Here is a 57671-nt window from a genome sequence, read left to right as displayed (position 1 = left end):
TTGCGCTGCGCGTCCGAAGTGCAGCTCCTCGGCAACGGCGATGAAGTACCGGAGTTCGCGTGTTTCGAGGTCGTCCACTCCAACAGCGTAGTTGTGATACCCGTCGAGTATCACTGGTTGGTCGATCGGTATTGGACGCACTTGCTCTCGACGCCGACCATGGATCGCATGACGACAAAGACCGCGCTGATCACCGCCGCCAACAAAGGGATCGGCTTTGCCATCGCGCACGGACTCGGACTTCAGGGAATCAGAGTGGGAGTCGGGGCCCGCAACGATGCACGACGACAGGACGCGGTCGACAAGCTTCGCGCTGCCGGCATCGATGCCTTCGGAGTCCCCCTCGATGTCACCTCCGACGACAGCGTTGCTGCCGCCGCCAACTCGATCGACGACCTCGACATACTGGTGAACAACGCAGGCATCTCCGGCGGCGACCAACAGAATCCGAAGACGCTGGATATCGACGTACTGCGGACTACGCTGGATACCAACGTATTCGGAGTCATTCGAGTGACGAACGCACTACTTCCGACTCTTCTTCGGTCTGCCTCGCCACGCATTGTCAATGTCTCGAGCAACATGGGCTCGCTCGCGCTACAGACCGGCCCGATAATGGCGGCATATGCTCCATCCAAGACCATGGTGAACGCGATGACCGTGCAGTACGCACGGCAGCTCGCGGATACTGCGGTGATCGTGAATGCATGCTGTCCGGGCTATGTGGCAACGGATTTCACCGGATTTGCATCCACACGCACGCCGGAGGAGGGTGCGCGTATCGCGCTGAAGCTCGCCACCCTGCCCGACGACGGCCCGCGGGGCGGATTCTTCGACGACGCCGGATCGGTGGCCTGGTGAGACTCTCGGTATCGGTTCGATCCCGAGAATACGAAGTCCCAGCTACAGTCAACCTCTTGCCGCTGGATAAGTTCTTGCACAGCAGCATTCGCGCACTCCATGCCTGAGTTCTCATGACCGTTTGTCATAACTAGAACGGTCAGCGAACCAACTTGCCTCGTGCCTTGCGCAACAATGAACAGGCGCTACTCAAGCTAGATCCGCTGCTCAAAGCCACCACGTTGTGATCGCTTGTCAGCAGCTACCGTATCGAGAGCCTCGTTGGTCAGGCCAAGATGTGCGGCGAGTGCGCGCACGACCTCGAGGACATCGGCCAAGTCCTCCGGCCTACCTTCCGTTGTTGCGTCGCGAAACTCGCGTGCTTCTTCAAACAATTTGTCAATCAGCGCGTTTCCATAATCCTCAGTCTCAAAGATTCGATATTTGGGGACGCGACCTGAGGCTTCGATGATCGACGGAATCAGATCACGAACAAGTTTTCCCATGCTCAGTAGTGTGCAGGTATGTCGATTCCCTCGCCCGCTGATCCGCTGACGCTTGGGCAGCACCTGGTCAGCGTTCTCGACTCTGGCGCGCGTGTCGCCACCTACAAGCTGGCCGTCCTGGTCGCGCTACTCGAGTTCTCGGTCGAGAACGTTCCCGAGGATCACGGTTCCGCGGTCGATGTCGATCTCGACGACTTGGCCGAGCGCGTTGTAAGTCTCTACTGGCGGCAGGTCCGTGACTTCGACGGTCATTATCTCCGCCAGTCGACGCAGGCGAGAGCAACGATTCCCGACACTGTCCGCGAGTTTGCTCGTGCGACGGCAACTGCCGGCCGAGAAACGCCGTTGGACATCGCGGCCCGAAGAAACCCTGGTCTGTTCCGCGAAATGATCAAGAAGGTGAAGCTTGTTCTCGTGCAACAGCCGCTACATCGCCTGCAACGAGTTCCGGGCGGGTACGCGGGCAAGTCATTTCTGTTCGACGACAGTTGGATGAGCGCCAAGGTGGGCACGAACACCGTCCTGGCCCATGGCAACCGGATCACGCTGTACCCCGGGGTGTGTTTCGCTCTGGCGCGATTATCCTCTTTGCTCAAGCCTGCGTTGATGCTCGCTTGGGTCGACGATGTCCGGCGAAAGAACAGCTTTCTCGACGATGACGTGCCGGATCTCGAAGGCCATCTGTTCGGCAACAGCCGAATCGCGCTTGTCCGTCCCAGAGCCGCGTTGATCGAGGCCTTCGGTCCGTCGTGCTTCTATTGTTCGACGCGGGTGGGGTCGGAGGCGCATGTCGATCACGTGCTCCCGTGGTCGAGGGTGGGAATCGACGGCCTCGCGAACTTGGTGTTGGCTTGCCCATCCTGCAACACAAGCAAGTCTCAGCTGTTGCCCGCGCGATCACACGTCCTACGTGTGCTCGACCGCGGCCGCGATTCCATCACCGAATTGGCTTCAACCATCGACTGGCCGGTGCAATTCGACCGAGTGGTTACTTCAGCACGGGGGCTGTACGCCTCCCAACCAGAGGGCTCCCCAATCTGGTTGGGTCGAAACAAGATCACAGCTCTACGAGTCGATTTTTCTTGGCTGGAGGGATACCGCATCGAACTATCGGACATCGCGGAACACGAGTAGCCGACCAACTCAAAGTTGATTCTGAGGTCTCCGTCTCGCTCCCTCGACAACGTCGATTCGCGGACATCGCCGGCATTCCGTGGAACGTTCCCACAACTAGCGACGATCTCTTACGGTGAGAGCAATGCAGTTCTGCCACCCACCAGTGGAGCGGCAACGACCGAGTAGTGCGGAGATCTGATGACCCAGCCCCAACCGACTGACGCGACTCACCGAATAGAGGAAGGTGGCCTCGTCGTCGAGTTGTTCGCCCATCCTGCGGTGAACCTCGCGCTGGTCCACAACGGGGTTCCTTTGATCACGGCTCTGTCTATCCGGAATGCGTCGAACCAAGACGCTATCGACGTCCAGGCGTCGGTCCAGTTGTTTGGCCGTGGGCATCCCATCTCTCCCGAGTTCGACGAGGTTAACGACGGTCCGCTCGCTCCAGGCTCTGCTCTTCAGTGGGATAACTTCGCCGAGGTCGTGCCTGAGGTCGATCATTTGCAGGAACTCAACGAGAGCTATCCGGCAACTATCTACGTGAGTGTCAGGCATTTGTGGAGTCGTCCAGTCCAGCTCAAGGTGCCAATCAGGGTTCTGGCACACAACGAGTGGTTCAACGCTCCGGTCTATTACTCGTCATTGTCCGCGTTCGTGCAGCCCAACACTCGGGCAGTTTCGTCGGTTCTCTCCGTCGCCAGCACACTCCTGGAGAAGCAGACCGGCAACTCGACGCTGGGTGGATATCAGTCCGGGCCGGAGCGCGCCGCCTACATAGCAGGCGCGATCTACGAAGCCCTCCGATCCAAGGGCATTCGATACATCAGCCCGCCTGCTTCGTTCGAGCAGTCTGGCCAGAAGATCCGCACTACAGCGCAGGTGCTGGAGGAAAGGTTTGGAACCTGCATCGATTTGGCCGTCACGTATGCCGCGTGCCTCGAAGCCACTGGGCTGCGTCCTGTGCTGTGGCTCAAGCAGGGTCACGCGTTCGCGGGCTTCATGCGTGAGGAGACGAATCTTGCGAGCGCCACGGTGACCGATACGAATACGATGGTCAACCTGGTCGAATCGAACACGGTCGTCCCCGTCGAGGCTCAGTTCTACGACTCCGCACGGACCGGAACTTTCTCCAATGCAGTCGCCACGGCTCGACGACATTTCGCCTCCCCGGAGACACTGTTGGGCGTCACCGCGGTGACGACGGCGCGTAAAGACGGTATCCGGCCGCTCCCGACCCCGGACGACGTCGCGATCGAGACGGTAGACGACGACTCCGACGCCGAGGCGGGAACAATAGAGCTCCCGTCCGATCTGGTCCGAGCTGCCGCTGAGCACGACGCAGTGTTCGACCCCACCGATAACTCTCCGGCTCGCGTGCAGAAGTGGAAACGATCTCTGCTGGACCTCAGTACACGAAACAGGCTGCTGAATCTGAAAGCTGCCAAGGAGGTCATCGATCTCCACATACCGAAATCCGGTCTGGCAATTCTCGACGACCTCGTTCACGCCAACGTAGCCATCGAGCTGATGCCCAACGACGAGATCAGCGACATCCACGAGCTCCGGGGTGCGCGTCTGGCGCAGAACATCGACAACGGTGTGCTGCTGGAATACCTGCAGAAAAGCAAAAAGCTTTATGCCGCTGTCACCAAGGCGAAGTACGCGACTCAGCTCAAGAGTCTGCAACGGTCGGCCCGAACGATGTTCGAGGAGACCGGATCGGCCAATCTCTATCTGACCTTCGGAGCGCTCGTCCACAGCACGTCCACAGGACGCGAGGCACGAGCTCCCCTGTTTCTGCTTCCGGTCAAAATCACGGGAGGCACCGGGAACGCACCGTTCAAGGTTGCGATCGACTCATCGGAGATTTCCAACCCGAACTACTGCCTCGTCGAATGGCTACGTCTGAAACACAACGCATCCATCCCTGCGCTGCAAAACCCGCCGACCGACGACTCGGGAATCGACATCGATCTAGCTCTGCAGCAGATCCGGGGCTCGCTGGTCGAGCACAACTTGTCGTTCCGGATCGACGAATGCACTTCACTCGGGATCTGCCAGTTCGGCACCTTCGGAATGTGGAAGGACCTCGACGAACACTGGGAGATATTGCAGAAGAGCCCGATCGTGCACCACCTCGTGCACTCCGCCGGCGAGTCCTTCGTCGACAACGCCCGCCCGCAGGGGCAGGATCTCGACAATGTGCCGGTCGAAGAGATCGAAGTGCCCGTTCCCATTCCGGCGGACGGATCCCAGCTACGCGCCGTAGCACTCGCGGCCGATGGACACAGCTTCGTACTCGAAGGTCCTCCTGGTACGGGAAAGTCGCAGACGATTACCAACCTGATTGCCCACACCCTCATGCAGGGGAAGTCGGTGCTGTTCGTCGCCGAAAAGCAGGCAGCGCTCGATGTGGTGAAGCGACGACTCGAGAAGATCGGCCTATCCGATTTCACACTTGACCTACACGGCAAAAACCAGCGACCACAAGCCATTCGTGACCAGCTGAAGAAGGCCATCGATCTGGACGCGCACTACAACGAGCGGTTGTGGCAAGCCAGCCTCGCTACCATGCGTTCGCGACACGCGCCGCTATCGGAGTATCCGAAAGTCCTGCACGACACCAACGGAGCGGGCCTGTCCATGTGGTCGGCCACCGACACCGCGATGGGTCTGCCAGACGGTCCAACAGCGGACATACCCCACAGCTTCGTCGCACAGCCGGCGGTTCCCATCGCCGACATCGAACACTCACTACGACTCTTCGCTCGATCCGCGCGGACCGCCCGTCCGAGGACCGACAACGAATGGAACCTGGTCGGGACCCTCGACGACGCGATCTCCGAATCGACGTTATCGACCCTCGCCACCGGAATCGACCGAGACCTCGCTTCTGCGCACTCGTCCGCGTTCGCGCGTGGCGCGCTCGAACGGGCGACCGACGCAGCGTCCCTCCACACAATGGCGGACAAAGCCGAACAACTGTCTCGGTTTCCGGCTCCTTCAGTTGAGCTGCTGGACAAAGCATCTCGCAGGGACTGGGATGGCGAGCGAAACGCTCTTCTTCGTTCTATCAACGATTTTCAGAATTCCGTGCGGGCGGTATCCGACACCTTTACGCCCTTGTTCGTCGCCACCGGCGAAATCGAGCCCGTAGTTGTGGCCGCGACCGAAGCAACCCACGGGCTCTTCGGCAAGAAGAAGCGGGTCGAGGCCTTCCATCACCTGACCGCGTCTCTAGTCGCTCCTGGCGTGTCACTCACCCCAGAGCAGGCTCTGCCTCTCTTGCAGACACTTCCGGGCGCGCGGTCCGACGCTCTCGACGTCACCGGGCGCATGACGGACCTTCTGCTCGACTTCGCACCGCAATGGTGGAGCCCGTTCGACCCCGACGCTGCAGTTCAACTGCGGCCACTTATCGAGCACGTCGAGAAAACGTCTGCGCTGCGGCGGAACGATCCGGCGTCGTGGTCCTTCATCGTCGAATGTGGGTTGATTCCGGAGACCGATCTTGCAACAGTGCGCTCGCTCGCCGCGGGGTGGACGCAGTGGATTGCTGCGCTCGGCACAACCCCGGAGTCGTTCGCCCGCTGGCTCGGCGACGATCCTTGGCCTCAGAAGTTGGCCAAGGACTGCCGGCGATGGGTCTCTTCTCTCAGTATCGACGGCATCCACACGGTTCAGCAATATTCCTCGACGACTTCGTATCTGGACCCGCTCAGGTCGGCCGGCCTGCAGGACTTCGTCAATCAGTTGCTCAGTGGGTCGATTTCGTGGTCGGACGCCGAGCTGTCCTTCATTCGCGGTGTGGCCGCGACCTCCGCACAGGAACGCCGGCGGCGGGCCGGCCTGGTCCACTTCGATCCTGAGCAGCGCTACGGCGAGGTCGACGATTTCTCTGCTGCGGCCGACGCTCAACGTAAAGAGCAAGTGGTGGCACTTCGCTCACTTCTGTTGGGACGCAGGCCGTTCAAGGCAGGTCAGCTGACCGACGAGGTGGGCAAGCTCCGTCGACTGCTCGATGCGAAGCGTGGCGGTCAAACGTTCCGCCAATTGATCACTCGGTACCCGGACCACATCGTTTCAGCAACGCCGTGCTTCTTTGTCAGCCCGACCTCGCTGGCACAGTTCGTCCCGCCAGGGACGGTGACTTTCGACGTGGTCGTGTTCGACGAAGCATCACAGGTCACCGTCCCCCAAGCAGTCGGTGCCCTAGGACGTGGCCGGTCGGGTGTCATCGTCGGCGATTCGCAGCAGATGCCACCGACCGCTGTCGGGAAAGCGACGGCCGGCGACGGCGACGACGTTTTGGACGACGAGGAAGTAGTTCCAGAAGATCTCGACAGCATTCTCTCCGAAGCCGTCGAATCCGGGATCCCACGCCAGTGGTTGTCGTGGCACTACCGGAGCCAGGACGAGTCGTTGATCGCGTTCTCCAACGAAAAATATTACGAAGGCCGACTGGCCAGCTTGCCCACACCGGGCGGGGACGAGTCGCTCGGTGTCGAATGGCGTCGCGTTCAGGGACATTTCAACCGTGAGAACACAAAACAACGCCATCGCACGAACCTCGTGGAGGCGGAGACAATCGTTGGGGAGGTGCGCAAGCGACTTGCGAACGCGCACACGGCCAACGAGAGCATCGGAATCGTCACGTTCAACACTCAGCAGCAGACTCTCGTACGCGATCTTCTGGAGGAGTGCCGAGACCCCCTGGTAGCGGAGCAGCTCAGAGAAGACAAAGAAGACGGCCTTTTCGTGAAGAACCTGGAGAACGTGCAGGGCGACGAACGGGACGTCATTCTGTTTTCGACGGCGTTCTCGAAGAAACCAGGTGACTCAAAGCTCGTGCTCAATTTCGGTCCGCTGACCCGAGCCGGTGGTGAGAAGCGGTGGAACGTGGCCATCACTCGCGCGCGGCGCAAGGTCATCGTGTTCACCTCGTTCGATCCAGCGGATATCGACCTGAACCGAACGAACTCCGTCGGTATGGCACATCTGCGTGGGTATCTGGAACGGACCGCGCAGCTCGGCGAAGTCACTGAGACTGACGTTCGGTGGGAGTCGGTCGACGCCGTCCTACGCTCGCTCGGTCAGAGTCTGATCGAACGCGGCTACGAAGTACGCCCCGGGTACGGGTTGTCCGACTTCGTGCTCGATCTGGTTGTCCGTCAGCCGGGTAGTGCTCATTGGCAAGTAGCGGTACTGACAGACGGACCACAGTGGGCAAAACGGCCTACCGTTTCCGACAGGGACATGACTCCCCTACTCCTCCAGTCGATGATGGGGTGGGGCGGTCTGGTACGTGTCTGGCTGCCGGAGTGGATCGACAACCCGAACGCGGTTCTCGATCGTATTTCCGAAGCAGTCACGCGCGCAACGCAGTTCGACGAAGAACGCGTGGCACGTCGTGAATCCGACGCCGGGGACTGGCAAGCATCCATCGACGAGCTGGCCGAGAATGCCGCACTCGACACCCCCGACACAGAGTTGGAGGTCCTTGCGGACATAGAGCTCAGGAACGTGCCCGCGCCTGCGGAACCGGATCTCGAGCATGCCAGGATCGCGAATGCCATCGAGGAACAGCATCAGATACGACTGTCCAGTACGCGCGACATCCACGAAAAGGCCGCGCTGTACCTAGAAGCACCGACGACGCGGTTGGGCGGACGCGAGGACCTCGAACGGGACCAGTCTCCCAGCGTTCGCGCAACGATCGTCGACGCGATACGTGCTGTCGTGGAGATTGAGGGCCCCATCGAAGCAGACAGGCTGTGTCGGCAGATCGGCACTCGTTTCGGCTTCGATCGCCTGCGAGCCGCTCGGAAGGAATTGATCGAGCGGTGCATTCCTGGCGAGCTGCTCCGCAGTGGCCGGGGCGGCGACTTCGTCTGGCCGGCAGGGTTGGACTCCGAGTCGTGGCGCGGGTTCCGCATCACTCAAACGGGAATCACTCGACCACTCCCAGAGATCAGCCCGGAAGAAATTGCGAATGCCATGATGTTCGTGGCCGACGGCACCGCGTTGGCACAGCGGGAACTATTCCAACAGACGCTTGCTCAGTTCAATCAGAAGCGTCTCACCGAGCAAACCGTTGAACGGCTCCGGTTTTGCCTGGATCTCGCGCTACGCACCAGCCGAATGATGCAGGTCGGTGAGCTTTACTCAAGCGGTTCCTGACTCCCATTCCGCGACTCACCTCAATCGAAAGGCTCAGTGCAGCATGACCTTGGACGAGTTCCTTACCGACGCCGCGAGTAGGTCTGCGGACAACGCGGTGACGCTGACCATCAGGGACTTGCTCGGCCGGTGGGGAGCGAAGCGCCGCGACGCAGAGACGGTTCAGTCCATTTCGTCGGACCTCGCAGCGTACGGATTACAGGCGTCACCGTCGTTCGAGGTGAGCTGGATCGACACGGAAATCAAGCTGATCGCTCATACTGCGTCTGGCGAGCCCAGTACCGATGATTGGGAACCCGGGCCAACCTCGACAGACACCGAGGATGTGGCGCTGACCGTGTCGAGTTTGCAAGCCGCTACCGCTGGGGTCACGCGAGTACGGCCCGATGAAAGCGTAATCAGGGCGCGGTCACTCATGCATCGCCATGACTTTTCGCAGCTACCTGTGATGAAAGGTGAACGCTCGCTGGTCGGCGTCGTCAGCTGGGAATCGATAGCAAAAGGCCGGCTCGACGGCGAAGTCGACACCGTGAGCAGTGTGATTGCACCGGCTGCGACCGTCGCTTTGTCAGCCGACCTTCTCGCGTCTATACCTCGCATCATCGAATCCGGATATGTGTTCGTGGAGGACAACACGAAGCGGGTAACGGGCATCGTCACCACCTCCGATCTGAGCCAACAGTTCGAACTGCTGGCTGGCCCGTTCTTGCTCATCGGCGAGGCCGAGAGGCGTCTGCGTCGGCTGATCGATAAGTGGTTCTCGATCGATACCATCAAGGATGCGGTTCACGACTCACCGGAACGTCGAAAGAAAGTGGTTGATGCGTCCGGTTTGACCATCGGCGAGATGATGAAACTGTTCGAGCCTGAATCGAACTGGCAATCGCTGACCTCCTTGGTCGATAGGAAGACTTTTATACAGGCTCTGGATGAAATGCGGCGTCTAAGGAACGACGTCATGCACTTTAACCCTCGACCGCGCGACCAAACAGCAGTCAACGGAGCTCGAAAGTTCGCCAAGTGGTTGGAGTATTTGGACGGTGCAGCCGGACCTAGCAGCTGAACCACATACCATCTCCGATCTAGCTTCGTCCAAGTAACAGACTGAAGCGATCGAGATTGATTTTTCGTGTCTCACGCAGCAAGATTCGGCCGATTTTAAGCAGCCGAGTGGGTTGTCTTTCGGGTCGGGCGGGTGGACTGCGAGTCAGCCCAGCGCGGATAGCGCCGTCAGGCGGTCCAGTGCGATTCTTGTCCGCCACGAAAACTAATATATTTCCCGCGACCGTAGCCCAACCCACTTCGGCAGCGTTCTTGAAAGCAGTCACCTCCCGCGGTAGCGGCAGACTCCAAAACTTCGGACCACAACAATTCACACTATCCACCAATAAGGAGCAGCAGGAATGCCCGACGATGACGAATACGGATCCGCCTTCCGACCGTACGCCGAACCACAAACCTTTGAGGGTGGAGTTCAGTTCACAGGGACGAACGTCTGCAGGATTGCCGCACTGTCAGCACTGTTCGACTTCCAGTCCCGCACCGATATCGCTCAGTACTATCGTGACCCACTTGAAGAGGTCGGAATTTCGAGTGCCATGGTCGACCGCTCTGCCAGCTTTCCATCTCAGACTGCTACATTCCCACTAGCTCGAAGCGGCACAATGCCTGGATCCCCGGCAGATAAATCAGAATCCTGGACCGACTTTCTTGAACAACCATCGACTGCAAGCGCCTGCCGCTTTCTCTTCTCAATGCTGGGAAGCTCAAATAGCCGTGAGTCAATCACAGCAGCAGTTGCACTTTGGAAAATAGCAGAAGCAGACTTTCCTGAAGAAATAGACTCCCAACGATTCCATATCTGGCAAAGGCTTTATAGGAGCCGAGGAAACTTGTGGCTATCAGAGCTTTTCGCCGAAGGTAAAGCTATTGACAATGACCCCTCAGACGATGCAGCCAACAGCCTTTGGAGGGCAGGATCGATACCCGGAGGACAGTCGTATAGATGGGCGGAAAAGTACTCACGATTATCAGCGGGAGGAAACAAAACTAATTCCACCGTGAGCCAGGAATCCATTGTTTCCGTTGTCTCGTCCCGATTGTCCGAGGGGCTTCGCTCGGGCGACAACTATGTGGCTGGCATGGCCGGCCGGATCTTTGCGCTTCCCCCCGCAAGCGACCTGGAACTGCTCCCAAACGCCGTACCGAAGGGGGCCACGGGTACGTCGACAATAGTTCATGGAACATTTGCCTGGGGATCCAACTGGTGGAGACCAGGCGGCGAGTTCCACGAATACTTATCGACCGAACTGTCGGTTGGTATGTATTCAAAGTATGGGTCGGCATTCGACTGGAACGGGGCTCTCCTTCAGTCTCGACGGAATTTGGCCGCGAAGAAGCTGAAGGCCTGGTCTGTTGAAAATACGGGAGGCGCAGTCAAGAAATTGTTCTCCCACAGCTATGGAGGCGAAGTCTCGTCGATCGCGATTGCAGATGGCCTGTCAGTGGACAAACTAATCTTGTTGAGTGCGCCTGCCACTGACATTGTTCAAAAGATAGCCGAAAATGGCCAGAATATTCTGGATGTCCGCGTGCGATTTGACCCTGTGCTGGCATCCCTCCGAATCCTACGACGGGGAATCGGCGGTAAGCAGCTAAAAAACGTGACGAAAGTAGACGTCGGATGGGGGTGGCATTCTGCGACGCACGATCCCGAGGTCTGGCGAGTCCATAAAATTGATGCGCAGATATGACACTTCTTAGATATAAGATGTAGATAGCTTGTGCTCGTTTAGAAACCTCTATCAAATCGAAATTAGCACTCCTATATGATCAACATCTATGCGATCGGAACTGACCTTAAACGCCGATGACAGCTCATCTTGAGGGTAGAAATTTCGAGTGCGCATCCGTTGCCAACCTTTCCCAAACAAACTCTCGCTCGACCGCGAAACCGCGCGTTACGGTCCAACATCCCACGCTCGAATACTGCGGTTGATAAGGTCGAGTAAGTTTCTGACGGCCGCAACATGGTCGCGAGCAGGTTCCAGTGATTAAGGCGGTGGCGTGGCGCAAGGTAACGACCGGTGGGTCGAGGTTTCCAAATCTGCGTTTGCCCATGAAACCGCTGGTCTTGAGATGATTCGCGACCTGCTACCTGCCTCCGCCCCCTATCGTGCATGGACGAACTTCGAGTTCATGGACAACCACGGCCAGTGGCACGAGATTGACGCCCTGGTCCTCGGTCGCCGACGCCTCCACCTGGTCGAGCTCAAAAGCTACGCCGGCGTTCTTCAAGGCACGGAGACCAGTTGGGTCCGCACCACGATGGGCGGTAAGACGCTTACACAACGCTCTCCACTGCTGGTCACCCGGCGCAAAGCGCAGCGTCTGGCCACCCGGATCGAGGAAGAAGCTCGAAAAGTCGCGCTGGAGACAGGCCTCAACTCCGAAAAGGTTCGGCGTGCTCTCCCCTTCGTGCAGGAGTCTGTGTTCCTTCACGGCTCTCCATTCAAGACAGATCTACCTGACCTGGCGAAATCCAGCCTGTTCGGTCCTGACGGCCAGGAGAATGACACCGGCCTGCCCGGAATCTCGGACCGACTGCTGGAACCTCCTACAGACAACAGGAGGGTCGACGAAGACCTCAGCGTCATCATTGCCCTCGCTTTGAAGAATCTCGGCATCAGCCGCCGCACGGAGCGTGACGCAGGTTCATGGACCATCACTGGCACCCCACTCGCGAGCGGCGACGACTGGCAAGAGTGGTCGGCTACTCAGAAGGTCACCAAGGAGTCCGGCCGAGCCCGCATCGTCTCATTCCGCCGAGGAACGCCCGCGAACGCTCGTGCAGCCGCGTACCGCAAGATCGATCGCGAATACTCGTTGCTCAGCTCTCTCCGCCACGAAAGCATCGTGGCCCCGCGCGACTTGGTGCAGGACGACGACGGCAACACTGTCATCGTTTACCCGGAAACACCGGGGTACGAGCCACTGGACCTGGCGCTGGCGACCCGGACCCTGACCGCCGAGCAGCAGCTGCTGATCCTGACACAGATCGCGGAAGCAGTTGGCTACGCTCACCGCAACTCAGTAGCCCACCGAGGACTGGGACCCTCCACAGTTTTGGTCCAGACCACCGAACTCGATGCAGGCAAGGTCAAAATCCGGCTAGCGGACTGGTCATGGGCTGGCCGCGTCCACAGCCCGGAAACACATTCGGGGACGATGCTTGGTACATCGGTCACGTCCGGAACATCGCCTACCGATGACGTCTATCAGGCTCCGGAAGACCGCTGGGCGACGGATGGGGACCGTCTCGCTCTCGATGTCTTCTCCCTCGGTGCCCTCGCTTACTTCTTGCTGTCAGGCGGCCAGGCACCCGCCAGGGATCGCGCCGCGCTCCTCGAGCGTCTACGGCAGGAAGAGGGCCTGGATCTCGCAGCATCCGGCGGACGGTTCGTCGACGAAACCCTCCGAGCCTTGGTGCTCCGTGCCACACAGCCGTCTGTTACCAAACGAGTTCAGACCGACAAGAAAACCGGTCAGCCAGGATTCGGAGCGCAACAGTTCGCAACCGAGCTCGCGAACTACCGACACAAGCAACTTGCACCAATCGAACAGCAGACAGATCCCCTCAATCCCGCGCCAGGGGCGTTACTGAGTGATCGTTTCGAGGTAGTCCGAGTTCTCGGTTCCGGTTCCACTGCGCGCGGCGTCCTGGTCCACGACCGTGACCACGACGACCTCCTCCGCGTTCTCAAGGTGGGACTCGATGACAGTGCAGATGTGCGACTTCGCGACGAAGCCGCAGTTCTCACTCAGATCGGCGCGCGACAGCCACCGGTTCCGGGTGTCGTCGAGCTGATCGAAGGCCCGCTCGATCTGGCTTTTAACCGCACCGCACTGTTGCTCAGTAACGGTGGTGATCAAACGCTCGCCGACGTCGTGCGCTACACCCCGTTGGGTGAGGGCCAACTCAAGACATGGGGCCTTGAGCTGCTCGACGCCGTGGTGGCGCTCGACGCCGCCGGCATCACTCACCGGGATATCAAGCCAGCCAACCTAGGGCTTTCCCGACCGGAGGGAAAGGCAAGTTCAACCAAGGCTCGACTGGCTTTGTTCGATTTCTCCCTGTCACGCGCACCTGTCGATCACTTGGATGCGGGCACTCCTCCCTATCGTGACCCGTTCCTTGGTACTGGGCTGCGCACTTCCTTCGACTCTGCAGCGGAGCGGTATTCAGTTGGGGTGGTGCTGTTCGAGATGGCAACAGCCTCAACGCCCGAGTACGGCGACGGAATCAGCGACCCCGGCGTTCTCAAAGATGAGGTAACTGTCAGCCCAGAGCATTTTACCGCCGGAGGCTTAAGTCGCAGTCGCGCCGAGGGACTGGTCGGGTTCTTCCGTATCGCGCTGGCGCGCAACGCCAAAGACCGTTTCGACACGGCAACGTCGATGCGAAGCGCGTGGAGCACGGTCTTCAAGACCCGCAACACCACAGAACCTGTGTCTCCACCGACCGTGCGAGAACCAGCGCCGGTCGCCACTGCCGACACGACACCCGCGTCGATCGTTCCAACAATCACATCGCTGGACATCCTTGTTACGGAGTTCGCGCGCGCGGCAGGTTCAAAACCAACCACAATCCGACGACAGGTCGTTGAGCTTGTCCTCGGCACACACTCCCAGTCACCCGAGGACCCCTTCGTCACCTACCAAGTGCTGTCGCCTCTGGCAAATGTCACCTCAGGTCGGATCGCGCAGATTTTCGGTGAATTCTCGGAGCTGTGGGACAAACACTCCCAACTCGCATCCACCGTCCGCGAGCTCCACGGTCGCCTGCAAATTCTGCTGGAGAAGTCCGGCGGAGCTAGTACGCCAGATCTGTTGGCGCGTGAGCTGCTCGGCGCACTGCAATCCCAAGGCCTTGCGAACCCCCAACGCTCTGCTCTGGGTGTGCTTCGCATCCTGATGGGGTCTCACCTGCCGTCATCTGTGAGCGACGACCTAGAATCTGGCGTGGACACGTCGCTACACATGGTGCGACGCCAAGGTTCTGGCACAGTAGCCATGATCTCCACGGCAGCGGTTTCGCGCCGACTGCCCGCTGTTCTCGCGATCGATGCCGAGCGACTTGTGGCGGGGTCCGTTTCCCAGGGGTCCTTACTCGTTAACCCCGTTGAAGCGGAGATTCCGCTACGCGCGTCGGCAGCGACGGTCTTGGACGTCGCTCCGAACGAAGTGGAAATCCCGGGTCATGTCCTGTTACGTATCGCTGCCGTGGGTTCGAAGGAGGTGGCCCTCTCAGCGCGCGATGAGCTGCATTCGCGAGCGCTGCCGATAATCGAGTCCCTTCGAATTCTGTTGCGGGGACTATCGACCTCAGATTCGTTCAGCCGAGCAGAACTCGAATCCAGACTTCTTGCCCGCTTCCCCGCACTGGTTCACACTCTCCCTCGCCGACCCGAACTGGACGACATCGTGTCCAGGCTCCTGCCGGACATGAAGTGGGACGAGACCGCTGGCCGATTCGCGTTCGAGCACTCGATTAATCCCGCGTCACATGTACCGACGCGGCATACTCGCACTGCGCCGAGTCCCCAACACGGAAGCGGTTCAACCGCCGTAGAACTTGCCCTTGAGTCGAGTGCTCGCGAACACAATTTCCGCGCTTTGGGCGTTCCGCTTGGCACTTCGGATGGCATCGCTGCTGGGCTCGCCAACCGTTTTGGTGCTCGTCATATCGATGTGACGGACCTGCTCCTCAAAGAGCTTCGCAGCCGGGCGACCCACGCCGGGGTCAGTTGGAGTGAGATCCTTGCCGCTGATGCCGGCGCAGTGGCGGACCGCGCGAACCTAAAGAGTTTTGTTTCACAGGCAATTCCTATACTCAAAGACGTCGTTAGCAGCGCTAATTCACCAGTCGTCCTGACTGATCTCTCCACACTTGCAGCGTACGGACAGCTCGGAGTTCTGCACTCATGGGCTGACCTCGCGTCGCCGCCAAAGCATGCCGTCTGGGTCTTGGTGCCGCAACGGCAAGAGTCCGGTGGTTTGCCTGGTGCGAGCGTCGACGGGACCGCGCTACCTCTCAACAGCCCAGAACAGTTCGTTCAAGTTGCTGCCGAAGACTTAGCAGCATTGTTCGCAATCGCGCAAACGAAGAATCAATATGAAAGTTAGTATCGAGGAGAACATCTGATGACGTTGGCCACGACCGCAGGGCCCCAGCTCACGGCTGCGTTAAAGCCACAGCTCGAAATTTTGGTCGACGACATTCGCTCTCGGGTCAGATCAAATGACCTAGAATCGGGTCGTTGGCAAACCGAATACCGTCGCGCAGTTAAGGAACGAAGCACCGCTGTCTCTTGGACAGAATGGTCTGAGGATCGATTTACGCAAGCTGCCGTCGGGTGGCTGCTTGCGTCTGTCTTCATTCGATTCTGTGAAGACAATTTAATGTTGGGAGAGTTCGCGGTGTGGATTGCCGGACCAAACCGTACGCTCAGACAGCGAGCAGAGGACGCAGAAAACGACTTCTATCGACAGAACCAAGATGCTTCCTACCGCGAATGGTTGGAGTCAGCTTTTGCAGCGCTTGCCAACTGCCGAGCTACACGAGGGCTCGTTGATGACCACGCGGCCTTTCGTATTACCTCGCCCAGTTCCGACGCTATTCAGCAGCTGATCGCCTTCTGGCGAAAGACCGACGACGCTCAAGAGCTAGTCTGGACTTTTAAAGATGAGTCTTTGTCGACTCGATTTCTCGGCGATCTGTATCAAGAATTGTCCCAGTACGCGAAGGATAAGTTTGCCCTTTTGCAAACACCAGAATTCATCGAGGAGTTCATATTAGACCAGACACTGGAGCCGGCGTTACGAGACAGGCCCCTTAAAGATTTTAAGATAATTGATCCCGCATGCGGAAGTGGCCATTTCCTCCTCGGAGCGCTATATAGGCTAACGAAACGGTGGGATGCCGAAGCGCCTGCCACCGAAAAGAGAACACGGGTTAATTACGCTCTTGAATCAGTGTTTGGCGTCGACGTGAACCCCTTTGCGGTTGCGATAGCGCGGTTCAGATTGATTGTCGCGGCAGTTCACTTGTGCGGAGAGACGTCACTTGTCAGTACCCCCAATTTCACTCTAAATTTGGCAGTAGGAGATTCGCTGCTTCATGGGCCGGACAGAGACGGTGCAGACGCTTTTGACTACGGCAATAAAAGCTTCGACAAAGATGCAGTTACTACCGGATCATCCTACATCGTAGAAGACCCTCACAAACTCAGGAAAATCCTGCGACAGGGCCAGTACGATGCGGTTGTTGGAAATCCGCCATACATCACTGTCAAAGACAAGGCGCTAAACGCTCGTTACCGGGAGATTTACGGTCACTGCAAAGGGAAATATGCTTTGACAATTCCGTTCATGGAACGGTTCTTCCAACTTGCCAAGTCCGGGATCCGGCCCGGTTGGATCGGTCAGATCACATCGAATTCTTTTATGAAAAGAGGATTTGGAGATCTGCTAGTCGAAAACTACCTAACGAAGTTCGACCTAAGACTTGTCATAGACACATCTGGCGTATATATACCAGGACACGGAACGCCAACCGCGATTCTGATAAGCCGCAACGCGCCTAGATCGCGTGAGACCATACGGGCTATTCGCGGAGTTCGAGGCGAGAGCGGAAAGATCGCCGATCCATCATCCGGGCAGGTTTGGCAGTCTATACGCACAAATTACATGCGAGAGACTTATAGCGATCAATGGATCTCCGTATCAACGATGCCTCGTCGACATTTCGACAGTCACCCCTGGACCTTGAGCGCAAACGCATTCGAACTACTGGAGGAAATTCGATCAAAGTCGGCCGAATCCATTTCCGTCTACGCTCGCAGGATAGGCTTTTTTGGGATACCCGGCGGAAACGAAGTCATGGTCCTCCCAACCGGCACATTCGGAAGGTTAGGAGTTGAAGAGACCGCCTTTAAACCACTGTCAAGCGGGGATGATGTTCGAAATTACGTGGTCAGGTCGGCAGAAGAAGCTTGGCTTCCCTACGATAACAATCACGAACTGCTTGATATAGCCACGATGCCCGGCGCATTGCGATTCCTATGGCGGTATCGAGCCGAGTTGGAAAATCGGGCGACTTTTGGTGGGTCCACATATTTGGACGATAAACGACCATGGTATCAATGGCATCAACTACCCAAAGAAGATTCAGCACATACTCTGACGTTCGCTGAGCAATCCACCCACAACCACTTTGCTCTTATACCTGGACAACAAGTACTAACGCAAAAAGCCCCCGTCATCCGGATCGCAAACGCTTCCGGAAGTGAGCGCCTTTATCATCAAATGCTAGAACTACTAAACACTTCACTAGCATGTTTTTGGCTACGCCAGAATAGCTACTGCAAAGATGGACTCGGCGAGGCATGGCTCCAGCGCTATGAATTCAGTGGAAAAACGGTGGGGCTATTACCAACGATATTGCCAGGTAGCGCAGACCGCGGAAAACGGATGTCAGCCCTAGCAGACACGTTAGCGCTATCCGAGAGTGCACCTATCGACACAAAGGTCCCTACAAACGCTGATTCAAAGCACGATGATCGCCTTCGGTACAAGCTTGCGAGGGCCAAGCTGATCTACGAGCAGGAAGAAGCAGATTGGGAGACCTACTACCGGTATGGACTGTGCACCGAGCTGCTGACTTCTCCCGAACTCCCGCACGAAGGCATTGAGCCCGGGCAGCGAGCATTCGCTCTGGAATTAGCAGCATCGGTGCTACAAGGCGATGTAACGACAAACTGGTTCCAGCGGAACGAGATAGAACCTTCTTACGAAATCCCCTCACACTGGCCGCACGGGTATCGCGATGTTGTTGCCAAGCGGCTACGTGAAGTTAGGGACAATCCAAGAATCCAACTGCTTGAAATGCCGGAATATAAAAGACGCTGGTCCGGTGCTGTCAGATTCAACGAGAAGGAACAGTTCAAAGAAGCAATTTTTCACGCCCTGGAGGCCCGCACCCTTTGGTACACCGACCAGGGAACTCCCCGACCTCGGTCCATCGGCGAGTTAGCAGGGGCGCTTGAGAAGGACCCTGCGTTCCTAAGAATTGTCGATGGCTGGGCCGAAAGGAAAGACGCGCCCGTCGTCGATATTCTGACAGATTTGGTAGCCGAAGAATCAGTTCCGTTCCTTGCGGCCTTTATTTTCAAAGAGCCCGGTCTGCGCAAGCACGCAGAATGGGAAAGTATATGGTCCGAACAGCGAAAGCGAGACAACGGAACGGTGTTTCAATCTTCCTTGGCGGCACCACCAAAATACGCAAAATCAGACTTCCTCAACGAAGTTTTTTGGGCGTTACGAGGTAAACTAGATGTTCAAAAAGAACGTTTCATTAGTTATCCGGGAATTGGTAAACAAACCGACAACACCTTATTACTAGGATGGGCTGGATGGGACTACGCGGAGCGCGGTATTGCTCTCGCAACCATCTACGCTATGCGAGAGAGTGAAGGAGTCAAGCTTTCCGATTTGACCTCGGCAGCGGCGGGTTTGGCTGAAATTCTACCCTGGGTACGACAATGGCACAGCGGTGTAGATCCCGCTCTAGGTTTGGACCTGAGTGAGTATCTCGATGGCCGACTTTCCGAGATGTCAGCCGCGGTCAACGTCCCGTTAGAAGATCTAAGTAAGTGGCGGCCAGTCAAGACCACCCGAGCACGCAAAGCCACCGCACGAAAGGCAGTTCAGCAGTGACCTTCTCCGGTTCATCCGCCGCTCCAGCTCGGACTTTGCGAGAGACGTTCGCGATCCCGGAGTCGCACGGCACCAATGATTATGTGTTACGCCTCTCGGATTCGGTCGAAGCGAACAGTATCGCGGCCACGATCGATACCTATGTCGTAACCCCAGCACTCGTCGACGCCTTTGACACCGCGTTGTCCGTTGTCGACGAAGCACTGCGTACAAAACAGAACAAGGCCGCGTACCTCGAGGGCTCCTTCGGGTCGGGTAAGTCGCACTTTATGGCAGTTCTGCACGCAATCCTCGGGCACTCCCCCGAAGCTCGGTCCACTCCTGAACTCCAACCGGTCATCGCGAAACATCCCGCTATTGCGAACGCGAACCTGTTGCGACTGACCTTCCACTTCCTGGACGCGCACAGCGTGGAATCGGCACTGTTCGATCAATACCTGCGTCAAATTGTGGCATTGCACCCCACTGCCTTACCTCCGGTGCTGCATTCGGCCGGCGGACTGTTCGTAGACGCGGACAACCGCCGCCGCCAGGTCGGTGACGACGCCTTCTTTGAAGCACTCAACGGCGCACAGAACAAGCAGACCACCACCGTCGACTGGGGCGCGTTGGGACAAGGCAGCAGCACCTGGGCTGCGGATACTTATGCGTCCGCTTGCGCGCCTAATGCGGACCCCGAGGTACGTGCGAAACTGCAGCAGGCCTTGATTGCCACATATTTCACCAGCTATTCACGCAATACTGATTGGCTACCGCTGGAAGACGGTCTCGCCGTGATCGCTGACCACGCCAAGTCGCTCGGTTACGACGGCGTCGTCCTGATGCTCGATGAGCTGGTCCTATGGCTGACGTTCATGATCACCGCGCGCGAGAAGTTCAACGTCGAGGTGCAGAAGATCACCAAGCTCGTCGAAACCAGTCGCGGACACCTCGCGGTTCCCATTGCGTCGTTCATCGCGCGTCAACATGACCTGAGCCGCTGGCTGACTACCGGTCCCGAGTCCGGTGCGACTCAGCAGGCCCTGGAGCAGGCTTTCGCCCATCAGGCCGGGCGGTTCGGCAGCGTACGGCTCGGTGACGAGAACCTGCCCTACATCGCGAACAAGCGACTCCTCCAGCCTGCGGACGGGGACGCGGTTGCTGCGCTCGACACCGCATTCGCCCGGCTAGACCGCAGTCCCAAGGTCTGGGATGTATTGCTCGACGGCGTCAACACCGACGATCAGCACCGAGGGTCCGACTCCGACGCGTTCAAACTCACCTACCCGTTCTCGCCTGCGCTCATCGATACACTGCGGTCGCTCTCCGGTCAGATGCAGCGCGAGCGCACTGCTCTCAAGGTGATGCAACAAATACTGGCCGACAACGCGGACCGCCTCACCATCGACAACGTCATCCCAGTTGGCGAGGCCTTCGACTACATCATCGACAGCGCCAACGCGGCACCGATGAACGACGCTGCAGCACAAACGTTCAAGACCGCCAGAACGCTATGGACCGACAAGTTGCGTCCATTGCTCTTTAAGAACGCGGGCGTTCCTGAGACGACACCAGACAAGGACGTTCCGCCCGGACTACGCGCCGACATTCGGATCGCCAAGACACTGCTGATGTCAGCTGTTGCGCCGAATGTGCCGGCACTCAAGCAGATTGACGCGTCAAGGCTGGCATCGCTCAATCACGGCAGCGTCATCAGTCTCATTCCCGGAGACCAGATCGGTCAAATCACCAACAAGGTGAAACAGTGGGCAGCGGATATACCGGAGCTGTCCGTCACCAACGAGGCAAATCCGATCATCTCTGTGACGCTCGAATCCGTTGACTACGAGCGCATCATCGCGCGTGCACAAGCGGAAGACACCGACGGCCGTCGCCGGGAGCTGATGCGTGATCTGCTCGCCGAACACCTAGGAGTCATCGGGGCTCAACAGACTGTCGATAACGCACTGTTGCGTTCGATCACCTGGCGTGCCACGCAAAGGCAGGTTGAAGTCGTCTTCGGCAATGTTCGAGACCATGGCTACCTCCCGGACGAGGCCTTCCGTCCATCCGTCGACGGTGCGTTGAGGCTTGTGGTCGATCTGCCATTCGATGACGCGGGCCACACGACCGCCGAGGACCACGACCGCGTCGAACAGCTACGGCGCACCAGCCAAGACCGATTCACCGTCGTCTGGCTCCCCAGCTTCTTTCCGGAGAAGGTAACCCGCCAGCTTGGACGCCTCGTCATTCTGAACTACGTATTGGCCGGGGATAGGTGGGCCAGCTATGCCAACGAATTGTCCGAGGCAGACCGGGCTGCCGCACGCTCGATACTCCAACAGCAGCAAGCTCAGGTCCGCGGCCAGCTGAACAATGCTGTCCAGGTCTCCTATGGCGTGGCCGCAGGAGCTTCCTTCGCGGAAGGCCAACCGCCGCTTCGGTCGCTCCACGCCGGCTTTGTCGTACAGCCACCCATCGGAAATACACTGGGCGAGGCCGCCAATCGGCTCATCGGCGACGCGTTCGGAGCACTATACCCGGACCACCCCGATTTCACCCCACCGGACAAGCTCATCACCCGCGGTGAACTGAACCTGGTCCTGAAGCGACTCCGAGAAGCTCAATCGCAGGTGGACGGCCGTATCCCACTCGAGCGTTCCGAGCGCGATATCGCCCGTCGAGTCGTGGAGCCCTTGGCACTCGCCAGGACCAACGAGACGCATCTGTTATTCGGGCCGGAACACTTCGCGACGTGGCGGAGCCGGATCACCCAAGAGCTTTCGAGATCGTCGATCGATGAGGACACCGACGTCGCGATCGAAGTGCTTAGGACCGCCATCGCAGCCAGTAGGACAAACCGCGGACTGACCGACGACATGGTCGACCTCATTGCGGGTGCATGGACTGCTCAAACGAAGCGCTCGTGGTTTCTACACTCGTCCCCCATCCCCGAGCCGCTCATTGGAGACTTCCGCCGCGGGACCACAATGCGCCTCGAACCCTTGCCCGAACGCCAACCGTGGATCGACGCCTGCCGCCGGTGGAATGTGCTCACCGGCCAGAATGTGAACGATTTTCTTACCGCGACCAATGTCGCGGTATTTGCACGCATGGTGCAGGAGTACGCTGCCACCGGTCGCGCAGACCGTCTGCGCCTCGTGGGCACACTCACGAAGGCTGACACCCATCTTCGGATTCCACTCACGAATGCGCGATTGGTTCTTGCCCAGGATCTCTGCGAGCTTCTGGACAATCGAATTCCGCATCTGGACAACATTGCACTGGTGGATGCGTTGGCCGGTGCCGACCTTCACGGCACAGATCTCGAGGCTGGACGTTCGATGACGACGGCCGGAGCTGTTGCCAACACAGTGGACGGTTTCTCGCTGGACCGCCTAAATGTGTTGCAAAACGCAGCTTTGGTCGATGACGACCGCGGCCGCGCTGCAGCTGCCATAGTTGACTCGATAGTTGTTGCACTTTCCGGTCATGAACTCGTTCATCCACTTAGCGCTGCGTTGGGCAAAGCTACTCAGGACCGCGATAAGTGGCTGGAAGGAGGAATTGGGCATCCGCCACCGCCGCCCCCAGAGCCCCCGGTTCCGCCAGTTCCTCCAGTTCCTGAATCGCTCTACGAGTTCACGGTTGACGGTCCTCAGAATTACTCAATCGTCGAAGAGCGCCTCAAGGCGCTGATGGCGGAGAACCCAGGCGTGCGGTACACCGTCACTATTTCACGGATCGATCGATGACTGCGTCCGCTACCCTGCCGAAAGCAGATTTGGCCAGCGTTCGGAATTTGATATCGAACTCGAGGCATTCGCGCCACAACCGTGGTGTGATCGCGGTATCCGCGGCACCTGAGTGGGCGGGCGACCCGGAATTCACCCTCGACGGGCAAACCGTCAAAGTCCGCACAGCACCGAGCGTTCTGGCGATCAGGGACGCGTTGACCGAACGCAGTCGTGTCGACTGGGTAGTGATCCTGACCGACCGCACCGCGGCGGAACTACCCGTCGGCATCCTCGAACACCTTGCTGCAGGCCGCCTCTCGAATCTCGACCCGTGGCCCGTGCTACGCGAAATGTTCAGTGCATCGAAGCAAGAATTCAATTTGCTCTCATTGAAGAATGAGTCTGCCCGCGCTGTACTACGAGAGTTGGACGGTCAACAGATGGTACCGGCTCCAGGTGGAGTGCTCACCAACGAACACCTGTTTACCTCGCTCGCGCGCGACCGATTCGGCTTGCAGCCAGCGGAATTCACCCCTCACAGCATCGCCATGTGGTCCATGAACCGCGAGGATGCACTGCGGTTCGACGGCTGGCGCGCGCGCACCGACCCACAATTGTTCGATGAATTCCTGAGCTGGATCAGCGGACGCCTCGGACCCCTCGGAAGCCCGTTCACAACAGTGCTCCGAACCACCGGCCCAACCGAACTGGTGCCCCTCGGGTTGGTAGCCGCGTTGCTAGACAACGGCACGGCGATCTCGACGGCATTCCCTGCTGCGCTCGAGACATCCATCAAGGTCCGAACGCTGTTGGAAGTCCACCTCGGCGGCACAGCAGGTCTGACCGAACAACAGCTGATCGCGTGGGGCAACACAGCAGCCCTCGCTGTCTCCGGTACCGAAGTGCCGGCTGATATTCTCCGACGCGGCGAGGATCTTGTGACATCACTACAGGCTGATTCATTGATCGCCCGGTCAGATGTCCTGCCGTCCGCCATGACACCGCGCATCGGGCAATTCGCTTCTGCTCTAGCCGAGTCGACCCAATCCGGCAGCCTCGCTACGGTCGAGAATGCTTGGGCCAACGTCATTTCTCACCGTTCAGCGCGGATGGACACCAGCGACGCTCCTCGTGATGTTCGTGTCGGCTCGGCCGCACTACGTCTACTCCGTTGGCTACAACGGCCCGCGGCCCAACCCTCGACATTGGCGTCATGGCTTACGGAACATCGATTGGACCTGTCCTGGGTGGACGGTGCAGTCAATGCGGCTTTCACTGGCGCGGACAACACAGCGCTCGCATCGGCGGCCCACCACATCGTCGACCTTGTTCGTCAGCGACGGTCAACGGCTGATCGGCAGTTTGCTTCGCTGCTCGCAGCCAACGGCGCTCATCGGAGCACATCCGCTGAAATGCCCTTGCTGATAGAGGATCTCCTCGACCGCGTCGTTCGCCCTCTTACGGTTCCGCAGCCGGGCGCCACCGGTTCGTCCAATCCCGTCAAACCCTCCCCCGTCCTACTGATCGTCGCTGACGGAATGAGTACCACCGTCGCAAACGAGACCGTCGCCGATGCGCTCCGGCGCTACCGGCCACAGTGGCAAGAATGTGTGTTGGAAGACTCTAACGATCTCCAGGCAGCACTTGCTGTCCTTCCGACAGTGACGAAATTCTCGCGTTGTTCACTGTTGACAGGGGCACTTGCGACCGGGACCCAGGATCGTGAGCGCAGCGGCTTTGCTTCCTGGCTGCAGAGCAACGCACTGCCGGCGACCGGACAGGTTCTCTTCCACAAAGCAGATATGGATGCGGTGTCGCGGGGCCACGCCCTTGCGTTCGATGTCCGCATTGCACTGGAGGACACCGGCAATCGCCCCGTCATTGCATGTGTCCTCAACGACATCGATGACGCGTTGGATCGGTCCGATCCCATCGGATCGAGTTGGTCGACATCGAGTTTCAAACATCTCGACGCGCTCCTGGCTGCGGCTGCCGCAGTGGGTCGCACGGTCGTCCTGACAAGCGACCACGGCCACGTCGTCGAACGCCGTGAACAGCCCAGTGTTCAACGTGGAGTCAGGGAATCAGCACGCTATCGGTCTGCCATCGGAGTCGACCCGACGTCCTTGCCAGCCGACGAGATCCTGGTCGAGGGTGAGAGAGTCCGAACCGACGACCACCGCGCGATCCTCGCGGTGGATGAGCAGGTGCGCTACACCGGACTCAAGGCCGGATATCACGGTGGTGCGACGCTATCCGAGGCAGTAATCCCCGTATCGATATTGGTCAACGGTGCTATTCCCCCACACCTAGGTTTAGTGCTACGCCCTAATCCAGTACCTGTCTGGTGGGATCCGCAGCGGACCACCACCATGGCCCCGACGGTAGCTACGGAACCTGTGCGCGCCGCACCCAAGCGGAAGCCTGCCGTCAAACCTGCACCGCAGCCGGACTCGCTGTTCGACGTGGCCGAGCCGGCCGCACCATCTACCACGCCCACGCCGGCCGGTGGTCGAGATCTCGTGGCGGAACTGCTTGCGAGCCCACTCTTCACACAGCAATACAACGCATTTCCTCCGCGAATCACCAAACCTGTTATCGGACTGTTCATCCAAGGACTGATCGACGGAAACGGCCGGCTACCCCTCGCCCAGGCCGCTGAGATTCTCGGCGTCCAAGCAGGTCGAGCGAAGAGGACGATCGCCGCACTCAGCCAAGTGATCAATGCCGACGGAGTGGTCGCGCTGAGCGAGAATGGAATCGAAGTAGAGCTCGCAGCGGGGCTGATGTTCGAACAATACGAGGTGAAGCCATGAGTCTGTCTCCCGTTCGGCGTCGAGAAATTCTTCAGGCACTCAGGCAAGGCACTGTGCCATCCGGCAACCTTGATGTCCTGGCAGTGGGCATCGACAAGTTCGCCAACACTGTCTGGGAGGATCTCGAGGCTGTCGCTTCCGGTGGAGCTGTCTTCAAAGCAGTGCGAGGTGAGTACGGCTCCGGCAAAACGTTTTACGCGCGCTGGCTACAGCAACAAGCCATGAAACGCGGTTTGGCAGTCGCAGAGGTTCAAATCAGCGAGCTGGAGACCCCGCTCCACAAACTCGAAACTGTCTACCGCCGCACCACCGAATCGCTCCGCACTTCTGCGTTTGCTCCGTCCGCGTTCCGCAGCGTTCTTGACGCGTGGCTCTACGGGATCGAGGAGGACGCTGCGGCCGCAGCTGGCACTGATGAAGCGTCGCCCGAACAAGTTGACGCATTGCTGGAGACGCGACTCGCCGCCGTAGCAACGGCAACGCCGGTGTATCCGATGGTTCTGCGCGCGTACAGAGCTGCGCTCGAGCGCGACGATGTGGCTACCGCCGATGCATTGGTCGCCTGGCTCGGCGGGCAACCGCATGTCGGTGCCGCAGCTAAGCGAGCAGCCGGAGTTCGTCAAGACGTCGACCACTTCCTAGCCATGGGTTTCCTCCAAGGCCTACTTGCAGTGTTGAAGGGCGCTCGCCACCCCGGTCTGCTGCTAGTGATCGACGAAGTCGAAACGCTGCAGCGCATGCGCTCCGACGCACGGGCCAAGGCGCTGAATGCTCTTCGGCAGTGGATCGATGAGCTCGACTCGGGCCGCTACCCCGGGCTGTACCTACTCATCACTGGTACGCCCGCATTCTTCGACGGGCGGATGGGCGTCCAGTCCCTCCCACCCTTGGCGCAACGACTGCATACCGACTTCTCGGGGGACGCCAGATTCGACAACCCCCGTGCGCCTCAAATTCGCCTTGCGGGATTCGACATCGACAGATTGGTCGAAGTCGGGATCCGTGTGCGCGACGTCTTCCGAGACGGGTCCGCAGTGCCCGAACGGATTGCCTCGATGGTCGATGATGACTACATCGCCGATCTCGCACGCGCCGTCGCCGGCAAACTCGGCGGTCAGGTCGGAATCTCGCCGAGACTATTTCTGAAGAAGCTCGTTCTCGATGTATTGGACAAGGTAGATCAGTTTCCGGAGTTCGATCCTCGTCAGAACTACTCGCTAACACTGAGTTCCGAAGAGATGACTGACACCGAACGCCACGCGGTCTCCGCGGATGAGGTCGAGTTGTGACTGGATTCGACCGGTTGAACCCGGTAGTCCAACACCACATCGTCAACAGCCTCGGCTGGCAAGGCCTTCGGCCACTGCAGGAAGATGCCATCGTCCCGATTATGGGCGGGGAGGACGCAATCCTTCTTGCGCCCACGGCAGGTGGTAAGACCGAAGCGGCATGCTTTCCACTGCTGAGCAGGATGGCGGACGAGAACTGGCAGGGCCTCTCGGTTCTGTACCTGTGTCCGCTAAAAGCTCTGTTGAACAATCTGCAACCACGCATTGAGTCGTACACCGCCTGGGTAGGGCGCGAGGCGCTTACTTGGCATGGCGATGTGTCTAGCTCGGCTCGGACTCGAATCAAGCGTGAACAACCAGACATTCTTCTGACTACTCCAGAGTCACTGGAATCCATGCTGGTGTCCGAGAGCGTAGATGCCGGTCAACTCTTCGCGAACCTACGGGCGGTTGTGATCGACGAGGTCCACGCGTTCGCGGGCGACGACCGCGGGTGGCATCTTTTGGCGGTTCTCGCTCGAATTGAAAGCCTGCTCGGTCGGCCGTTGCAGCGTGTCGGAATGTCTGCGACTGTCGGCAATCCCGACGAACTCTTGAATTGGCTGCAATCTGCTGACTCCGCAAGAATCGGCCGTGTCATCGCCCCGGAAGTCCCAGGAAACGCAGTCGCCGTCGTAGGGTCATCTCTCACCGTCGCTTCGGCACAGCCAGCGCTTGCAGGTGGGACTCTGACCGATATAACAGTCGACTACGTCGGCGGCGTGGAGAACGCAGTCAAGGTGATTGCGGCGCTACACCAAGGTGAAAAGCGTCTGGTTTTCGTCGACTCTCGCAGGCTCGCAGAGGAACTCGGCGAAGGGCTTCACGAAGCGGGCGTCACTGTCTTTATCTCACATTCGTCCTTGTCGGCGGCCGAGCGACGCAGGTCAGAGGAAGCATTCGCCGACGCCCGCGACTGCGTCATCGTCTCAACCTCGACACTCGAACTGGGAATCGACGTAGGCGACCTTGATCGGGTCATACAGATCAACGCACCGCGCACTGTCTCGTCTTTCTTGCAACGACTTGGCCGAACGGGCCGACGGGCCGGTACTACACGGAACTGCCTGTTTCTCGCACTCGACAACGACAACTTGCTGGCGACGTTGGGAATGCTGAACTGCTGGAGCCAGGGTTGGGTCGAACCAGTCACACCACCCATTGCGCCGCGTCACATTGCCGCACAACAAATTCTGGCTCTCGCATTGCAGAACCACCGAGTTCCACTGTCCAATTGGCAGAATCAATGGGGCACGCTTCCGCTCTTCGATTCCACCGCCGACGAGAGTTTCGAGTATCTATTGGCCGAGGGCTTCCTGCAGCAAGACGGCGGTATCGCATTCATGGGTCCCGAGGCAGAGAAGCGATTTGGACACCGGCACTTCATGGAACTACTCGCAGTTTTTACCGCTGCGCCGCAGTTCACGGTCATGGCTGGTCGCAACGACATTGGGTTTGTCGAAACTGAAGTCCTCACCGAAGCAGTCGAAGGTCCACGCGTCCTATTGCTCGGCGGACGATCGTGGATGGTCACGCACATCGACTGGAATCGACGCATTTGCTACGTCGAGACAACCACCATCACCGGGCGCGCGAAGTGGGGCTCTGCTGGGGAGGGCGCGTCCTTTAGGATCAGCCGCGGAATGCGGGCAGCATTGCTGGGCGTGATGCCAACAGATGTAACGCTGACAAGGCGCGCTGCCTCCGCGATCGAGGGGCTCCGTACCGATAGAAGTACGACCGTCGCAGACCAAGCACTTGTCGTGACACGCGAGGAGAACGGCGATTGGAGATGGTGGACCTGGGCTGGCACCCGCGCGAACAGAACCCTGTCCGCATGGCTCCCGTCAATCGTGCCGCCGCGACAGCTCACACGCGGGGATTCGATCCGCCTATACCCAGACGTCGGTCCCCGAGAGATCGGTGCGGCGTTAGCAGAGGCAGGAAGCCCTGGTGCGCCGAAGCCGTTGCCATTCGTCAATCCGAAAGCGTTAAGCGGATTGAAGTTTTCGGCTGCACTTCCAGAGAAGCTCGCCGTGCTGACATTGGCGGCCCGACTCGTGGATACAGATGGCGCGCAAGCCACGTTGGGCAACAAGACGTCAATTCGAGCGCACGGGTAACGTTTCACCCCGATGATTCGTCAGTTCACTCGAAACTGCTCGAACAGGAGCGCTGGGTTCAAACGTACTTCGGTGCCGTTCTCGGACAATATGTTCGCGCCGTCTTCGTTGATCACCTGGCTCAGGACAGCGACGCTCTGCCGGACCCGGCCAGGCCGAATGCCGAGAACTTCGGCGACCTCGCTAAACGAGGCCTGTCCGTTCGCTTCGATCAGCTCGCTCAGCATCATTCCGATCGACAGCGGTGAAAAACGCGGCCTGAATCGGTCGTATTGGCTTCTGAACTGCTCACCTTCGACCAATTGTTCGACCTTGTCGTTCATCTTAGAGTTCAGTCGCCCAACCCCTACCGATTCCTGCATCGGCACAGTATTTAAGCCGGAGGGCGTTGAAGTCTCGGCGCGTCCTAAGGTGTTGGCTGAGCCTGGGCGGCTCCACACGATATCGGACGCACCGCCTGGTGACAGCTGAAATGTGTCGATCAACAACTCAACCAGCTGTTCTGCCATCGGAAGGTCGAGCTGTATCGACTGACTGCTCTTGGGCGCAGAAACGCGGTTGTCCGATCCGAAGGTCGACAAGTGAAGGATCTTGTTCTCGTCCTTGTCGTGAAAGACCGCAAACTGACAATCGACCTCTGTCGGAGCAGATTTCACTCGCTGTGTGCTCGGCGATATCGATCGGATCTTTGCCATCAAATTCCCCGCGCTGCTGTTGACACGGACTCCGCTAGTGCTGCCGCTGCGAGCTGCCTGCAATGCGACGTCTTGTAGGCCGACTGCCGCTTTCTCATCAAGTCGAGGTTGAAGCGGGCGATTGACCGACGGAGATGCGGCGACGCCAGCGCCTTCGACAAATCTCGAAGATCCCTGAAATGAAGAGCCTGCTCGAAGGCTCCACCCGACTTGTGCCCGCCTCGCTTCGGGATGATCTTGTTGCTTCTCATGCGGAGCTTTCCGACGATACCGTGGTGGAGCTCCCGTCGGTCGACGAACAGCTTCGCTGCCAGCTTGGAACTCCACTCCGAACTGACCAAGTAGAAGACCTCTTGCCCTGCCATCGAAACACAGAACACACGTCGGCTGTTGGAGCTCGGATAGCAGCTCACTGTCCAAAACGTTGCCTCAGTCCGCCTGGCCAATGGGATGCAATGCGCTGCGTAGTCTCCCAAAATCTGGACAATTTCATCAAAACGCGGATGCCTCTGCAGGTTCGCGAAGTCACCTGCATGAGCAGCCAGTTTGCTCGGTCCCAGATCGACCAGTTCTTCGACATCCGCCATGTTGATCACGACCGGGTTCTCCAGCCACTGTTCCTGCTCACCGAGCGAGACCAAGGCGTCCAGCTCCGACACCCCGACGTGCCCGCTGGCGTGTTCACGGTTTCGCACGACGAGGCCTACCGTCTGCGCGTCGCGAACCAACTGTCGCTCAACCGTGCGTCGATGCTTTACTGACCCCGGATCTGCGCGGAACCAGAACCGCACTGCATCCGGGTGCTTAGCCAGATGGGTCCGCAGCCGCTGCGCAGCATCTTGTGCGATACCAATGTAAATATCACCGTTTGAACACTGGAACAAATACAGTCCGGTTCGGTCGACCGGGTTCGTTGTCCGAAACCGCCGGAGGCCTGCCGCGTCGAGCGATTCTGGGCCGACGTAGCAATTCGCACTAGCCCACTGGTACAGCAATTCAGCGCGCTCATTCGGCATCGAGCAGTCGTCTACGGTCGTCATTTCACTCCTCTTGGAAACCTCGGGGTCACGGCTACAGCAACCCTTGATGCTCTGGTCCTTTGTCGTCACTGCGCTCGTGGCCATTGGAAAGAAGTTCCCCTTCGACCGGTTTCAAGGAATCCCCACGACGTAGACGCTTCACCGCATCCGCAACGAGTCGCTGACCGTCCAATGAGATGTTGCTCTGCACAAATGAATTGACCTGTTCGGCTGACGAATCGACACGTACCGCATCAACGCGCGTGTTCCAAGACTCGTAGTCGTCTGGCTCGGCGAATGTAATGACGCCGATTTCGTGCTCAGCAGCTGCCTTGACTACGATGCCCACGTTCTTCTTCATCGAATCGGACAGTACTGAGGGCACGTGAATCAGAACGAACGCGTGCGTGGCGGCACGCCTATGCGAGAGCGCTTCGTACACCGCGACCACATTGACCTGATCTGCGGGTTTGACCTCGAAGGTAATGACATCGAAAAGCACTGTGGGAACGAAGTCGAACACTGTGACTCCGACCGCGACGAGATCAGGTCGCGTCCACTTTCCGCCGGTCTCCCGCCGCCCAAGATTGGCGACGTCCTCGATTGTGATGGGCGTGAATCCTCGATCCTCACCCCAAGAACCGCTCAGAGTCTTGAGAAGAGGTGCGTACAACTTCGACTCCGCAACGGGCGGTTTGACGGTAGCGATCCCGTTGACGTGATCGATCTCGATGTCGGAGCTTTCAGCGACAGCGGCCCGCTTGATTGCCCCGCCTCCACCGCGCGCGCGGACAATCAGATGCTTTTCGAGCAACCCCTCCTTCGCCGTTTTGTATCGCCCCTTCGCGAAGCCGGCTTTCGACCGGGCGGTCACGTTGCCCACTGACGTCCCATCGTCGGGGATGACGATGAACAATCGGTACTCGTCTGCACTGAGCTGAAGTTTTGTCATGTCTTCCTTTACCTATTTATTATGCTTACGATTGCGACCGAGCGACCGGCACCGCAAAGGGCATTGCGCCGCTGCCCTCGAGCGACCCGAACCCACGTACAGCGTCGATCGCTTTTTCTCGTATCTTGGCCACGCTTTCAATCGGAACGCCTTCTGATCTCGCCACTGTCATCGCCGATCGCGGCTGTTGCCCGCTCAAACCGAAGTTATCGACTAGAATCCGAGCGTCCTTCGCTGTCAACGTCGCGGCGTACCGCAACATCAGATCGAGATTGCCGGACGTACCGATCGAATCTGCTACTGAATTCATTTGAACCACAGACGGACTCGATGCAGCGGTAGACGAGACATCGGCACCAGGGTTCCGGCCTTGGGACCGGGATAGTTCATCAGTGGGAACAGGCTCGATGAACGTCGGCGACTTGGAGGAGGCGCGCACTGGTTCCAGTTTGGGTTTGACGGGGTGCGTCAGCCATTCCGTCAGTAGCGTCGGCGCTTGTGCGATGGGTACATTCACTTGCTCTTCAGCAATCTCGAGAAGCTGGTCCAAGAACGCCTCGTGCGCGCCGAGCGCCGGGTCTTCCATAGTCCCCGGGACGTACATGATCACGAATGCCGCTGCCCGGTCTCCGGGCTTGAGCCTCAGTACCCGACCCATGCGCTGAATCATCTGCCGTCGGGAACTGCTGCTGGCGATGATGACGCCGACATCCACGGCAGGAACGTCGATTCCCTCGTCCAGCACCCTGGGTGCGACAAGGTTACTTAGTGCTCCGCTACGGAACTGTTGCAGCACTCGGGTTCTGGCCAAACGATCCAGTCCACTGGAGTAAGCACTGGACTGCACACCGCGCTCACGTAGAAGGGCCGAGCCTGCTTCGGCCGACGCCTTCGTCTCGGAGAACACGATCGACCGATCCGACTTCGACAATGTTGGTGCCAACGTTCCGAGCGCATCGATCTTGCCCTGGCAATCCGCGAGCAGCGACCGCCGCTTGCTGAATGCCGACAGGTACCGGCTGGCGAGTCGTCCTTCCGGAAGATCTCTCTGTTCCGCTAGTTTCGTCACGGTTTTCATGAACTCGCCGAAAGGCGATGCAACACAATCATATTTGCTGATCAGATTCTTGCGCGCATCTCTTGCGATCGCATCGTGTTCCTCGAACTTGGTACGTTCTTCCGGCGTGAACTCGATGGCAACCGTCATCACGCGGACGGGAGCAAGGACGTTGTCTCTCCGCCCACGGGCAAAGTCGCATCCTGCGATCGTCGTTCGGAAGTACGGGAGGATGTGCGTGTCCACACCTTCGTCCTGGCGCTCCAGCGTGGCCGTCAATCCGAGGCGATGATCGAACCTATCGGTGAAGACCCGCGCGAACCCATCGGTGCCATAGCGGTGGACCTCGTCCGCGATCATCAAGGCCCCCGGACGCGGCTGAGGAGCACCCTTCATAATCGCCGATTGAATGGTGGTAATCAGAACACTGCTGTGCCGGAAGTCGTCCCGATGCCCGTTCCCCCGCCTCCCGACCGACACCGACGGGAGTTGCTGTTTGACCTCCGTATGCCACTGCTCGAGGAGGTCGATGGTCGGCACAATGACGAGGACCTGCTGGTCCAGGCTCCGCGCCGACAGGATCGCGGCTAAACCGACACGCATCTTACCGGTGCCGGTGACTGCTTCGACGATGGCGCGATTGCCAGCCCCTCGCCAGGCCTCGAATGCTTCCTTCTGCCAAGCCCTCAATTCCGTCATGATGCCGCGTCCTCGGGTCGCACCCACTCTGCAACGCCATTGCGTCGATGTCTGCGCACGAGCTTCTTTGTCAGTTCCAAGTCAGCGAGCAATTGCTGTGCAGCGATCGGGGTCATGCCCGTGATCAACGAGCAACGCCGCAGGGTCAGTGGCGCGTCGCGACGCGCTGCAGCGACCGCGATGACGCGGCCAGTCGACAACGATGCTGCGGGCAGCGATGCCAATGCCGCCTGCACCGCGGCAGGGAGCGTTTCGATACCGACCCCCGCCGTTGCCGCGGTGACAGGTGCTGTCGGAACGACGGGCTTTTTCGACGGTGCCCGTTTCGGCATGACTGCCGGCGAAGGACGCGTCGTCACCGGCACGCGCTTGACGGGGGCGGACCGCCGCGGGGTCGAGTATCGAGAGTCGACCCGAATCTCGCGCGACCCGTCGAACTTCGGCGGTCGTGTCTCCCCCGGCTCGAGCTCGACGACCTGAACGGCACTCGAACGGACGGGATATTTTTCCTCGATCACCGTAGGCAACGGCGCGACCACGGTATCCACAACCGGAGCAGGAGTCACCGGCTCCTCGTCAGGAGGGGCGTCATCGTTGGAATTCGCGCTCAGTACAACCGGTTTCCAACTCGCATTCCGGCCAGCGTCTGCAATCTCCACTTCACCGGGAAGAATTCCGACCGCGTCCAGAATTTCGATGATAGGGGCAAGTGCCGTGACCACGTCGACGACGACCTGGGACGCACCCACTCTTCCGAACGTCCACCCGCACCGCTTCAAATCCATTTCTCGGCGAAGGCGTTCGACAACAACGTCTCTCGAGCGCTCACGGTCGTCGTCGCATTCGATCGCGACCTTCGATGCGACACCGGTGACCACCAGATCCAGGACGAGCTCGTTGATCTCGATCGCAGAATTGACGTGGTATCCGCGATCGCGCAGGGCGACGAACACCCTTTGCGCCGTCATCGATACGAAATCGCTGTGGAGGGCTTCCTCGTCGACAACCTGCGGCATCTCCGGAACCGGGACAGTGGGGGCAGCCTCCACATAGGTGAGCATCGACGTCCGCAGATCCAGCGGTGAGAGATCCTCTGTCCGAACAGAATGGAACAACCACAACTGATCACGAGCGCGGCTGGCAGCGACATTGAAACGCCGCTGCCACATCTCGTTGGTCAACGCATTGCTCGACGATCCCGCGCCGACGACCATCGATACGAATACAACGTCTCGCTCATCGCCCTGAAATTCGGGTGCCGTTCCGACGCGTAAACGCAGATTGTCCCGTTGCTCGGCCGGGATACGCTCCGAGATCAGTGAGCGGATCAACTCGACCTGCGCCCGACTCTGCAAGACGACGACTCCGAAAGTCATTCCGTCGTAGTCAGGATCGGAGATGCACTCGCACAGTCTCTCGACGAGGCGAAGCGCTTCGACCTCGTTGACCAAGGTCGCACTCGACCCTGCCGTTTCTGCGCCCTCGACGTAGGTCGACACGAGCGGTTGCAGGCGTTCCGCTCCGAACTGTCGCACCGGAATCAGCGGAGTGTCTCGATAGAACTGCTTCGACGACCATTCGATGATTTCCGGCATGGACCGGAAATGCTCACGTAGCCGTACACGCTGGTTGTACCGGCTACGGAGAAGCGAGAACAGGCTCGAGCGAGGGCTGAAATTGTTCCGGACGTGTATCGGTAGATCGCCGAGGTGAGAGTCCAGACGCTCGAAAACAGTGTCGTCGGAGACCTGTTGTATTCGATCCGGTGCGCACTGCTTGTCGTCGCCCACCACGATCACCCGCGGCGCGAGCCACATCAGAAACAGGCTGCTGATGTCCGCCTGACTCGCTTCATCGACAATCACGACGTCGAAAACGTTCTGCTGCGGGGGAATCGAAGACAGGACCTGCCCGATCGGCATGATCCACGCCGGCACAGCACTCTGCGCTTCCTGCATGGCTGCCCGTGCTGAGGCTCGGTAACGCTGTGTGATTTTGGTACTGCCAACACCGATATTGCTGATGCTCTCCTGGTATGTGCGGAGCGCCTGCATCTCCCGTGACGTCATGCGCTGCAGACACTCTCGCCATGCTTTCTCGGCCGCCAGTGTCGCCGTGAGCTGCGAAATCTCCCCATCTACGTCGTCGTAGAGATCGTCCAAGTTGGATGCCTCGGGACGAACGAGATGCTGTTCGACATGCTGGTTCGCCCACCTCCACGCCCAAGCATCCTCGAAATCGCCGGCAACAGCCACCCAGTCGGTGACACGGTCGCTCGTGACCAGATGACCAAGTGTCGGTGCTGCTGCATCGAGATCCCGCAGCAGCGCATCCATCGACAACTGTTGCTGCTGTTCGACACTCGCACGTGCATACCCACGGACCGCACCGTCGAATGCCTCGCGGTCGGCGGTGCGGAGCGCATCCGAGAGTGCGAGCGCTTCTGTGCTGTTCGCCCCGCCGGTGGCAACGTCGAAACCATCGGCGATCACCACAAGCCGCCCCAGCGCGTCGCGTGCATTCGCGCCCGCCAGCGCCTTCTCAATATCCGACAACAGCCCTTCCACGCCGTCGAGCGTTCGTAGTGCCACCCGGTCTTCGAGCTCATCCGAGATTGTTGCAATCCGCTCGACGACGTCCTGCACCAGCGCCACGTTGCGCACGGCACCGTCAACCTCGTTGATACGCTCCGCTCGACTCGCTCGGTGCGGAACGCGAATACCGATGTCCGCCAATAACGATGCGGCCTCGTCTACCGAACGAAGCCCACGAATATGTTCTGCAACAAGGCGGTACGCATGGCCTCCTTGCGCCGGAACGCCATCGACAGTGGCCGTTATGGCCAGTTCGTCGACCGCGGTCTGCTCCTTCGGCGTCCGCAACCAGCGGAGGGTATCGAACCGGCCTTCTGTGTAGAGACGCGCGGCGGCGTCGTAGGTCTCCAGAGCAACGTGGTCGGCTCTGTCGACGACCACATTCGCTGTACCGACCAATGCGTCGGCGGATTTCGCATCGTCGAGCAGAGTCGACGCCTCTCGTGCCCTCGTCCACAGGTAACCGAGCGAACCGGACGACACACCATCCAGCACGGCGCGGAGGTCCCCATCCAGCTGCATGCCGCGCGCAAGAACCTGACGAGACAGTGCTGCCAGTCGGCGCAGCTCCGCCGTCGGGAGATCAGCAAGTGCAGATACCGAAGCCCGACTGCTTGCACCGTCGCACAGTCGAGTGACCACGGTCTTGCTCGGTAGCACTGTGGACAGGTCCGGAAAATACTGTTCGCGGCGGTCCGCCGAATGAAGCTCGCTCTCGACCAGCAGACCCGCAAGCTCAGCAAATTGCGCCGAGGTGAGGGGTGGCGACTCTGTGTAGAGCGGACCCGGCACCCACGCCAGCTTTGCGGCTGACGCAGCAAGCTGCGAGGCCACTCCCGACATCGTTCCGTCGTAGTGCGAGCCGAAATTCTGGACCTCGGACTCTTCGGACCTCGTCGACGTCAGTGCTTGTTCCAGGGTGTACTTCTTGTTGATCGCTCGGTAGCGATCCCCGGCGATTCTCTCGATTTTCCGGTCCGCCTGAGCGATCTCGAAATCCGCGAGACGGCCGGCGATCACCGAGACGCTGTGGTCGAGTTCTTCCGACCCGCCCTTGGCTAGGTCGGTGATCGAAACACACAGATCTTGTAGTTCCGACGGCAACTTGTCTCGTAGCACTCGCAATGCCTGCGACTTCTCACTGGTGACGAGAACTCGCTGACCCTGAGCCAGCAACGCAGACATCAGATTTGCGATGGTGTGGGTCTTTCCTGTTCCGGGCGGCCCTTCGACAACCACACCCGTGTCGAGTGAGAGCTTCTCCATGATGCTCGACTGCGCACGGTTAGCGGCAAGTGGAAACAGGATCTCAGGCGTCGGCTCTGAGCTGGGACGCGCCAACCAGTCGAGCCGGTCTGTCGACTCGATGCTTTCGACGAGCTGTTGGAGTCCTAACGGAACATCGGCACCGTCGTTCAACGCAGCAATCATGGCGTCGTAGTAGGAGACGAGCGCAAAACCGGTTCGACGACGAAGCAGCAATGCAGGTGACTCACGGACCGTCCCGCGACGCGCGGCAGGTGGAACATGTCGATCGGCGACGTACGTGATGCTGGAGATGGCCGAGTTCGACCACTCCTTCAGAATCGCGGATGCAGAAACTGCGATCGGCGAACCCGCTACGTCGCCGAGCTTCTGTGCAAGGGACGCTGCTGACGCCGTGTGTAGGCCTTTCAGCCCGAGCAGCAGTTGCCGGTCTTCGAGCCGAGGACTACTTCCAGCCGTCAACTTGACCAGCAGATCCCCGGTGTCCTCGTCTCTCGTGACCTCCGCCGGTTGAGTTACCAGATGGGAATCGATGGACACTCCGGACACTGTGGCCGATAGAAGTCCAGACGCCAGAACGACTTCGACCGTCTCCGGCTGCGTGTGCGACTCTTCTCGCATTCGATCGACCGACAGATACAACTCCGCCAAGGGACGTTTCTTTACGTCGTCGGCCGCCCATGCCTGCCATTCGATGAGCCACGATCGAAACGCCTCGGATTCCGCTGCACCGGCTCCGCGCGCGAGTGTCGGCGGTTCGGCGGCTCTGTCCATCGGACCTTGAACGAAAGCGACGAGGTGTTCCGGTAGTTGCGGAGGCGGTTCGACACTGACTCGCACCACCCTGACGATCACGTCGCCCGCTGTTGCGTTGTCATCGACCTGGACGTCGCGGTCCCGTCGATACAGCCACTCGAGCCGAGTCGTCGGCCCGTAGGCGCGAACCGGTTTGGACTGAGCCGAGACCGTCTCGCGCAAGAACTCGAGCAATCGACGGACTCGCCCGCCGACCTCATCGCTGTGAACGGTCACCGCACTCCTCACTCCAGGGTTGTCCCGACAATCTAGCGGCAGAGTCGGACAAACGTGACGGGCGGTCGGTTGGGTGACGGGACACACGGCAGGTGCGGCCGAAGTTCGCCGAAGTCTGCCCCCGCGAATGGCGCGGCTCGTACTCTCGGAATGAAGTTCAGACGATCGAGGAGCTCACATGGCAGCAGCTGACCTTTCACGTACCGAGCAAGTCAGGGCCAGCTCGACGAAGCCACCCGGGCTGCTGTGTCTGGAAGGTGAGTGGGAGGACGACGATCCGTGGGACAAGCTCAGCGTCGAACACGTGTTGCGACTGCTGGAGCTCCAAAACTACCTGCGGTTGGTGCACAGAAACGTCAACACGGTTGCCGAGCTCGAGTATCACATCAGCAGAATGAGTTATCGGAAAAAGCCAAGATACGACATCGTCTACCTTGCGTTCCATGGCGACCGAGATGGATTTGATGTAGGCAAGAAGGCCGTCTCGCTCGATTCACTTGCTTCTATGCTGTCCCAGCAAGAGCCGGGATTCGTTGTCTACATCGCTTCATGTTCGGTGCTCAATGCTGATGCTGCACAACTGATGTCGTTCTGTCGGAAGTCAGGAGCGCGCGCCGTCGCCGGATACACCCGCAACGTCGACTGGACCGAATCATCTGCGTTCGAGCTCATGATGATTAGTAGCCTGTTGGGGTCGACGAGCATCAAACCCCTACACGACCGACTCGTGCGGGAACACCCAATCCTTACGAACAAACTGGGCTTTCGCATGGCGCATCGAACGTGGGCGAGCAAAGTCGGGACCTGACGGACCAACGGGCGAATGCGCCAACGACTCGGTGACCTGAAGATCGAAAACGAATTATCTTCTAATCGACAACGCCGGGAGGGTGCACATCGAATCGACGGACCCGACCTACGGGCGGCGTGTCCAAATGTATGAAATGGCGATATGTGTTGCGCCACTACCGAGGCCCGAACTAGATCGCGCTTAGGTCCGCTGCCTCAAGGCTTTTCAATTTCGTCGTCGGATTTCGCCGGCCCCTTCGAAACAATGCCTTTTACGCTCTTGCCGATCCAACCTGCGCCCGCGGCGCCAATACTGACCGCTCTACCACCAATTTCAGCTGCGGCACCACCAACGGCTTTCGCACGGCTACCCAACTCGGCGAAAGCGTCGCTGATGGAGGGGTCCTCGTTGTCGATCCAACCGGTGACCTGACTGTTACGTGCCGAAGCGAATGCGTCCAAGTCATTGCGCAGTTGGGTGATATCACGTTTGAGATCACCTGTTGCCATCCATCGCACAATCTCAAGCGGCTTGACCGTGCCGTAATTGGACAGCTCAAGCCGAGCGTGACGCAGTAGGTCGCCGTCCCGCTCAACGTGCTCAGCAAGCATCTTCCGTGCCGACGCAACGACTGCGTCGAGATGTTCGGGCTCCGCAGCGCGGACACGAGCAATACGGAGCGTCTGCCACAGGTAGAGCGAACTCTCCGCGATAACCAAAAGCTGCAGGGTCTCACCGAGACGCTCGTCCTTGACTGCTCGGGTCAGATACGCGGCGCGCTCCTGGACCGGCTTGTCCGCGTCGAAGCTGTTGACAGTGCGCTTCGCATGGTCACGTAGTCGCTCGATACCGACTTGAAGCTGCGGACCGAGCGAGGCGACGCTCTCCCAATCGGTCGTCGGAAGCGCGCCAGTCTCTTTGTAGACCTTGACGATGTGCGACAACGCAGAATGATGGCCAAGGACATCCCCGACACGCGACGCTTCGGCGAGACGGAGGATCTTGTCGACCTCACCCTCGATGCGCTTGATCCCGTCCGACACCTCGCTGATCGCTGTCTGCAGCGCGAGCTGTACCACCATGATCTGCATTCCCAGAGCTCGGGTCGGTGTCATTGCGACCGACTGCCACTGCATCTGATGGCGAAACTTGTGGGCCGAGTCGACCAGAGTCATACGGTTGTAACCGGGAAGGCCCGGAATGACCTTGTAGGACTTGAGCATGTCAACACTCTGAGGAGCAAGCTTCACGAAGTGACCATGCTGTGCTTTCGCTGTGGCTGCAGCGGCTATCAGTCCACCCGCGTTCGCTATAGCGGTTTTGTCGATGCCAGCAACCTGCACACCATCGCCTACAAGATCCTTGATCCGACTGAGATACCCCGCCACTGCGTCGTCATCACCCGAAATCAGCAGGCCCTCCGGCTCGACGTGCACCGATATTCCAGAGGACTCGAGCAGCTCCTTGTCGAAGTCGGTCAAGTCCTGGTTCATCCAGTCGTCGGTCATCCAAAGCCTCCTGAGGTTGTTGGCGCTCACCATAACCGAACAGACCGACAGGTTCTGGAGGCATCGGCAACTTTGCCGCCGTCACGCCAGCCCAACCGCTCGCGTTCCATTTCTTTGATCGAGTTCTCTACTGGCGCGATGCCACGGTCCCAACCGTCGTTTGTCGATAGACGGTCGTTCTCCTTCTCCTGACCGCGTCGTGCATATTTCGACAGATAGTTTGTCCGAGACGCTCTGCTTCATCCTCGATGTCGACCAGAGCCCACCATCCATAGAAGTACGTCCAATAGCCGAATGGTGGAGATGTCCATCAGTTCGTCCGGCGCAGTGTTTCTGATCCACCGGTCGAGTGACGAATCGGAGCCGCGTAGCTCCGATCGCAGCCATACCCAGCTGCCCTTGCTGTCCTGACCAGTCAGGCCGGTCACAACGCTGTCCCACACAGGAATCAGGTCAGGTCTTTTTCGGGCGATGAGTTTGCTCGTCGTCGTCTTGCCGATTCCGTCGTGTGCGCCCCGTTTCGGAGTCGACGACTGGCGCAACAAGCGCCACAGCTGCGCCGCAGACGACCCCGTGCCAATAGTGGACTCTGGCGAATCCGCGAGTGTAAGTCCTGTGGGGATCGCTCCGAGTAGTGCACTGCAGCGGTCAGCGTCCGGGCCAAGGATGCGCAACGCCGACTGCGCGGGCACATTGACGCTCAGCAGCGAGACCGCCACCAGGTCATCCGAGGTGAACACGTCCCGGGTCGCCTTATCGCCGCCGCCCCGAAACCTCTCGAACTGCGACCCACTGAAGCTCGGCCTGCCTAGTGGATCAAGCGCAAAGTACTGCTTCCACAATCGGACTGCGGTCTTCGAGTCCCGTTGCGCAATGAGATCGGGCATGTGTGGATCGTCTTTGGCCAAGTCGGTCCCCTTCTTCTGTGATCATCTATTTTCGAGCAGCGTCGCCACCACGCCGCACAGATGCCGAACCTCATCCACCGTCTGCGCAAGTTCAGAGAGCCGGGGTGATCGCAAGCGTTGCTTAATATGTCCCATGCCACGAGTGGCCTGTCGACAGCATTGTCGGCAACGGGCACCGGCACTCCCCTGTTCGTTCTGATGGCTAACCAGACCCCACAGTTCCATATGGGGCCGACAGTTCGCAGGGACATCGAAAACGCCGCCGAATGTGTCGGTACCCGATGCTTCGATGGCGGTATGTCACGACTCGACGAGGGGTTTCCGCCGCCCACGGCCTGTGTGCAGTGGTGTCAGCACCGCAGCTACGACTTGCACGTCCTCGACGACGGTGTGGAGGTTGACCTTGATTGGTGGAACGGCCACCTCGACCGGGCGGGGCACGACCTTCGGCTGCGCGGGCGCAACCTCGACGGCGAGATCGTCGAATACGGCGCTGCGACCGTGCAGCGCAACGATCTACGGATCGGCACCGATCTGGCTGTAGGCGAACATGATTCACTCGGACTGCTGTTTCTCTGCGCGGCGTGGCAGGGCAGCCATCGGCACCGCAGAGCGATGCGGCGATTCCCGGATGTCATGAACCCGCACCTCAGCCGTCCCGACGAGAACCCCGTCGCCAAGACTCTCGCTGTCCTCGACAGCTGTGTCCGAAACCGCGCAGTGCCCGACCATCCGAACTCGACCTGGTCCGGATGGCCCGATGCACCCGGCGTCGGAATGTCCCTCATGGCCACGTTCCTGTGGGCCGTCAAGGCATCGGTCTACGGTGGCCCGGCACAACTAATCGACCAGTACGGAGTCTCGACCCTCATCCACGAAGGGTGGCTCGAAGACCCGTCGGTCACCGGGTTCACTCGTCGCCGTTACGACCGCTACGTCGAACTCATCACCGGATGGGCCACCGACATCGGAACCAGCCCCGAACTCGTCGAAATGTGGCTCGTGCAGCGCTGGAGCGCCCGATTGAACGAAGCACGGAACGGCCGCTACACCGCACCCACGTTGTTCTGAATCAGCTTGCAATCCCTAGTGATACGAGCATGGAACCTTTCGCAGTACGGCGGCCAATGCCACACATCATGGCACCAACAGCACACCCAAGCCGGGGATCAGCGCGTTCGACGCATCAGGATTCTCGCGGTCGTGGGTCACCGTTACGAACACCGGCCCTGTACCCGTGCGAACCGTCACCTCGGTCGGCAGGCGGTAGGCCTGCGGACCACCCTGATTAGCCGGCTGAGTCCGATCGATCTCGTCGTTCCAGTGCCGCAAGCCGGCGGAGCCTGCCTCACCGGTGGACAGGTTGCGCCAGTCGACCGTCAGGTGCCGGTAAGCGAACTGGTAGTAGTACGGCCGGATGTCGGCGGCCGAGAAGCGCACCTCACCCGGCTTCTCGCCGACCACCGCGCGAATCGGGATGGTCTGAATCAGTCCGCCGGGAACGCCCGCAGGGACGAATTCCGGCCCGGTGACGACAGGCACCTGCAGTACCGACTCTTGCGGCGCAGCGGTTGCAGTTCCGGCACCTACGCCGAAGGCCAGGGGGACGGACAGCGCCAGGGCGGCGACACCGCATCGGATTGATTTCCTCATCGAGTTGCCTTTCGTAGGTGCGATCACGGCACGTAGATCAAGCCTTTGCCCGGGATCAGCGTGTCGGCGTACGGCTCGCCGTCGTAGTAATCGCGGTAGTGGGTCACGGTGATCTCGACCCACCCACTGCCGGTGGGCAGAGCTACTTCGCGCGGATACTGCTCACTGTGTAGCGGCGGCAGGTCGTTGGGCGGGCCAGGGTTGGGGTTGTCCTGCCAATGCCGCAGTCCCGCGCTTCCACGGAAGCCGATGTCCCAGTTTCGCCAGTTCACACCGAGACTTCGGTACGGATACTGGTCTGCATACGGCGCGATATTCGCCGCGGACAACAGCAGAACACCCGGCTCGGTACCGACCGTGGCCTTCATCGGAATGGTCTGGAACAGCCCACCGGGCACTGCTCCCGGTGCGATCTGGAAACCGGTGACGACCGGAATCTGGAGCAGCGTGGTCTGCGGCGCTGCCACGGCCGTTCCCGCTCCGATGCCGAACACCAAGGGAACGGTGAGAGCCGTCGCTACTACCGCTCGCCGCAATGACTTTGGCATACTGCATACCTTTCGATCATGTCGCACAACGAGATACCGGGTCGTTCGTGACATCGAACCAAGAACTCCAGGTTGAACCTGAAACATCAAGTGGTTCTTGAGTCTTTACCCGACCCACCCTCGCAGCCACAGCGACAAAAGAACCACTCCTATACCGATTCGTGACGGGGTCGTGACACGAAAGACGTTAACAGACCACTTCGCCCGTTCGATTCATTGATCAGAGGTGACGCACTTCGCAGCCACCGGTGAGGACGAACCAATGAGTCGAACCCGCAGATTCGTGGCCACCTGCGCAGTGATTGCGGCGACCGCATTCGCAGTCACCGCCTGCGGCTCCGAGGAGCAGGTGAGCACCGAAGCAGCGCCCGTCACCAGCGCGGCGGATCCGTCGGCCAACGCGTACTCCGACTCCGACGGTGGCAGCGGCTCAGGCGGATTCGGGCAGGCTCCCGACGTGGTCACCCCAGTACAAGCAATTCCCACCGCCACGGGCACACCAGCCGTACCGCCCGCCCCGAACCGCGACGACGTCAACGTCGATGCACGCGACTTCGAGCAAGCCGGAGGACAGTACTTCTTCCAGTCCCCCAGCGGGAACGTGTTCTGCGGATTCAACTCCTCAAATGCGCCCGGGACCATCGTGGGCTGCCAGGTCCGCTACTCGGTGCCGGGCAACACCGGCCGCGAGTGCCTCAACACCGAGAACAACACCTACGGGGTGAAGATCAACCAAGACGGCACCGTCGATCAGATCTGCACCAATCAGGGCATCTTCGTCGGCGGACCTGAACGCCCTCGAGTCTTGGAATACGGCCAGGTCATCGGAGTCACCGGCACATTCTGTCGCTCCACCGAGGCCGGCATCACCTGCTACGACGGCGACCGAGGCTTCATGATCTCCCGCGACGTCAACATCGCATTCTGATGAGGGAGTTCTGAAAACTCACGCTGACCGCAGTGCTCACCACTGCGGCACTGACGGCATGTGGCAGTCAGGAAACACCCGCTGCTGATCCGGCCCCGTCCACCAGTGCGGCCGTGCAGATGCCGGCACCTCCGCAGGTGACCATCGCGGCACCGACGGACTCCGACAGTGACGATGCCGGTAGTGCGACACAAGCGCCTCAGGCAACCGAATCGAAGCCGACGGCTGCCGATCCGGCGAACAACACCGCACCCATCACGCCAGTGGACCCGGCCACCTACTCGGTGCCCGACAACCAGGTTGCGTGGAAGTCCCCGTCCGGCAACGTGTATTGCAAGATCGGGTCGGGCCCATTCTCCTCCGGCTGTCAGGCCGCCGATGCTCCGGTGCCTGCAGGTGCCGAAGCCGATTGCGCACCGAACACCACGTTCACCGTCGACATGCTGTCGAAGGGCTTCTATCTCGACCCGGGGCACGTCACGCCCACGTGTTTCAACCAGGGGGTGTTCGGTGCCGAGGGGCAGAAAGTGTTGGAGTACAACACATCCATCACCTTCAACGGGTTCACGTGTTTCTCCCGCGTCGAAGCGATGATCTGCGACGCGGGCAGCGGACACGGATTCGTGCTCTCGATGCAGCAGGCGACATCCAACTGATCAGCGAGCCTCATCCAGTCGAGCCTCCATGACGAGGTCGCGGCCCGCCTCGCCATAGCCCGGTAGTCGATCTACCCGACCGCGGTGCCCTCGAGTTCGACCAGCAGACTGGGGATCGCGAGTCGGGTGACCCCGAGCAGGGTGCTGGTCGGCTTGACGCCCGCCGCGCCCAGCCGCGCCGCCAAGTCGCCGTAGTGCGGCAGCAACGCGTCGACATCGGTGGTGTAGACGTTGAGCCGGACGAGGTTCGCTAAGGACATATTCGCTTTGGCGAGAACGGCTTCCATGTTGTCGAGGCACAGGGACAACTGCGCGCCCATGTCATCGGGGTGCTGAGGTGAGCCGTCATCGCCCGTCGACGTCTGGCCGGAGAGATAGAGAGTCCGAGCCTGCCCCGAGACGATCTCCCCTTGGTTGAATCCCATGTCCACCGACCATCGCACCGGGTTGACTGCCGTTCGTTCCATCGACGCGCGCTCCATTCGATCGTTCGGGGTGAGTGTGCACCGCCGAGCCTTGCATGGAATTCGGACATCGTCGGCGTTATAGGCCCATACGGTCTCGCGTACTAACGGCGTTCAGGCGACATCCACCCGATCAGCGAGCCTCGTCCAATCGAGGCTCCATGACGAAGTCATTGAGATCGGCCCGCCTCGTCATTTCCCAGTAGTCGACGATACGCCATGGCAATGTCGAGACCACGCGTCCAGCGTCGTTGCGGTACCAGTTGTCCATGCCGCCGTGCGACCAGATCATCTTCGCGTGCGCCTCGTCGTGTTTGCGGACATACTCCGTCTCCACGTCGGCCTTGCACTCGATGGCTCCGATTCGCTTGTCCACCATGTCGATCAACACATCGACGATGTAGCGGACCTGACATTCCGCGATGGTGATGTAACTGCCGCCGTGGCCCAATACCGTTCCGGGACCGCACGTGATGAAGAAGTTCGGGAAGTCCGGGACAGTGATGCCGAGGTACGCGTGCGCATCTTCGGGACCCCAGATATCGCGGATGGACTCACCCGATCGTCCGCGCACGTCGATCGGCGTCAGCAGCTTGTGGGTCTCGAATCCCGTCGCGAGGATCACCACATCGACCTCGGTCTCCGAACCATCGCGTGCCACAACCGAGTTGGCAGTGATCGAGGAGACAGCGCCGGCGATGAGGGTGACGTTGTCGCGCTTGAGCGCGGCGTACCAGCCGTTGTCGAGGAGCATCCGCTTGCCGAAGGGCGGGTAGTCCGGCAACGACTTCTCGATCAGGTCCGGTCGGCCCTCGAGCTCGGCCTCGATGTAGCGAGTGAAGACGCGTCGATGGGCGTCGTTCACCGGGTTGATCGAGCGCTGCGGATGCTCCCAATCAGGATCGACCTGCAGCGAGCTGTGCACCCGATCGTTGAAGTTCCAGGCCAGCCTGGTCCGGTACCAAAGCCGATACAGCGGAACGACATCCATCAGGTAGTTGGCGTCTTCGCCCATCTCGGTGAAGTACACGTCGCTCGACGACACCCACTGCGGCGAACGCTGAAAGACCGTCGCATGCCCCACCGTCGACGCGATGGCCGGCAGCACTTGCATGGCACTGGCCCCGGTTCCGACGATGGCGACGCGCTTGCCGGTCAGATCCAGATCGGCCGGCCAGTTCGCCGTGTGGAAGATCGGGCCGTCGAACGACTCGAGCCCGGGAATGTGAGGCACCTTCGGCCGATTGAGCTGACCGGTCGCGGTGATCACCACGTCGGCGGTCAGCGTTTCGCCGTCAACCGTCATAACGGTCCAGCCCTGTCGCTGGGCGTCGTACTCAACCGTCGCCACCTCGGTGTCGAAGCGAATACGTTGGCGCAGATCGTGTTCGGACGCGATATCGCTGAGGTACTGCCACACCTCGTCGCGCTTGCCGAAGTGGGTGCTCCACGCCCGCGGCGCGAAGGAGTAGGAGTACAGGTGACTGGGGGTGTCGACGCCGGCACCGGGGTAGGTGTTCTCGAACCAGCCGCCGCCCACGTCGGAGTTCTTCTCCAGCACAACGTGGTTGATGCCTGCCTCATGCAGCTTGATGGCGGCGAGCATTCCGGAGACACCGGCACCGATCACGATGACCGACAGATCGTTCGGCGCGGCCACCGGAGTGTCCGCGGCGGTGAAGCCCATGTCCTCGGCGACCATGACGCCGAACTCGGGAGGGACCTGCTCACCGACGGCCACGCTGATCATCTCGACGAGGTGCTCCGAGTCGGGTGAGGGCACCGCCATGGGCGTGCCCTCGTGGAACGCACAGATCGCGTCGAGCGCTGCGGAACGGATGCGGTGGGCAACTTCGTCGTCGAATCCGCCCGTGTCGTTGTTGTCCATCCCCCGACTACGCGTAGGGCGATACGGATCGGCGAGCCACATGGGATCGCCGGTCAACTGATAGAGCACCGCCACCAGCGTGGGCAGGTTGGCTGCGATGAGAGCCCGCGAGAGTCGGTCCCGATCGACTCCACCCACGGTCTCCGCTGCCGTTGCTGCGTCTGTGGACACCGGTACCTCCTGTTGCGCGCTGCTCAATCCGACTCCGACAGCTCAACTAACCACGGTTAGGCAACCTCGCGCAAGGGATTCGTGGTCTCGAAATTCGCAGCACCTGAACCCTTGACAATGTGGCCCACGCCACATGATGCTTCATGGCACTACCTAACAGCGGACAGGCGAAGGGACACACCCATGGAACTCACCGAGGCGATGCGCACCACCGGCACCTGCAGGCGGTACCTCAGCGATCCTGTTCCCGACGAGGTGTTCAAGGCCGCCTTCGACGTCGCTCGCTTCGGCCCGCAGGGCGGCAACCGTCAGCCGGTGCGGTGGATCGTCGTACGCGACGCAGCCCGCAAGCAGGCCCTCGCCGATCTCTACCTGCCGATGTGGGACGCCTACTTCGCCGGCATCACCGGCGGAACCGTCGCCGTCGGTGCATTGCCCAAGACCGTGCAGGACGCCGACTACTTCGCCCGCCACCTTCACGAGGTGCCCGCCATCGTGGTGGTCTGCGCCGCGCTGGACGGACTGCACCCCACCGACCACGAACTCGGCCGGCTCTCCGTCGTCGGCGGCGCATCCATCTACCCCACCGTGCAGAACCTGTGCCTGAGTCTGCGCGACCAGGGCGTCGCGACCGCGGTGACGACGTTGCTGTGCCACGAGGAACCCGCCATTCGCGAACTGCTCGGCATCCCGGACGACTACATCACCGCCGCGCACATCGCCGTCGGGTATCCCGAGAAGTCGTTCCCGCGCAAGCTCACTCGCGATCCCGTCGAGCAGATCGTTGCAGCAGAGACGTTCTCGCAGCCGATGTTCGACTCCGCTGCCCTCTCGCCTGCACTGTAAAACCACAGCATCTGAAGGAGTCCGCCGTGCCCGGTACTGCCATCCACCACCGCTCCCCCATCGGCCGCGCCACCATCGGCGATCAACTGCGTCGCCATGCGCGGACGCAGCCGAACAAGGTCGCCTTCATCAGCTATGCGGCGGACGGCACCCGGCAGGTCACCACTTACGGCGAACTGGATTCTCGCGCAAATCAATTCGCCAACCTGCTGGTCGATCTCGGGGTGACAGCAGGTGACCGCGTCGCATCGATGGCTCGTAACAGCGTCGATGTGGTGGTGGCGTATTACGGAACACTCAAGGCCGGTGCGGCCTTCACCGGCATCAACGTGATGTATCGCGCCGCCGAGGTGAAGCATCAACTCGAACACGCGGAACCGACTGTGGTGGTGGCCGATCCGGCCTACGCCGAGATCATCGCCTCGGTGAAGCCCGACACCACCACCCTGGTGACCTTCGGTACCGAATACGCCGCACTGACGGCGAACACGCCGTCCACCGAGCCGGACGTCGAGATGGACGAGAACGACGTCGCGATGGTCATCTACACCTCGGGAACCGAAGCGGCCCCCAAGGGCGTCATGATTCCGCACCGCAACTTCCTGATCTCCACTGCGCCCGCGTGGAGCTGGGGTCTGCGCACCGGACCGGAGGACACCTGGCTGTTCGTCATGCCCTTCCACACCATCGCCGGGCTCGGCTCGATGACCACCCTCACGCTGATGGGCGCGACCCTGGTGCTGCCCGCAACGGTCGATCCTGCTCAGTCGCTGCGCATCATCGCCGCCGAGAAGATCTCCGTCATCGCGCAGACGCCGACGTTCTACCTGGCCCTGGCCCGTGACGAGCAGTTCGGCCCGGAGGCCGTGAGCCAGGTACGGCGCTGCCTCACCTACGGTGGTCAGGTGTCACCGCACACGATCAGCGCCTGGGCCGCCGCCGCACCCGATGCGATCTGGGGCACCTACTGGGGACAGTCGGAACTCTCGCAGCTGGGCTCGGTCGGCTGGTTCTCCACCCTCGACGACATCCCCGACGGCGACGCGTCGTGGATCGGAAAGCCCGTCACCCACCTCGAGATCAAAGTGGTGGACCCCGCGGGCAACGAGAGCGAGATCGGTGAATTGCTCTGCCGCACTCCGTCGGTGATGCTCGGCTATTTCAAGGACCCCGAGCGCACCGCCGAGGTGTTCCGCGACGACTGGGTGCACACCGGCGACATGGTCCGGATCGACGCCGACGGCAACCTGTTCTTCTACGATCGGATGAAGGACATGATCAAGTCGGGAGGGATGAACGTGTCGTCGCAGGAAGTGGAACGCACCATCCACACGCACCCGGACGTGCTGCGCGCCGCTGTCGTCGGCGTGCCCGACCCGTATTGGTCCGAGGCCGTGACCGCCTTCGTCATCGCCCGCGATGGAGTCACCGCCGACCCGGCCGCGATCATCGAATACTGCCGCACCGAGTTGGCGTCGTACAAGGCCCCGAAATCGGTCCACATCGTGGCCGAACTTCCCGTCGACCCGCAGGGCAAGATCCTCAAGCGTGAACTGCGACTGCTGGCGGCGGTCGAGGAAACCGTATGACGCAGCCATCCGAGGTCACCGCTCTCCCCCGTCAGGTTCGGACCCGACAACGACGAGAGGACATCGTGGCCAATGCCGCGAATATCTTTGCGCGTGAGGGTTACTCGAATGTCGGGATGCGCGATATCGCCGACGCCGTCGGCATCAAGGGTGCCAGTCTCTACCACCACTTCCCGTCCAAGGAAGACATCCTGTTCGCGATCTGTCTGACGGTGACGCAGGAACCGGCCGAGGAGAACCTGCCGCTGCTCGACGCGGCCGGAACCCCCACCGAGCGCATGTCGTCTCTGGTGCGCGCGCACCTGGTGCATCTCAATCGCCGACGGGTGGAGTACATCGTGGGCCTGCACGAGCTGGCCTCGCTCACCCCCGAGCACCGCACTGTTGTCGAGGACTATCGCCGTCAGTACCAACGACGCGTCCGCGACGTGATCACCGCGGGTATGCGGAGCGGCGAATTCACCGTCCCGGATGCGCGATTGGCATCCTTTGCGTTGACCGACATGCTCAATGGCATCAGCAACTGGTTCCACGACGGCGGCGAGCTGAGCATCGACGACGTTGCTGACAACTACGTCGAACTGGCCGTTCACCGCGTTCTGGGGGCATCACATGGCAATTGACGGTCACTGCGACTCGGCCTTCACTGCGGTGCGCGAGAAGTTGGCGGCCAACTTCGATAGCGGGGAAGAACTCGGCGCGTCCATCGTGATCGACATCGACGGCCACACGGCCGTCGACCTGTGGGGCGGCTACCGCGACACCGAGCGCAGCCTTCCGTGGGAGTCGGACACGATCACCAACGTGTGGTCGACGACAAAGATGGTGACGTGCTTGGCCGCGTTGATGCTCATCGACCGTGGGGTGCTCGATCCGGATGCGCCGGTCGCGACGTACTGGCCCGAGTTCGCCGCCGAAGGCAAGCAGGACATCGCAGTTCGGCATCTGATGTCGCACACCTCCGGCGTCTCGGGATGGGACAGGCCTTTCAGCGAAGAGGACCTCTACGGTTGGGAACTCTCTACTTCACGCCTGGCTGCGCAGGCTCCGTGGTGGGAATCGCGCACGACATCGGGATATCACGCGGCCAGCCAAGGCCACCTGATCGGGGAAGTCGTCCGCCGCGTCACCGGAAAATCATTGCGGCAGTTCGTGGCCGAGGAGATTGCCGGCCCGCTCGGTGCCGACTTCCAGATCGGTGCCGCCGAGGCCGACTGGGATCGAATCGCCGATGTCGTTCCGCCGCCGCCACCCACCGACGATGCTGTGCCCGATCCGACGATGGTGCGTCGCAAAACCTTTCTCGGACCGTTGGTGCAGGCCTCGTCCGCGAACACCGCGGCGTGGCGTGCCGCGGACATGGGCGCGCTGAACGGACACGGCAACGCACGATCCGTCGCGAGAATCCTGTCGATCATCTCCCGAGGCGGAACCGTGGACGGCGTACGACTACTGAGCCCGGAGACCATCGACACGATCTTCGAGGAGCAGTCCAACGGGGTCGATCTGGCGCTGGGCATTCCGTTGCGTTTCGGCCTGGGCTTTGCTCTGCCGCAACAGGAATCGATGCCCTACATCCCCGACGGCAAGATCTGCTTCTGGGGTGGCTGGGGCGGATCACTGACCGTTCTGCACCCGGAATCGAAACTGACCATCTCGTACGTGATGAACCGCATGGGGCCGGGCATCATCGGTTCGGAGCGAGCGGAGCAATACGTGAGGGCGGTGTACGAGGCGATGGTCTGACGGTCAGCGCTCGGACGACTGCAAGAATTCGAGCACCGCAGCCATGTCCTTGGCCCCGAGTCCTGAGTCCAGCGCCCGGTCCAGGACGTTCCCGACGGTGGTGGCCTGCGGTAGCTCGAGAGCATGGTCGCGGGCCAACGCGAGTCCGAGGCCGACGTCCTTGTGCAAGAGCGACAACGGAAATGCCACGCCCGCTGCGGCCGGATCGAGAAAGTGTTCCTTCTTGTAGCCGACGTACGGCGCAGCTACCGCGCTCGAGCCCAACACCTCGTACAGGGCGGCCGGTGACAAGCCAGCCGACTCACCGAGAATCAGTGCTTCGGCAACGGCCTGGTTCAATGCAGCGAGAACCGAATTGACGGCAAGCTTGGCCACCGAAGCAGTACCGGCCGCACCGGTGTGGAACTGAGCGCGCGTCACTGCCTCCAGTACCGGCTTCAGGTAGGTGAACTGTTTGTCGTCGCACCCGACCATGGTCGTGATCTGCCCGGTCTCGGCCAGGCTCACACTGCCCGATACCGGGGCGTCGACAACCGCGGTGCCCGATCCTGCTGCGCGCTCGGCGAACTCGCGCACGGCGGTCGGTCCTACCGTTCCCATCACCACATGAAGGTGTTCCGCCGCACCGGCTGTCGCGATTCCGTGCTCACCGAACAGCACCTCCTCGGTCGCTGCCGCGTCGGGCAACATGCTGAATGAAATCTCGGCTCGCGCCAGATCGGCGGGCGTCGTGGTGATCGTCATTCCCAGATCGACCAGTTCAGCCGGCGCGGTATCGGGCGTCAGGTACAGGTCGTAGGCGGTGACCGTGTGGCCCGCCTCGAGGAAGCGGCGCACCATGTGGGTACCCATGCGGCCGACTCCGGCGAATCCGATGTGCATTGTCTCTCCTAGCGTGGGGCGGGCCATAAAGTGTGCTCTTCGGTGTCGATCAGGACGTCGGTGCGTCGCCGACTCGCACCAGAAGCTTCTGCGCGTCACCGTTCGGATCCAGCAGCCGCTCGAATCCGTCGGCGACGATGTTCTCGACGTCGATGATCTCGCTGACCACTTTCTCCACCGGGTAGCGTCCGGAGGCGACCAGCGCGATGATGCGCGGCCAGTCGTATACCGGGTAGCACCAGGTGCCCACCAGAGTCAGGTCCTTGTTGGACATGGCCATGGGATCGATTGTCGCGGGCTTGACGTGCAGACCGACCTGCGCGACGGTTCCTCCGGAGCGGACGCTGTCGAGTGCGGCCGTCAATCCGTGCTGGTGACCCGAGCATTCCGCTGCGGCGTCGACTCCGATACCGCCGGTGAGGGCGCGAACGGCGGCGGGCACGTCCTGCACCGTCGGATCCAGTACCTCTGCGATACCGAATGCCTCGATCAGCGCGCGGCGCTTGGCATTCGGCTCCGAGACGATGATCTTTGCCGCGCCCGACGCATGCGCATACAGAGCGGACAGGGCACCGATCGGTCCCGCACCGGTGATGAGAATGGTGTCCCCGGCGCGCAACCCGGTGCAGTCGACGCCGTAGGCGGCCACCGCTGCCGGCTCGATCAGCGCGCCCTGGACATCACTGACGCTGTCCGGTAGCACCGACACCTGTTGTTCCTGCACCGCAACCAGTTCGGAGATTCCGCCGCCGCCCCAGCTCAGACCGGTGCAGGCCATGATCACACACAGATGGTTCAGTCCGCGTCGGCAGTAGTAGCACTTACCGCAGGTGACGAGCGGCATCACCGACACGCGATCGCCCACCGCGACCGACTCGACGTCGGAGCCGATCTCGACTACGCGCGCCGAGAATTCGTGTCCGAACACCTGCGGCGCTTTCGCACCGGTGAGTGCGTGGGGTTCGGTCGGAATGACGATCGGACCGAAGGCGTACTCGTGCAGGTCCGTTCCGCAGATGCCGCAGAAGAACGGTCGAAGCAGAACCTCGCCCGGGCCCACCTTCGGGGCCGGAACGTCTTCTACCCGTACATCGTGTCGGTCGTGAAATACCGCAGCGCGCATAGCTTTCTCCTGAAGTCGAAAAATCTGTGTGAAGGGGCGAGGTCCTGCGTCAGACCGCGGTGATTCCGCCGTCGATGGTGACCGCGGAACCGGTCTGATAGCCGACGTCCTCGCGCAGCAGGAAGACCACCAGCTCGGCGATCTCCTCGGGAGATCCGTACCGCCGAAGCGGTGTGCCTTCGATGAACCGGTCGCGCTCGAAGTTCGGATCGTGCGGGTTGACCAGACTTTCGGACCTCGACATCAACGGAGTGTCGACCGGTCCGGGGCAGATGCAGTTCACCCGAATGCCGTGGGCCGCGGATTCGGCTGCAGCACTGCGCGTCAGCCCCAGAACGGCGTGCTTGGTCACCACGTAGTCGGAGCGATCAGGAGCGCCCTTGAGGCTGAGAATCGAACCGGTGTTGACCACCGCTCCACCCCCGGACCGCTGCAGCAGCGGGAGCACGTTCTTCAGTCCGAAGAACATTCCGTTGAGGTTGACGTCCACCACCGATCGCCATTCGCTCTCGGTGGTATCGACGATGGACTTGTGCACTCCCTCGACCCCGGCGTTGTTGAAGAACAGTCGCGGTTCGCCGATCAGCGAGGTCGCGGCGTCCGCATACGCCTTCACCTGATCGTGAACGGACACATCGGCGGCGAACGGATGGATCTCGCCCTCCGACTCCGCAGCCGTGCGCTCTGCGGCCGCCATGTTCATGTCGACGGCGAGCACTCGGGCACCCAACGACGCCAGCCGATGCGCCACTGCCCGGCCGATGCCGCTGCCGGCGCCGGTGACGATCGCACCCTTGTTCGTGAACTGAGACTGTTCGTTCATCGCTGACTCCTTGGGAGGATTCCGGCCGCGCGGTAACTCTCGGTCTTGTCCGTGAAACTCTCGAACGTGGATCGGAACCCGAGGAAACCGGCCTTGCGGCTCTTCGTCATATCGGTCAGGCATTCGATGTCGCGGCCCAGGTCGCCGTCCGTATGCCACCAGGACGCCAGACGATCGACATCTGCTTCGACCAGATCGTGCTTCGCCGCGATCTCGGCCCACACCTTCGGGGCATCACCCATTCGTTCGGCGAGCGGCTTGGGGGCATCGGCGAAACCGACAGGTTCGACGCCGAACGCCTCCGCGATCTGTGGCCACATCCAGCGCCATCGGAACACGTCACCGTTCGCGATGTTGAAGGCTTCGTTCTCACCCTCGACATGTGTTGCCGCCCAGATCATCTGCTCGGCGAGAAGGTCCGCATCGGTGATGTCGGTCAAGCCGTTCCACTGGGTATCCGACCCGGGGAACACGAACGGCGCACCGGTCTCGCGGCAGATCTCGGCGTACACGCCCAGAGTGAGCGCCATGTTCATCGCGTTCCCCACCGCGTAACCGAAGACGGTGTGCGCTCGGTGCACACTCCAGGTGAACCCCTGCTCTTCTGACGCCGCGAACAGTTCGTCCTCTTGGGTGTAGTAGAAGTTCGGGTTCGGCAGCCTGGGTTCGCTCTCGTGGAACGGAGTTTCGGCCATGACACCGGTCGCGTAATCGTCGAACGGGCCGAGATAGTGCTTCAGGCCGGTCATCAGCGCGACGTGACGCAGCGCGGACTTGCCCTTCATTGCACCGAGGACGTTGCGGATGATGCTGCCGTTGACCTCGATGTTCTCGGCCTCCGAGTCCTGCTTCATCCAGGCCGTGATGAACACGATCTCCGGGTCGACGCCGTCGAGTGCTGCAGCCAACGACTCCGGATCGAGCAGATTCGCCGAGACCGGCACCACGCCCTCGACCGGATTGGTCGTGCCGCGGGCCAGACCGTAGGTGGTCCATCCTGCGTCGACGAGCTGACGCGAGATCGTCTGGCCGGCAATCCCGGTGGCGCCGATGACGAGCGCCGCCTTGCTGGGCGCGCTCATCGGAGCGCCGGATCGATGAGGACCTTGCCTTCGACCTTGCCGGTCGAGAGCCGCTCCAGCGCCGCGGGCAGATCTGCCAGCCCCACAGGCGCCTCGGCCAGCTCCTGGCCGAGCGGTCCGGTGTTCAGAATGTCCAGTGCGGCAGGTAGATCGGTGTCGCATACGTGGGCCAAGGTGGTCTCGAGAGTGATCTCTCGGAAAACGAGCGAATGCACGTCCAGCTCCGGTTTCTCTTTGGGAATTCCTACTGCGAGTACGCGGCCGCCATCGGCCACCATGGTCAACGCCGAGACCAATTGGCCGGGCGCTCCACTTGCTTCGATGACGACGTCCGGCTTCTTTCCGCCCAGTGCCTCGATGATCTGCGCGCCGAGGTCCTCGGACGGAGTCAGTGTGCGATGCGCTCCGAGGCGCGTCGCACGATCGAGCCGCTTCCCCGGGAAGTCGACGACGGTGACATCGACATCCACCAGGTGCTTCAGGCCGGCGAGGACGAACGAACCGATGGCACCGGCACCGATGACGACGACGTTGTCACCGTCACGGGCACCCGAGCGCCGCGCAGCGTGAATGCCGACGGCCAATGGCTGAGCGAGTCCGGCATAGTCGACGGACAGTCCTTCGGGCAACGCTCGCAGCGTCTTCGACGGGACGCTCACGTACTCCGCCATGCCGCCGTCGACGTTGAGTCCGAGGGTCTTGTAGGTCGCGCACTGGTTGGTGCGGCCTTCTTTGCATCGTCGGCATGTGCCACACCAGATTCCGGCCCCGGTAGCCACCAGATCTCCGATCTTGTTCTCGGAGTCGGGGTTTGCTTCGACCACCTCGCCGACGAATTCGTGGCCGAGGATCAACGGGCCCTGATGTCCACTGTTGGGGTGCCGCCGCAGCACCGGGAAGGTCTTGGGTCCGGCCACCCATTCCGAGGCGTCGGTGCCGCAGATACCCGAGCGCAGAACACGGACGAGCGCTTCACCCGACGCGCGTCGCGGAACCGGAACCTCCTCGACGCGGATGTCGCGCGCGCCGTAGTACACGGCCGCTTGCATGGTGTCGGGCACAATTCCTCCTGGACGAATTTCGAATGTGATGCACGCTACTTCTTGAGTGTAGAGTAACACTGCACATGTTCAGTGCCAAGCGGTTACGGCACGAAAACCTTTGCGAGAACGTGGAACAGCGGAATGACCGAGCAATGAGACAATCGATGCACTACGGTCCGTCCAGTGGGTGCGTACACCCGGCATCAGGGGGCGACGTTGATTGCAGAGGTGGGAGGCGACGGAAGAATGACCGAAGAGAGCGTCGAGGTCGAATCGGCCGAGACAGCCGTTCAGATGAACGCGCAGAT

At 60.5% G+C, this 57671-nt stretch carries 38 protein-coding genes (2 of these 38 cut by a window edge); 20 read left to right on the top strand and 18 right to left on the bottom strand.

The window, feature by feature from the left end:
* A protein-coding gene (locus tag CH266_RS02230) for a LysR family transcriptional regulator (protein ID WP_094714584.1) crosses the window boundary here: on the bottom strand, positions 1–78 show its beginning. The gene continues 756 nt to the left of window position 1, outside the view; only the first 78 of its 834 coding nucleotides appear in the window; the start codon lies at positions 76–78; its stop codon lies off the left edge, out of view.
* A gap of 90 nt (positions 79–168) precedes the next feature.
* On the opposite strand from CH266_RS02230, the gene CH266_RS02225 reads away from it, so the two are divergent.
* The gene (locus tag CH266_RS02225; protein ID WP_217900981.1) at positions 169–861 is read left to right on the top strand and encodes an SDR family oxidoreductase; all 693 of its coding nucleotides are present in this window, start codon (positions 169–171) and stop codon (positions 859–861) included.
* A gap of 194 nt (positions 862–1055) precedes the next feature.
* Here CH266_RS02225 and CH266_RS02220 read toward each other — a convergent pair whose 3' ends face one another.
* A complete protein-coding gene (locus CH266_RS02220) occupies positions 1056–1346 on the bottom strand; it encodes a nucleoside triphosphate pyrophosphohydrolase (protein WP_094714583.1) in 291 nt (96 codons plus the stop codon).
* 18 nt (positions 1347–1364) lie between these two features.
* Between CH266_RS02220 and CH266_RS02215 the strand changes: the two genes are divergently transcribed.
* From CH266_RS02215 to CH266_RS02170, 10 genes are all read left to right on the top strand, one after another.
* A complete protein-coding gene (locus CH266_RS02215; protein ID WP_094714582.1) occupies positions 1365–2480 on the top strand; it encodes an HNH endonuclease in 1116 nt (371 codons plus the stop codon).
* A gap of 564 nt (positions 2481–3044) precedes the next feature.
* Positions 3045–8642: a DUF3320 domain-containing protein gene (locus tag CH266_RS02210; RefSeq protein ID WP_255175815.1), complete on the top strand. Its 5598-nt coding sequence runs from the start codon at positions 3045–3047 to the stop codon at positions 8640–8642.
* Positions 8643–8685: 43 nt separating this feature from the next.
* Positions 8686–9705, top strand: coding sequence for a CBS domain-containing protein (locus tag CH266_RS02205; RefSeq protein ID WP_094714580.1), 1020 nt, complete (start codon positions 8686–8688; stop codon positions 9703–9705).
* Positions 9706–10045: 340 nt separating this feature from the next.
* Complete coding sequence (locus CH266_RS25105) at positions 10046–11395, top strand: hypothetical protein (RefSeq protein ID WP_141214470.1); 1350 nt, start codon at positions 10046–10048, stop codon at positions 11393–11395.
* A 313-nt stretch (positions 11396–11708) separates the two neighbouring features.
* Positions 11709–15827 (top strand): protein kinase domain-containing protein, encoded by a 4119-nt coding sequence (locus tag CH266_RS02195; RefSeq protein ID WP_255175814.1) that lies wholly within the window; start codon positions 11709–11711, stop codon positions 15825–15827.
* A gap of 18 nt (positions 15828–15845) precedes the next feature.
* Positions 15846–19418 carry a BREX-2 system adenine-specific DNA-methyltransferase PglX gene (gene pglX, locus CH266_RS02190; protein WP_094714577.1) on the top strand — a complete coding sequence of 1191 codons (3573 nt, stop codon included), beginning with the start codon at positions 15846–15848 and terminating at the stop codon, positions 19416–19418.
* Positions 19415–23152, top strand: a complete 3738-nt coding sequence (locus CH266_RS02185) for a DUF6079 family protein (RefSeq protein ID WP_094714576.1) — start codon at positions 19415–19417, stop codon at positions 23150–23152. The genes pglX and CH266_RS02185 overlap by 4 nt, the downstream gene beginning before the upstream one ends.
* A gap of 86 nt (positions 23153–23238) precedes the next feature.
* Positions 23239–25950 carry a BREX-2 system phosphatase PglZ gene (gene pglZ / locus CH266_RS02180; RefSeq protein WP_441347033.1) on the top strand — a complete coding sequence of 904 codons (2712 nt, stop codon included), beginning with the start codon at positions 23239–23241 and terminating at the stop codon, positions 25948–25950.
* Positions 25947–27239 carry a BREX system ATP-binding protein BrxD gene (gene brxD, locus CH266_RS02175; RefSeq protein ID WP_094714574.1) on the top strand — a complete coding sequence of 431 codons (1293 nt, stop codon included), beginning with the start codon at positions 25947–25949 and terminating at the stop codon, positions 27237–27239. Before pglZ ends, brxD begins: the two co-directional genes overlap by 4 nt.
* A complete protein-coding gene (locus CH266_RS02170) occupies positions 27236–29401 on the top strand; it encodes a DEAD/DEAH box helicase (protein ID WP_094714573.1) in 2166 nt (721 codons plus the stop codon). Before brxD ends, CH266_RS02170 begins: the two co-directional genes overlap by 4 nt.
* Positions 29402–29421: 20 nt before the next feature.
* Here CH266_RS02170 and CH266_RS25270 read toward each other — a convergent pair whose 3' ends face one another.
* From CH266_RS25270 to CH266_RS02140, 5 genes are read right to left on the bottom strand one after another with little or no spacing between them, the layout of a single operon-like run.
* The gene (locus tag CH266_RS25270) at positions 29422–30057 is read right to left on the bottom strand and encodes a hypothetical protein (protein WP_176456983.1); all 636 of its coding nucleotides are present in this window, start codon (positions 30055–30057) and stop codon (positions 29422–29424) included.
* Positions 30058–30095: 38 nt separating this feature from the next.
* Positions 30096–31136, bottom strand: a complete 1041-nt coding sequence (locus CH266_RS25100) for a GIY-YIG nuclease family protein (protein WP_141214469.1) — start codon at positions 31134–31136, stop codon at positions 30096–30098.
* 31 nt (positions 31137–31167) lie between these two features.
* Positions 31168–32067, bottom strand: a complete 900-nt coding sequence (locus CH266_RS02150; RefSeq protein WP_094714570.1) for a hypothetical protein — start codon at positions 32065–32067, stop codon at positions 31168–31170.
* 25 nt (positions 32068–32092) lie between these two features.
* Positions 32093–33823 carry a DEAD/DEAH box helicase gene (locus tag CH266_RS02145; RefSeq protein ID WP_141214468.1) on the bottom strand — a complete coding sequence of 577 codons (1731 nt, stop codon included), beginning with the start codon at positions 33821–33823 and terminating at the stop codon, positions 32093–32095.
* Positions 33820–38715 carry an AAA domain-containing protein gene (locus CH266_RS02140; RefSeq protein WP_141214467.1) on the bottom strand — a complete coding sequence of 1632 codons (4896 nt, stop codon included), beginning with the start codon at positions 38713–38715 and terminating at the stop codon, positions 33820–33822. Before CH266_RS02140 ends, CH266_RS02145 begins: the two co-directional genes overlap by 4 nt.
* 178 nt (positions 38716–38893) lie before the next feature.
* Here CH266_RS02140 and CH266_RS02135 point away from each other — a divergent pair, with 178 nt between their 5' ends.
* A complete protein-coding gene (locus CH266_RS02135) occupies positions 38894–39523 on the top strand; it encodes a DUF6642 family protein (protein WP_094714567.1) in 630 nt (209 codons plus the stop codon).
* Between the two features lie 197 nt (positions 39524–39720).
* Here the strand turns inward: CH266_RS02135 and CH266_RS02130 are convergent, their stop codons facing one another.
* Both CH266_RS02130 and CH266_RS02125 read right to left on the bottom strand, forming a co-directional pair.
* Positions 39721–41013, bottom strand: a complete 1293-nt coding sequence (locus tag CH266_RS02130; protein ID WP_094714566.1) for a hypothetical protein — start codon at positions 41011–41013, stop codon at positions 39721–39723.
* Between the two features lie 239 nt (positions 41014–41252).
* On the bottom strand, positions 41253–41900 hold the full coding sequence (locus CH266_RS02125; protein ID WP_094714565.1) for a DUF6308 family protein: 648 nt from the start codon (positions 41898–41900) through the stop codon (positions 41253–41255).
* 318 nt (positions 41901–42218) lie between these two features.
* Between CH266_RS02125 and CH266_RS02120 the strand changes: the two genes are divergently transcribed.
* Positions 42219–42992 (top strand): 8-oxoguanine DNA glycosylase OGG fold protein, encoded by a 774-nt coding sequence (locus CH266_RS02120; RefSeq protein ID WP_094714656.1) that lies wholly within the window; start codon positions 42219–42221, stop codon positions 42990–42992.
* A gap of 66 nt (positions 42993–43058) precedes the next feature.
* Here CH266_RS02120 and CH266_RS02115 read toward each other — a convergent pair whose 3' ends face one another.
* Together CH266_RS02115 and CH266_RS02110 are read right to left on the bottom strand one after the other, a co-directional pair.
* Complete coding sequence (locus CH266_RS02115) at positions 43059–43574, bottom strand: hypothetical protein (RefSeq protein ID WP_255175813.1); 516 nt, start codon at positions 43572–43574, stop codon at positions 43059–43061.
* 23 nt (positions 43575–43597) lie between these two features.
* Complete coding sequence (locus CH266_RS02110; RefSeq protein ID WP_094714564.1) at positions 43598–44122, bottom strand: hypothetical protein; 525 nt, start codon at positions 44120–44122, stop codon at positions 43598–43600.
* Positions 44123–44384: 262 nt separating this feature from the next.
* Here CH266_RS02110 and CH266_RS02105 point away from each other — a divergent pair, with 262 nt between their 5' ends.
* Both CH266_RS02105 and CH266_RS02100 read left to right on the top strand, forming a co-directional pair.
* Entirely contained in the window at positions 44385–45050 is a 666-nt protein-coding gene (locus tag CH266_RS02105; RefSeq protein WP_094714654.1) for a hypothetical protein, read from the top strand.
* A 32-nt stretch (positions 45051–45082) separates the two neighbouring features.
* Positions 45083–45706 carry a hypothetical protein gene (locus CH266_RS02100; protein ID WP_094714563.1) on the top strand — a complete coding sequence of 208 codons (624 nt, stop codon included), beginning with the start codon at positions 45083–45085 and terminating at the stop codon, positions 45704–45706.
* Positions 45707–45777: 71 nt separating this feature from the next.
* Here CH266_RS02100 and CH266_RS02095 read toward each other — a convergent pair whose 3' ends face one another.
* Positions 45778–46173: a RidA family protein gene (locus CH266_RS02095; RefSeq protein ID WP_094714562.1), complete on the bottom strand. Its 396-nt coding sequence runs from the start codon at positions 46171–46173 to the stop codon at positions 45778–45780.
* Between the two features lie 130 nt (positions 46174–46303).
* Positions 46304–48229, bottom strand: coding sequence for a flavin-containing monooxygenase (locus CH266_RS02090; RefSeq protein WP_176456982.1), 1926 nt, complete (start codon positions 48227–48229; stop codon positions 46304–46306).
* A 183-nt stretch (positions 48230–48412) separates the two neighbouring features.
* Here CH266_RS02090 and CH266_RS02085 point away from each other — a divergent pair, with 183 nt between their 5' ends.
* From CH266_RS02085 to CH266_RS02070, 4 genes are read left to right on the top strand one after another with little or no spacing between them, the layout of a single operon-like run.
* Positions 48413–49075 (top strand): nitroreductase family protein, encoded by a 663-nt coding sequence (locus tag CH266_RS02085; RefSeq protein ID WP_027497814.1) that lies wholly within the window; start codon positions 48413–48415, stop codon positions 49073–49075.
* A gap of 26 nt (positions 49076–49101) precedes the next feature.
* Positions 49102–50664, top strand: coding sequence for a class I adenylate-forming enzyme family protein (locus CH266_RS02080; protein WP_094714561.1), 1563 nt, complete (start codon positions 49102–49104; stop codon positions 50662–50664).
* Positions 50661–51287 carry a TetR/AcrR family transcriptional regulator gene (locus CH266_RS02075; RefSeq protein WP_094714560.1) on the top strand — a complete coding sequence of 209 codons (627 nt, stop codon included), beginning with the start codon at positions 50661–50663 and terminating at the stop codon, positions 51285–51287. Before CH266_RS02080 ends, CH266_RS02075 begins: the two co-directional genes overlap by 4 nt.
* Complete coding sequence (locus CH266_RS02070; RefSeq protein ID WP_094714559.1) at positions 51277–52410, top strand: serine hydrolase domain-containing protein; 1134 nt, start codon at positions 51277–51279, stop codon at positions 52408–52410. The genes CH266_RS02075 and CH266_RS02070 overlap by 11 nt, the downstream gene beginning before the upstream one ends.
* Positions 52411–52413: 3 nt before the next feature.
* On the opposite strand, the gene CH266_RS02065 is transcribed toward CH266_RS02070, so the two are convergent.
* Genes CH266_RS02065 through CH266_RS02045 form a run of 5 tightly spaced genes read right to left on the bottom strand, consistent with a single transcriptional unit; the run spans position 52414 to position 57381 of the window.
* Positions 52414–53292, bottom strand: a complete 879-nt coding sequence (locus tag CH266_RS02065) for an NAD(P)-dependent oxidoreductase (protein WP_094714652.1) — start codon at positions 53290–53292, stop codon at positions 52414–52416.
* 49 nt (positions 53293–53341) lie between these two features.
* The gene (locus tag CH266_RS02060) at positions 53342–54415 is read right to left on the bottom strand and encodes a 2,3-butanediol dehydrogenase (protein WP_032384831.1); all 1074 of its coding nucleotides are present in this window, start codon (positions 54413–54415) and stop codon (positions 53342–53344) included.
* A 49-nt stretch (positions 54416–54464) separates the two neighbouring features.
* Positions 54465–55238: an SDR family NAD(P)-dependent oxidoreductase gene (locus CH266_RS02055; RefSeq protein ID WP_094714558.1), complete on the bottom strand. Its 774-nt coding sequence runs from the start codon at positions 55236–55238 to the stop codon at positions 54465–54467.
* Complete coding sequence (locus tag CH266_RS02050; RefSeq protein ID WP_094714557.1) at positions 55235–56320, bottom strand: SDR family oxidoreductase; 1086 nt, start codon at positions 56318–56320, stop codon at positions 55235–55237. The genes CH266_RS02055 and CH266_RS02050 overlap by 4 nt, the downstream gene beginning before the upstream one ends.
* On the bottom strand, positions 56317–57381 hold the full coding sequence (locus CH266_RS02045; protein WP_094714556.1) for a zinc-dependent alcohol dehydrogenase: 1065 nt from the start codon (positions 57379–57381) through the stop codon (positions 56317–56319). The genes CH266_RS02050 and CH266_RS02045 overlap by 4 nt, the downstream gene beginning before the upstream one ends.
* A gap of 228 nt (positions 57382–57609) precedes the next feature.
* On the opposite strand from CH266_RS02045, the gene CH266_RS02040 reads away from it, so the two are divergent.
* Positions 57610–57671, top strand: the 5' portion of a protein-coding gene (locus CH266_RS02040; RefSeq protein WP_094714651.1) for a helix-turn-helix domain-containing protein. Its footprint extends 661 nt past the window's final position; 62 of the gene's 723 nt are visible here — the first part of the coding sequence; it begins with the start codon at positions 57610–57612; its stop codon lies beyond the right edge, outside the window.

This window comes from Rhodococcus sp. 06-1474-1B (genome assembly GCF_002258885.1).
Taxonomy (GTDB): domain Bacteria; phylum Actinomycetota; class Actinomycetes; order Mycobacteriales; family Mycobacteriaceae; genus Rhodococcoides; species Rhodococcoides fascians.
Note: the sequence above shows the minus strand (reverse complement) of the source record. Positions and strands in the feature narration are given on the sequence as shown.

Excerpts from the sequence above, each read along its gene's own strand:
- CH266_RS25105 (WP_141214470.1), top strand. The coding sequence starts at position 10,046 with ATGCCCGACGATGACGAATACGGATCCGCCTTCCGACCGTACGCCGAA.
- CH266_RS02225 (WP_217900981.1), top strand. The coding sequence starts at position 169 with ATGACGACAAAGACCGCGCTGATCACCGCCGCCAACAAAGGGATCGGC.
- CH266_RS02105 (WP_094714654.1), top strand. The coding sequence starts at position 44,385 with ATGAGTCGAACCCGCAGATTCGTGGCCACCTGCGCAGTGATTGCGGCG.
- CH266_RS02050 (WP_094714557.1), bottom strand. The coding sequence starts at position 56,320 with ATGAGCGCGCCCAGCAAGGCGGCGCTCGTCATCGGCGCCACCGGGATT.
- CH266_RS02110 (WP_094714564.1), bottom strand. The coding sequence starts at position 44,122 with ATGCCAAAGTCATTGCGGCGAGCGGTAGTAGCGACGGCTCTCACCGTT.
- pglX (WP_094714577.1), top strand. The coding sequence starts at position 15,846 with ATGACGTTGGCCACGACCGCAGGGCCCCAGCTCACGGCTGCGTTAAAG.
- brxD (WP_094714574.1), top strand. The coding sequence starts at position 25,947 with ATGAGTCTGTCTCCCGTTCGGCGTCGAGAAATTCTTCAGGCACTCAGG.
- CH266_RS02215 (WP_094714582.1), top strand. The coding sequence starts at position 1,365 with ATGTCGATTCCCTCGCCCGCTGATCCGCTGACGCTTGGGCAGCACCTG.
- CH266_RS02145 (WP_141214468.1), bottom strand. The coding sequence starts at position 33,823 with ATGACGGAATTGAGGGCTTGGCAGAAGGAAGCATTCGAGGCCTGGCGA.
- CH266_RS02115 (WP_255175813.1), bottom strand. The coding sequence starts at position 43,574 with ATGAGGAAATCAATCCGATGCGGTGTCGCCGCCCTGGCGCTGTCCGTC.
- CH266_RS02205 (WP_094714580.1), top strand. The coding sequence starts at position 8,686 with ATGACCTTGGACGAGTTCCTTACCGACGCCGCGAGTAGGTCTGCGGAC.
- CH266_RS02150 (WP_094714570.1), bottom strand. The coding sequence starts at position 32,067 with ATGACAAAACTTCAGCTCAGTGCAGACGAGTACCGATTGTTCATCGTC.
- CH266_RS02135 (WP_094714567.1), top strand. The coding sequence starts at position 38,894 with ATGGCAGCAGCTGACCTTTCACGTACCGAGCAAGTCAGGGCCAGCTCG.
- CH266_RS02070 (WP_094714559.1), top strand. The coding sequence starts at position 51,277 with ATGGCAATTGACGGTCACTGCGACTCGGCCTTCACTGCGGTGCGCGAG.
- CH266_RS02130 (WP_094714566.1), bottom strand. The coding sequence starts at position 41,013 with ATGACCGACGACTGGATGAACCAGGACTTGACCGACTTCGACAAGGAG.
- CH266_RS02065 (WP_094714652.1), bottom strand. The coding sequence starts at position 53,292 with ATGCACATCGGATTCGCCGGAGTCGGCCGCATGGGTACCCACATGGTG.
- CH266_RS02220 (WP_094714583.1), bottom strand. The coding sequence starts at position 1,346 with ATGGGAAAACTTGTTCGTGATCTGATTCCGTCGATCATCGAAGCCTCA.
- CH266_RS02125 (WP_094714565.1), bottom strand. The coding sequence starts at position 41,900 with ATGCCCGATCTCATTGCGCAACGGGACTCGAAGACCGCAGTCCGATTG.
- CH266_RS02095 (WP_094714562.1), bottom strand. The coding sequence starts at position 46,173 with ATGGAACGAACGGCAGTCAACCCGGTGCGATGGTCGGTGGACATGGGA.
- CH266_RS02060 (WP_032384831.1), bottom strand. The coding sequence starts at position 54,415 with ATGCGCGCTGCGGTATTTCACGACCGACACGATGTACGGGTAGAAGAC.
- CH266_RS02120 (WP_094714656.1), top strand. The coding sequence starts at position 42,219 with ATGTCACGACTCGACGAGGGGTTTCCGCCGCCCACGGCCTGTGTGCAG.
- CH266_RS25100 (WP_141214469.1), bottom strand. The coding sequence starts at position 31,136 with ATGACGACCGTAGACGACTGCTCGATGCCGAATGAGCGCGCTGAATTG.
- CH266_RS02075 (WP_094714560.1), top strand. The coding sequence starts at position 50,661 with ATGACGCAGCCATCCGAGGTCACCGCTCTCCCCCGTCAGGTTCGGACC.
- CH266_RS02085 (WP_027497814.1), top strand. The coding sequence starts at position 48,413 with ATGGAACTCACCGAGGCGATGCGCACCACCGGCACCTGCAGGCGGTAC.
- CH266_RS02055 (WP_094714558.1), bottom strand. The coding sequence starts at position 55,238 with ATGAACGAACAGTCTCAGTTCACGAACAAGGGTGCGATCGTCACCGGC.